A 57,671-nucleotide genomic window follows, 5' to 3' on the forward strand; every position below is an offset into this window, starting at 1 on the left:
GGTCATGATGATCGCCCTTGATCTCGACCTCGACGACATCTACCGCTACCTCTGAGGACGAACCGAACGTGATCACCGAACGACTCCTTCGCATTGCCGTGCCCAACAAGGGCGCCCTCGCCGAGGCCGCGTCCCAGATGCTGCGCTCCGCCGGCTACCGCCAGCGCACGGACAGCAAGGACCTCACGCTGATCGACACCGATCACGGCGTGGAGTTCTACTACCTCCGTCCCCGTGACATCGCGATCTACATCGGCCGCGGCCATCTGGACATCGGCATCACCGGCCGCGACATGCTCCTGGATTCGGCGGCCGATGCCACCGAGGTCATGGCGCTCGGTTTCGGCGGCTCCCGGTTCCGTTTCGCTGCCGTCAACGGGTCGTCGATGACGCTGGAAGACCTCCGCGGCAAGCGCATCGCCTCCTCCTACACCGGTCTGCTCCAGACATACCTCGACGAGAAGGGGATCGAGGCCGAACTCGTCGGGCTCGACGGCGCGGTCGAATCCGCCATCCGGCTCGGCGTCGCCGACGTCGTGGCTGACGTCGTCGACACCGGCACCACGCTGCGTCGCGCGGGCCTCGAGATGTTCGGCGACCCGATCTGCGAATCCGAGGCCGTCCTCATCCAGCGCAACGGCGGCAGCGCGCTGCCGCCTCTGGCGGAGGCGCTGAAGACCCGCCTGCACTCGGTGCTCGTCGCCCAGAACTACATGATGCTCGACTACAACGTGCACACAGATGACCTGGAGGCCACCACGTCGCTGGCCCCGGGCGTGGAGGGCCCGACGGTGTCGGCGCTCTCGAAGGAGGGCTGGAGCGCCGTGCGTGTGCTGGTTCCCCGGAAGGGCGCCCACCTCCTCATGGACCGCCTCCACGACGCCGGCGCGCGGGGCATCCTGCTCACCGAACTCGCCGCCTGCAGGCTCTGAGGAGCGTCGTGACAGATCCCGTCGACCAGCCGCTCACCCCCGGGGAAGACCCCGTCCCCGCGAGGCTCTCATACTCCAGCCCGCCGGCGCTGATGACCGGTGTCGTGCTGTCCATGGTGCTGCTCTTCGGCGCGCTGTACGGCTGGTACGCGCTGGGTCCGGAGATCCGTGGGCAGGTCACCTGGGCTCAGGCGGGCACGCTGCTGTTCATCGTGTTCCTGATGATCGCCATCATGCTGTCCGTCGGCTATTCACGGCTGTGGGCGGCCGACGGTGTGGTCACCGTCCGCAACGGGCCTTTCCTGCGCCGCTACGGCGTGGACACGATCGCGGGGGTGCGGTTGCGTCCCGGCGATGCCTGGAGTTCACTGCTGGTCAAGCAGGAGGACACCCTCAAGCGCAGGCCCGTGCTGGCCATCCAGTTCCTCGAAGGTGAGGGTGGCAAGCGCAAGATCATCGAACTGCGCCGGTGGCTGAAGGCCAATGGGGCGACCTCGGCGGGCTACAGCAGCGCCGACGCCGACTGACCCCGCTGATCCGCCCAGCTCACATGATGCCGCGCTTGCGCAGCAGCGCTTCGATCTCCGCATCCTCGGGGTCTGTGCCCTTCTGAGCCGCGGCGGGCTTGGCGGCCGGCTTCGCGGCGGGGGAGGGCGTCGACGGCGCGGTGCCGGTGGCGGGCTTGGCCGCGGTGGCGCCGGGCACCTGCCTGGTGCGGTTGCGCTGGGGGGCCTCCCTGCCCGCGGCCGGCTGAGCCGCATGCTCACGGGCGGGCCTCCGGGGCAGCATGAGCCCCACGACGGTGAGGATGATGCCGCCCACCAGCAGGCCCAGGCCCCACGCCACGGCGTTGGTGAACACGGTGCGCTGGAACCAGTCCACCAGGCTCATGATCCCGTTGATGAGCAGCCTGAGCAGGCCGGTGAGGTACAGCCCCACGGGGATGGCGGCCAGGCCCAGCCCGATGATCAGCGGCCGCACCCTTCCCACCCGGGCGGTGACTCCTGCGGCGATGGCGAGGATCACGACGGCGACGGCGATGGTCCCGATGAGCTCAATGGGCATGTCCCCCAGTCTGACACATCGCCGCGGGCGCATGAACGGCTAGGGTTCTGGGCATGGTCGAACTGCGCTCCCTGGCACAACCGAACTCCCGCTTCGCCGGGGACGACGGGGCGGCGGATCCGTTGACCCGCGCCGCCATCGCGCGCGCCCAGGACCACAACGGCTACATCAGGGCCCTGGTGGCACTCTGCACCAGCCGCCTGCTCCTGCCGATCGTGGCCAGCGGTGACGAGGGCGGTGACGCCCCGGACCCGGACCGTCACGCGGAGATGGCGGCCGTCACGCTCACGGACGAGTCCGGCAGTTACCTCCTGGCCTTCACCGGCTACGACTCCCTCAAGGCCTGGGAGGCCGACGCGCGGCCCGTGCCCTGCCTGCTCGACGAGCTCTGCGCCACCGTCGAGGCCGCTGACGCGGAGCAATTGCTGATCGACGTCGCCGGCCCTGTACCGTTCGTGATCGCCGGCGACGCGCTGCAGAAGTTCGCCGACGGTTTCCGTCTCGTCGAGTTCGAGGGCGAGGACTTCGCGTGGGTGAAGTACGCCGAGGACGACGAAGCCTGACCACGCTGCCGGGCCCCGGCGAGCCCGGTTTTGGAAGATGCAGGGCGGCCTGCGTATAATATTCAAGGTTGGCGGCTTCCGGCTGCCCTGATAAAGCGGAGTTCCACTCCCACCCGAGTTGCTGTGGCGGCCGGGTCACCCCACGACGAGCGGTTGCTCCGTCGTCGAGTTGGTGTGTGGGCCTCTGCATGTGCAGGGGCCTTTTGCTGTTGACCAGTACATACCAACTCTTCAACTGGAGGACCCATCAGCACTGAACCGCGGATCAACGATCGCATCCGAGTACCCGAAGTCCGGCTCGTCGGCCCCAATGGCGAGCAGGTCGGCATCGTGCGCGTCGAGGACGCCCTGCGTCTCGCGGCGGAGAACGATCTGGATCTTGTCGAAGTGGCCCCGCAGGCGCGTCCGCCGGTCGCCAAGCTGATGGACTACGGCAAGTTCAAGTACGAGGCGGCACAGAAGGTGCGCGACGCCCGCAAGAACCAGCAGAACGTCACCACCAAGGAGATGAAGCTCCGCCTCAAGATCGATCAGCACGATTACGAGACGAAGAAGGGCCACGTGGTCCGCTTCCTCAAAGCCGGTGACAAGGTGAAGATCACCATCATGTTCCGCGGCCGCGAGCAGTCCCGCCCCGAACTGGGCATGGAACTGCTGCGCCGCCTGGCGGCCGACGTGGCGGAGTTCGGCTTCATCGAAGCCTCTCCCAAGCAGGACGGCCGAAACATGCTCATGGTGCTCGGACCCACCAAGAAGAAGACCGAAGCGAAGGTCGATCAGGCCGCCGACCGCGACCGCCGCATGGCGGAGCGCAGGGAGCAGGCCGAGAACGAACGGGTGATGGAAGCGGAACTCCGCGCCGCCGCCCAGACGGATGCCCACCAGAAGAAGCGTGGTCCTGCAGACAACATGGACCCAGACATCGATCTCTGAGATCGAGTAGGAAAGCGAGCTAGATATGCCGAAGATGAAGACGCACTCCGGTGCGAAGAAGCGGTTCAAGATGACGGGCACTGGCAAGATCCGTCGTGCTCAGGCCAACCTCGGCCACCTCAACGAGACCTTCGGCTCGACGCGCCTGCGTCGCCTGAAGGGCACCGCCCAGGTGTCCAAGGCCGACGTCAAGTCGGTGCGCAAGCTGCTCGGCAAGCACAAGGGCCGCTGATCCCGCACGCTGAACCCGGCCCAGGCCGGGGCTCAAGCCGGGACGCAGTTCCCACCCCACCATCTTTCTGAATCACACACACCACCCAAGGAGTCACCATGGCACGCGTGAAGCGTTCGGTGAACGCGCTCAAGAAGCGCCGCGAAGTTCTCGAGCAGGCGAAGGGTTACCGCGGCCAGCGGTCGCGTCTGTACCGCAAGGCAAAGGAGCAGCTGCTCCACTCGTACACCTACGCCTACCGCGACCGTCGCGCCAAGAAGGGCGACTTCCGCGGCCTCTGGATCCAGCGCATCAACGCTGCCGTCCGCGCCGAGGGCATGACCTACAACCGTTTCATCAACGGCCTGAAGAACGCCGGTGTCGAGGTGGATCGCAAGATCCTCGCCGACCTTGCCGTCAACGACATCACGGCGTTCAACGCCCTCGTCGCCGTCGCCAAGGACAACCAGCCCGCTGCAGCCGCCTGAAAGCGGACTCAGTGACCCTTCGACCGGACGCAGCCCCCGGCCTTCCCGCCTCGGTGCTGCGTTCGGTTCGTCGTTTGACGGGGCGACGTGGCCGCGACACGGCCGGGCTCTTCCTGGCTGAGGGCCGACAGGCCGTGCGCGAGGCGCTGGCCGTCGGTTCGCTGGTGGAGGAGGTCATCGTCGATGACCCCGCCAAACACGCCGATCTGCTCGACGCCGTGAACGTGCCCGTGTGGCAGGCCGCGGACCAGCAGATGCGCACGCTGAGCGACACGGTCACCCCGCAGGGGATCGTGGCGGTCTGCCGCCAGTTGTCGTTCGGCTGGGAGGACGTCACCGACGCCCGCCTCCTCGTGATCTGCGCGCAGGTCCGGGACCCGGGCAACGCCGGCACCGTGATCCGCTGCGCGGACGCCTTCGGCGCCGACGGCGTGATCCTCACCACGGGAAGCGTCGAGATCTACAACCCCAAGACGGTGCGCTCCACCGTCGGCAGCCTCTTCCACCTCCCCATCCTCACCGGGGTGCCACTCGCTGAGGCGGTAGCCAAGGTCAAGGCCATGGGCATGACGGTGCTGGCGGCCGACGGCGACGGGGACCCGCTCGACCTGAAGGCCGCCGCCGGCGAACTCAGCGGCCCTGTGGCCTGGATCATGGGCAACGAGGCATGGGGACTGCCCGAAGAAGACCGTGAGTTGGCCGACGAGGTGGTGGCCGTGCCAATGTGGGGTGGGGCGGAGAGCCTCAATCTCTCCAGCGCTGCTGCGGTGTGCCTCTACGCCACCGCCTCCGCACAACGACGCTCTTCAGCAGGATGACGGCACCGCGCCGTCCATCCACGCAACAGTGAACAAGGAGGGACCCATGTCGGGGCCAAACGACAACTTCGATCCCAAGCAGGTCGCCTCGCTCGACCCGGCGGCCATCGACGGTTTCGTCGCTGACGCGCTGGCAGCCATCGGCGCCGCGGTCACGACGGCTGAACTCAAGCAGGCGCGGCACGACCACGCGGGCGACACCTCGCCGCTGGCGCTCGCCAACCGCGAGATCGGCGCCCTGCCCCCGCAGGCACGCAAGGAGGCCGGGCAGCGCATCGGCAAGGCCCGCGGCCAGGTCAACCAGGCCTTCGAGGCTCGCCAGGAAGAGGTCGCGGCCGCTGAGCTTGAGGCCTCGTTGATCGCCGAGCGCATCGACATGACCCTCCCGGTCACCACCGGCCCGCGCGGGGCGCTGCACCCCATCACCAACCAGATCGACGAGATGATCGACGTCTTCGCGGACATGGGCTGGGAGGTCGCCGACGGTCCGCAGCTCGAAGCGGAGTGGTACAACTTCGACGCCCTCAACGTGCCGGTGGACCACCCCGCGCGGGCCCTGCAGGACACCCTCTGGATCGACCCGCCGTCGGCAGGCAAGCTGCTGCGCACCCAGACCTCCCCGGTCCAGGCGCGCGCCCTCCTGACGCACGGTGTGCCGCTGTATGTCGTCGTCCCCGGCAAGGTGTTCCGCGCCGATGAGTACGACGCGACGCACCTCCCGGTCTTCCACCAGCTGGAGGGCCTCGTCGTGGACAAGGGCATTTCCATGTCGGACCTGCGCGGCACGCTCGACCACCTGGCCAAGGCCATGTTCGGTGGCGACACCGCCACCCGCATGCGCCCCCACTACTTCCCGTTCACTGAGCCCTCGGCCGAGGTAGACGTGCAGTGCTTCGTGTGCCACGGCGAGTCCGTCGGCAACCCTGACGCGCCCTGCCGCACCTGCCGTTCCGAAGGCTGGATCGAGTGGGGCGGTTGCGGCGTCGTGAACCCGCGGGTCCTGCGGGCCTGCGGCGTGGACCCGGAGGTCTACTCCGGCTTCGCGTTCGGTATGGGCATCGACCGCACGGTCATGTTCCGCACCGGCGCCCCCGACCTCCGCGATTTCGTGGAGGGCGACATCCGCTTCAGCCGATCCATCCTGGGAGGAGCCCGATGAAGGCCCCCGTCTCCTGGTTGCGCGACCTCGTCACGCTGCCCTCCGACGTCACCACCGCCAAGCTCGCCGAGCAGTTCACCGCGGTGGGGCTCACCGTCGAACGCATCGAGTCCACGGAGTCGCCGGTGACGGGCCCGCTGGTGGTCGGACGCGTGCTCAGCCACGTCGACGAACCGCAGAAGAATGGCAAGACCATCCGCTACTGCCGCGTGGACGTCGGCGGGCACAACGACCCTGCCACCGACGAGTTCCCGTCCTCCCGCGGCATCGTCTGCGGCGCGCACAACTTCGCCGAGGGCGACCTCGTCGTCGTGTCGCTGCCTGGCACCGTCCTCCCCGGCAACTTCGAGATCGCCGCCCGCAAGACCTACGGCCACGTCTCCGACGGCATGATCGTCTCGGAGCTCGAGTTGGGCCTCGGCGAGGATCACGACGGCATCATCGTGCTCGCCCCCGGCACCGCGGAGCCCGGCACCCAGGCGCAGGACATCCTGTGGAGCGCCGACGAGGTGCTCGACATCGATGTGACGCCGGACCTGAGTTACTGCCTGTCGCTGCGCGGGCTGGCCCGCGAGGCGGCCATCGCCAACGGCGTGACCTTCGAGGACACCTACCGCCAGCCCCTGCCCGAGCCCGTTGAGGGCGGCCATCCGCTGGTGCTGGAATCCGAGCGCTGCACCTCCTTCGTGGCGCTGACCATCGAAGGCATCGATCCCGCCGCGTCCTCTCCCGAGTGGATGGCTGAGCGGCTGCGCGCCTCGGGCGTGCGTTCGATCTCGCTCGCCGTCGACGTCACCAACTACGTGATGCTCGAATCCGGCCAGCCGCTGCACGCCTACGACGGCGACAAGCTGCAGGGCCCCATCCGGGTGCGGCTCGCGCACGAGGGTGAGCGCCTGACCACGCTGGACGGCCAGGACCGCACGCTCACGACCGACGACCTGCTGATCACGGATGATTCCGGCCCCATCGGTATGGCCGGCGTCATGGGCGGCGAGAACACCGAGGTTTCGGAGGGCACCACGAGGATCGTCCTCGAAGCCGCGCACTTCGAGGCCACCTCGGTGTCGCGCACGTTCCGCCGTCACGGACTGCCGTCCGAGGCCTCGAAGCGCTTCGAGCGCGGCGTCGACCCGCAGCTGCCCTACGCCGCCGCCAAGCGCGCCGCGAAGCTGCTGACCACCCACGGTGGGGGACAGGTGACGGCCGAGACCGTCGTCGGTTCCGCCCCCGTGCCGCACACGGTGTCGCTGCGCAGCGGCCTGATCTCCGACGTGCTGGGTACCCGCGTCGAGCAGGACGAGACGCTGCGCCTGCTCAACGCCGCGTCGATCGGGGTGACCGCGCTGGGGGACTCGCTGACCGTCACCGCCCCCAGCTGGCGCAACGACCTCGTGGACCCCTATGACGTGGTGGAGGAGGTCGGCCGTCACGTCGGCTTCGACCGGATCGGCATGACCCTGCCCGTCCCCCCCGTGACCCGCGGCCTCGACCCGGCCATCCGTGACCGGCGCGCCGCGATGCGCGCGGTGGCGGGCCTGGGTTTCACCGAGGTGTTGTCCCTGCCGTTCGTCTCGGTCGATGAGCTCGACCAGTTGGGTGTCGCTGAGGCGGACCCCCGTCGACGCCTCGTGAAGCTGGCCAACCCGCTGTCGGAGACGCACAGCTACCTGCGCACCTCGTTGCTGCCCGGCCTGTTCACGGCCGTCGCTCGCAACACGTCGCGCAGCCTTCCGGATCTGGCGCTGTTCGAGAAGGGCAGGGTCTTCTTCGACGGCGGGGAGCCCGACGCCCCCCGCCCCGGAGTCGCCACCCGCCCCACCGAGGATGAGTTGGCCGCGCTCGACGCAGCGCTGCCCGCGCAGCCCGAAACCATGGCCGCCGTCGTGACCGGCAACTGGAAGTCCGCAGGCTGGGACGGTCCCGCCGTCGTCGCCGACTGGACGCACGTCGTCGCGTTCGCCGAAGCGGCCGCCGCGGCGGTCGGCGTCGAACTGGAGCGCCGCAACGTGGAGATGGCGCCGTGGCATCCCGGCCGGTGTGCCGAGCTGTCGGTCAACGGCATCGTGCTGGGCCACGCGGGTGAACTGCACCCCCGGGTGGTCGCCGCTTTCCGCCTGCCGGAACGCAGCTGCGCCGTCGAGTTCAACGCCGACCTGCTGTTGGGCCACGCCGTCCGCGGTGGCGACATCGAGCCCATGCGCTCCTTCCCCATGGCGAAGGAGGACGTGGCGCTGATCGTCGACGCCGACATCGCCTCCGTCGAGGTGGAGGCAGCTCTGGCTGAGGGTGCCGGTGAACTGCTCGAGTCGATCGCGCTGTTCGACGTCTACACGGGCGACCAGGTGGGCGAGGGGAAGAAGTCGCTGGCGTTCGCGCTGCGTTTCCGCGCCGATCGGACGCTGACCGACGCAGAGGCGGCGGCGGCCAGGCAGTCCGCGGTGAAGATGGCGGAGGAGCGCTTCGGCGCGGTCCAGCGCGCCTGAGTATCGGAAGATACGGGAACGATGCGGGCCCAGCAGCGATCACGCTGCAGGGCCCGCATGGCGTTGAAGAAGTGAGGGCCGGACCGCAGAACGCCTCTCGGCGCGTGGCCGCTCGAAGCGGCTTGAAGTGGAGCCCGGGGTTACCGCGGCCCGGCATCTACCGAGTGTAATGGCTCCGCGCTGAGGCTCAAGTCAGTTGCCCTGATCGCCACAGTTTCGCCTGCATCGTGAACTCCTCGGCCATCGTCGTGTAGCCGGCGGTGAGCCGCTCGTGGTCGTCGTGGCGCGGGCCCAGTTCCGCAGCACCTGCCGCCATCACCCGGCTGAACGCGGAGGCGCGCTCGAGCGCCACGGCGAAGTCGCCGGTGAAGGCGCCGCGCAGGATCTGGTTGACCAGGACCACCACTTCCGCCGGGGTGGGGGCGTGCGGGGAGCCCGCGATGGCCTGGTTCACGCCGTCGACCTCCGCACCCCGGGCGAAGATGCGGCCCGCGTCCTCGGGGTTGGCGGCCACGGTGTGCCGGACGAGGTACAGCCGCCACAGCGCGCCGGGCAACGTCTCCGCGGGCGCGTCGGCCCACAGCTCGGCGACATCGTCGATCCCGTGCTCGTCGGCGTACCCGATCAGCCTGTCGACGATCCGCGGGTCCGGCGCTGTGCGTACCCGGTGGAGGAGAGCGGCGGCCGTGTCGTGGGCCAGCCCCCCGAGCTCTGCAGGGTCGCCGGCGCCGTGGAGCGCCTCGATGATGTCGCCGGGGCGTCGGACTGGCTTGTGGAACTCACGCATGCCTCCAGCGTAGGCGTGCCAGTAGGGTGGTCGCGTGCATATCTCCGCCGGGGCAGCCGGGCGGACAGGGAAGGGGCCTCGTGGCGCTGAGCAGGGCGGCCATCGTCGATGCCGGGTTGGCGATCCTCGACGAGTACGGCCTCGGAGACCTCAGCATGCGGCGCGTCGCGGATTCGCTGGGTGTCCAGGCGGGGGCCCTGTACTACCACGTGCCCAATAAGCAGTCGCTGCTGGCCGCGATCGCGGACCAGATCCTCGCCACGCTCACTTCGGTGGATGACCTGGCCGGTTGGGCCCACAGCCTCCGTGCTGCGCTGCTCACCCATCGCGATGCCGCCGAACTCGTGAGCTCCTCCCACGCGCTCGGCCTCGGCACCCTTGATCCGACGGCAGGTGGCCGCGACCTCCTCGCGCGTGCGGGGCACCCGGAACCTGAGGCGACGATGGCGGCTCTGCTCCACTTCGTGCTCGGGCACGTCGTCGAGGAGCAGACCCGCACCCAGATGTACGCCCTCGGAGTTCTGACGGAGTTCGACCCCGCCCTCGCGGAGCATCATTTCCGGGTCGGCGTTGACACCTTCGTGCGGGGAGTAACCCCGGTAGGGTAACTCCTATGAACCGACAGCGACGTGGTTTCCGGCCGGCGATCTGGATCGCGGTAGTTGCGCTCGCGTGCGCCCTGATGGCCTGCACCGACACCGTGAAAGTCAGTCCGTCCACCTATTTGGGCGATCCTGATTCCCAGGCGCTCACCCTCCAGATCCAGGCCGCCGCAGGCGACACCGTTGCAGCCGCGGAGGTGACCGAGGAGACCGATGAGCAGGTCGTGATCGAGGTCCTCATCGACGAGAGCGCCCGCGACAGCGAGGACGCCGCCACTCTCGAGGCGGTCGTGGAACTGGACAGGGTGCTGGGCACCCGGGAGGTCGTCGACGCCGAGGGCCGGGCCATTCCCCAGGCCTGACGGCGCAACCCACGTGCCCCTGTTATTCCAATCCGCTAGGGTCAAACCATGAGCGCTTTCCCTGACGGCGACACCATCCGGGTGACCGGACACGCCGAGGCCCTCGCCGTGGTGCAGGACCCCGAGACGTTCTCCAGCAAGGTGTCGCGTTTCCTGCAGGTACCCAACGGGCTCGACGGTGAGGAGCACGCCGCCTTCAGGCGTGCGCTGGACCCCTACTTCAACGAGGAGCGGATGGCCGCCCTCGAAGGACCTGTCCGGGAGGTGGCCCGCCGAGCCGTCGCCGCCGTGCCTAAGGGTGAGCCCGTCGAAGTCATTCACGGCCTCGGCGTGCAGTTCGCCGTCGACGCGATGCTGGCCTGGCTCGGCTGGTCACCGGAACTCCGCCAGGAACTGATCGACTGGGTGGCGGAGAACGCCAATGCCTCCCGCTCGGGTGACCTCGAGCGCACCACAGAGGTGGCGCAGTGGTTCGACGACATCATCGGTCGCGTGGTGGACCCGCGGGCGGCGCATTTCAGCGAACCGGCCCAGGACGTCACCGACGAGCTCATCCGCCAGGAGGTGGACGGCCGGCAGCTGGCCCGGCCGGAGATCATCTCCATCCTGCGCAACTGGACGGGCGGCGACCTCGGGTCCCTGGCCCTCTGCGCCGGCGTCGTCCTGCACCAGCTTGCGCAGGACCCGGCCATCGAGGCGGAGGTCCGCTCCCGGCGCACGGATCCGTCGGCGCTCGCCGCGGCGATCGACGAGCTGCTCCGCATCGACGACCCGTTCGTCAGCAACCGACGCGTGGCCACGCGTGAGACCAAGGTGGGCGGTTGCCCCGTCGCCCACGGCCAGCGCCTCGTCGTGGACTGGACGGAGGCGAACCGGGACCCGGCGCGTTTCCAGGACCCCGACCGGTACGAGCCCGAGGCCAATGCCGGGGCGAACCTCGTCTACGGCGCCGGTCCGCACGTGTGCCCTGGGCGGCCGCTGGCCACTCTGGAGTTGCGCATCCTCCTCGAAGAGGTGCTCGACGCAACCAGGGATCTGTCGCTTCCCGCGGATCAGCCCGGTGTCCGCGCCGAACGCCCGCTGGGCGGCTGGTCGCAGAAGCCGGTCGTCTTCGCCTAGGAGCGCCTGGTGGTTCCTGCGAGGAGCAGGGCCAGCAGGCTCAGTCCGATCAGCCCGTAGACGACGTACAGCGCGGGCTGGGTGAAGTCCAGGAAGGATTGGGTGCCGCCCTCGACGATCCGGGTGCGCACCGCGGCGGCCAGGGAGTCGCCCTCGGGGAAGGCGACCCTCTCGACGGTGAGCCGACCGAACCACAGGCCCACCGCCGCCGCCGCTGCCGCCAGGAGAAGCGCCACCCAGCGGCCGCGCCGTGACCCGATGACCAGGCCGATGACCGCCAGCGCCCCGGCCGCCGCGTAGAACCACGGCCAGTTGCGGGCGGCGCCCACGCCGTCGGCGATGGACCGGGTGATGGACTCCGACGGCTGACCCAGCGGGAGGCGGACCTCATCCAACTGGACCTGGTCGAGGTAGGGGTGCAGCGGCTCGGCCGAGACCTCCTTCAGCTTCGCCTTCCCCAGTTGGGCGAAGGGGGAGAGGTCGAACCAGATGGTGGGAGCCTCCAGCGTCTCGTCCTCGCGCACGGCGTCGAGCGCCTTCACATAGGCCACACGGGAGCGGTTGATCGACTCGTTCCAGGCGCGCTGCACGCCGGGATCCGCGAGCGCCGTCACCACCGCGACGGTGATGACCTGGTTGATCTGTTCCCCGATGAGCGGCAGTTCGAGCATCTCCGCCGGCACGGCCTTCTTCGCCTCGGCCGTCAGCGTGGAGGAAAGCTCAGCGGTGATCTCGCTGTCCGAGACCAGAGGTCCGATGATGCGCTGCAGGGGTGCAGGGGTGCGCGCCAGCCGGTCCACCCAGTGGGCGCCCATGGCCCCGATTCCGACGGCCACGGCCACGAGCAGGACTGTGAGCGCGATGAACGAGCGCATGAAACTCATGCGGTAAGCGTAGACGCTGCGTCTGACGCCGGTCTGTGACCGTGGTCCCGGCGCGGTGGCATATCTATTCGATCTATGGAATAGTTTCCCCCATGACGTATTCAGTGGCGGTGGCCGGATGCACGGGCTACGCGGGCGGGGAACTGCTGAGGCTCCTGCTGCAGCATCCGGATGTGACGATCGGTGCCCTCACCGGCAACTCCAGTGTGGGTGACCGCCTGGGCAACCACCAGCCGCATCTCGCGCCGCTCGCAGATCGCGTGGTCGAGCCCACCACCGCCGAGGTGCTCGCCGGTCACGACGTCGTGTTCCTCGCGCTGCCGCACGGCACTTCCGCCGCCATCGCGGAGCAGTTGGGCGACGACGTGCTGATCGTGGACGCCGGCGCAGACTTCCGGCTCCGGGACGCCACGCAGTGGGAGAAGTTCTACGGCTCCCCGCACGCCGGCACCTGGCCCTATGGCCTACCAGAGCTGCCCGGCGCCCGCGAATCCCTCGCTGGCAGCAAGCGCGTCGCGGTGCCGGGGTGCTACCCGACGGCCACCACCCTGGCGCTCCTGCCCGCCGTCGCAGCCGGACTGATCGACGCCTCCCAGATCTCCGTCGTCGCCGCTTCGGGCACCTCGGGTGCAGGCAAATCGCTCAAGCCGCACCTGCTGGGCTCGGAGACCATGGGCAACATGAGCCCCTATGGCGTCGGCGGCCTGCACCGCCACACCCCCGAGATCGTCCAGAACCTCTCCGGCGTCACGGACTCCGCGGTGAACGTGAGCTTCACGCCGCTGCTGGTCCCCATGCCCCGGGGCATCCTGGCCACCTGCTCCGCCCCGGTCGTCTACGGCGTGACCACCGCCTCCGCCCGCGTGGCCTACGCCACCCGGTATGAGAGCGAGCCCTTCGTCGATCTCCTCCCCGAAGGCGTCTGGCCCCAGACCGCAGCTGTGGTCGGGTCCAACCGCGTCACGGTGCAGGTCGTCGTCGATGAGACGGCCGGGCGCCTGATCGCCATCTCGGCCATCGACAACCTCACCAAGGGCACCGCAGGCGGCGCCGTCCAGTCCATGAACCTCGCCCTCGGCCTGCCGGAAACCACCGGCCTCAGCACCGTGGGAGTTGCACCGTGAGCGTCACTCTCCCCAAGGGCTTCACCGCCTCCGGCGCTACGGCCGGCCTGAAGGTGTCCGGCAAGCCGGACGTCGCCGTCGTGCACAACACCGGCCCGTCCATGGCGGCCGCCGCGGTCTTCACCACCAACAGGGTCTTCGCCGCGCCGGTCAAGTGGTCACGGCAGGCTGTCTCCGACGGCCAGCTCCAGGCGGTCGTGCTCAACTCCGGTGGGGCCAACGCCTGCACCGGTGCCGAGGGCTACCAGGACTCAGCCACCACGGCAGCCCGCGTCGCCTCGAACCTCGGGCTCATCATCGACAATGTCGCCGTCTGCTCCACCGGGCTCATCGGGGTGCGGTTGCCGATGGACAAGCTCCTTCCCGGCGTCGACGCAGCGTGTTCGGCCCTGGCTGCCGACGGGGGAGCGGCGGCCGCTGCGGCGATCATGACCACGGACACGGTGGCGAAGCAGGCCGGCGTCACCGTCGGCGAATGGTCGATCGGAGGCATGGCCAAGGGGGCCGGCATGCTGGCGCCCGGCCTGGCCACCATGCTGGTGGTCCTCACCACCGACGCGGACCTGAGCGCCGAGGACCTCGACAGAGCCCTGCGGGAAGCTACCCGGCTCAGTTTCGACCGGGCGGATTCCGACGGCTGCATGTCCACCAACGACACCGTCGCGCTGCTGGCGTCCGGCGCCGCCGGGGTGCGCCCGGAAATCGGCGCCTTCACCGCAGCACTCGTGGACGTCTGCCAGGATCTGGCGCGCCAGCTCATCGCCGACGCCGAGGGCGCCCAGCACGAGATCGCCATCGAGGTCACCGGAGCGGCAACCGAGCGCGACGCTGAGGTGGTCGGCCGCGAGATCGCGCGCTCCAACCTGTTCAAGTGCGCCGTCTTCGGCGGAGACCCCAACTGGGGCCGCGTGTTGTCGGCCATCGGTGTCACGGACGCGACGTTCAACGCTGACGACCTCGACGTCTCCTTCAACGGCGTCATGGTGTGCCGGGGCGGGCAGATCGGCGACGACCGCAACCTGGTCGACCTCTCTGGGCGCCATGTCGCCGTGACCGTCGACCTCCACGCCGGCAACGCTGCAGCCACCATCCTGACCAACGACCTCACGTATGACTACGTGAAGGAGAACGCGGAGTACTCCACCTAAATGATGACCAGGCCCCAACCCCACCAGCAGCCCGAACTGATCGCCAAGGCGTCCACCCTCATCGAGGCCCTGCCCTGGCTCGCCGAATACGCCGGCCAGACCGTCGTGATCAAGTACGGCGGAAACGCCATGACCGACGAGCACCTCAAGCGCGCCTTCGCGGAGGACATCGTGTTCCTGCGCCGCGTCGGGGTGAAGCCGGTGGTGGTGCACGGCGGCGGGCCGCAGATCTCGTCGATGCTCAAGAAGCTGGACATCGATTCGGAGTTCCGCGGCGGGCTGCGCGTCACCACGCCGGAGGCGATGGATGTGGTGCGCATGGTCCTGGTGGGCCAGGTGGGCCGCGAACTCGTCAACCTGATCAACCAGCACGGCCCGTTCGCCGTCGGTATGTCCGGTGAGGACGGCGGTCTCTTCACCGCCAAGCGGCGCGGGCTGATGGTCGACGACGAGGAGATCGACCTCGGCCTGGTGGGCGACGTCGAGGCGGTGGACCCCGCCGGCATCAACGATCTCATCGACGCCGGGCGGATCCCCGTGGTCGCCACGGTAGCCCCGGATTCGGACGGGCAGGTGTACAACGTCAACGGCGACACCGCCGCCGCTGCGCTCGCCGTCGCGCTCGGCGCCAAGCGCCTCGTGATGCTGACCAACGTTGCGGGCGTCTACGCCAACTACCCCGACGAGAGTTCGGTCATCACGCAGATCAGCACCGAGGAGGTGCGCGAGATGCTGCCCACGCTCGACGCTGGCATGATCCCCAAGATGGAGGCCTGCGTCCGGGCGGTCGACGGCGGGGTCACCTCGGCGACCGTCCTCGACGGCCGCGTCCCGCACTGCCTGCTGCTCGAGATCTTCACCAACCAGGGCGTGGGCACCATGGTCACCAACGCCGGCGTAGCGAAGGAAGACAACTGATGACGCAGGACCAACTCACGGCCAGCTACGCGGCGGTCATGATGAACGCTTTCGGCGCCCCGAAGCGCATCTTCGAGCGCGGCGAGGGCGTGCACCTCTGGGACGCCGACGGCAGGCAGTACACCGACCTGCTCTCCGGCCTGGCGGTCAATGCCCTGGGCCACGCCCATCCCGGCGTCACGCAGGCGATCACCGAGCAGCTCGGCCGCCTCGGCCACGTGTCGAACTTCTTCGCCAGCGAGCCGCAGATTCGGCTGGCGCAGCGGCTCGCCGCACTCACCGGCGATTCCGGTGCCCGGGTGTTCTTCACCAACTCCGGCACCGAGGCGAACGAGGCCGCCTTCAAACTGACCCGGCTCACCGGCCGCACGCGCATCATCGCGATGGAGGGGGCCTTCCACGGCCGCACCATGGGCGCCCTGGCCATCACCGCCAACGCGAAGTACCGCGAACCCTTCGTGCCCCTTCCGGGCGACGTCACGTTCGTCCCCTACGGCGACATCGAGGCGCTGCGGGCCGCTCTCGACGACACCGTGGCCGCCGTCGTCGTCGAGGCGGTGCAGGGAGAGAACGGCGTTGTGCCGGCGCCCGACGGCTACCTCGCCGAGATCCGCGAGCTCACGCGGGCGCACGGTGCGCTGATGTGGGTCGACGAGGTGCAGACCGGTCTCGGGCGGTGCGGCGAATACCTCGCACACCGGACGGTGAGCGCGGTCGCCGACCTCGTCACCCTGGCGAAGGGGCTCGGCAACGGTTTCCCGATCGGCGCCTGCATCGCCACCGGCGCCGCGGCAAACCTCCTGCAGCCCGGGCAGCACGGCACCACGTTCGGGGGCAACCCGGTGGCTGCCGCCGCAGGGAACGCCGTGCTCGACGCGCTGGAGGGCGGCGTGCTGGAGAACGTGCGCCGCACAGGGGAGTGGCTCGCCGACGCCGTGCGCGGCCTGAACGCGCCGTCGATCAGTGAGGTGCGCGGAAGGGGCATGCTGCTCGGCGTCGTGCTGACCGGCGAGAACGCCGCGCAGGTCGCCGACGCGGCCCTCGACGCGGGCTTCGTGATCAACGCACCGCGGCCCAACGTTATCCGGCTCGCTCCGCCGCTGATCGCGACCCCCGACGACCTGCAGCCGTTCCTCGACGCCCTTCCCGCGCTGCTCCGGGACAATGCCTAAGTTGACCCGCGCCGGCCGGCTCGCCACGCTGCGTCAGTTGCTCGTGGAGGCGCGCTACACGTCGCAGGGTGAACTGATCGACGCCCTGGCCGAGCACGGCATCGCCGTGAGCCAGCCCACGCTCAGCAAGGACCTCCTCGAGCTGGGCGCCGTGCGGCAGCGCGCCGTCGGCGGTGCCCTCGTGTACGCCCCCGCAGGGGAGGAGGGCGAGGACGCCGCCCTGGAGAAGCTCGCCCGGCTGTGCGCCGAGCTGCTGCAGTCCATCCGGCACGCCGGCACCCAGATCCTCGTCAGGACGCCGCCCGGCGCGGCGCAGTATTTCGCCTCGTACCTCGACCTCGCCGGGCTCCCCGGCGTGTTGGGTACGATCGCCGGCGACGACACCGTGCTGGTGATCGCCACCGACACTGAGGCCGCCATCCGAACGGTGGGGGCCGTCTCCGAGATGACCCGCACCGGCAAACCAGCAAAGGAAGACTTGTGAGCACTGATCAGGGACGACTCTGGGGCGGCCGATTCGAGGGCGGGCCCAGCGAGGCGATGTTCGCGCTGAGCAAGTCGACCCAGTTCGACTGGCGCCTCGCCCTGCACGACATCGCCGGCTCCCGCGCCCACGCCAAGGCGCTGCTCGCGGCCGGCCTGCTCACCCAGGAGCAGGCCACGGCCATGGATGAGGGGCTGGCCGAGCTGGCCCGTCGCGTCGAGGCAGGCGACTTCCTGCCCGCCGACAGCGACGAGGACGTGCACGGCGCCCTCGAGCGGGGTTTGAAGGACATCGTCGGGGCGGACCTCGGCGGCCGCATCCGCGCCGGCCGCTCGCGCAACGACCAGATCGCCACGCTGATCCGCTCCTACCTCCGCGAGGAGATCCGGCTGATCGCCCAGGACGTCGACGGTGTCCTCAGTGCGCTCGCGGCCCAGGCGGAGAAGTATCTGGGCGCCGTCATGCCCGGCCGCACGCACCTCCAGTCGGCCCAGCCCATCCTGCTCAGCCACCACCTGCTGGCCCACGCCTGGCCGCTGGTCCGCGACATCCAACGCCTCCACGACCTCGACAAGCGCCTCTCGGTCAGCCCGTACGGCTCGGCTGCCCTGGCGGGCACGTCGCTGGGCCTGAGCCCTGAGCTGGTAGCCCGGGAACTGGGCTTCGCCTCGTCCGTGCCGAACTCGATCGACGGCACCGCGGCGCGCGACCTCATCGCTGAAGCGGCGTTCGTGCTGGCGCAGATCGGCGTGGACCTGTCCCGCCTCTCCGAGGACGTCATCCTGTGGTGCACCGCAGAGTTCGGTTTCGCGACCCTCGACGACGCCTGGTCCACGGGAAGTTCGATCATGCCGCAGAAGAAGAACCCCGATGTCGCCGAACTCGCCCGGGGCAAGGCCGGCCGCCTCATCGGGAACCTGACCGGCCTGATGGCCACGCTCAAGGGTCTCCCGCTGGCCTACAACCGCGACCTGCAGGAGGACAAGGAGCCCATCTTCGACGGCATCGATCAGCTGCATGTGCTGATCCCCGCGGTCGCCGGGATGGTCGGCACGCTGACGTTCCATCCCGAGCGCATGGCAGAGGTGGCGCCGAAGGGCTTTTCGCTGGCGACGGACGTGGCGGACCACCTGGTGCGCAGCGGCGTGCCGTTCGCCGTCGCCCACGAGGTTGCCGGGGAGACCGTCCGCTACTGCGAGTCCGAGGGCATCACGCTCCAGGACCTCGCCGCGGACGACCTTCCCCGGATCTCCGCGCACCTCGACGACGCCGTCCTCGGAGTGCTCACCGTCGAGGGGTCCGTGGCGTCGCGCGACGGACGTGGCGGCACCGCGCCCGCGAGGGTCGCCGAACAGCTCGCCGAACTCCGGGCAGCCCAGGCGGCTCTGGCGGATTTCTGATGCCGGCCGGGCCCCACTAACCTGAAGCCATCCGCTGACAGGGGCAGGCAATGACGCGACTCACTGTGGACGAGATCATCTCCACCATCCTCGACGACGGCTCCGTCCGGGACTGGGACGAGGCGATCCCGGATCCCGCCATCGTCGAGCCGTACCGCGACGACCTGGAGGCCGCCCGCGCGAGGACGGGTCGTGACGAGTCGGTCGTCGCCTGTGAGGGCACCCTCAACGGCAGACGTGTGGCGCTCGTCGCCGGTGATGCGGCCTTCCTCGGCGGGTCCATCGGCGTCTCGGCGGGGGAGCGCCTGACCCGCGCCATCGAGCGCGCCACCGCTGAGCGGCTCCCCATCATCGCGCTGCCGGTGGGCGGCGGCACCCGCATGCAGGAGGGCACCGTCGCGTTCCTCCAGATGGTCAAGATCACCGGCGCCGTCATGGCTCACAAGGACGAACATCTGCCGTACCTGGTGTACCTGCGCAACCCCACGATGGGCGGCGTGTTCGCTTCCTGGGGATCGCTGGGGCACGTCACGCTCGCGGAGCCCGGCGCCCTCGTCGGCTTTCTGGGACCCCGCGTGTACGAAGCGCTCTACGGCGCCCCGTTCCCGCCCGGTGTGCAACTGTCGGACAACCTGGCCGAACGCGGCGTCATCGATGCCGTGTGCGACATCGCCGACGTGCCGGCGGCCTTGGACAGACTGCTCAGCGTGGTCCAGCAGCGCGTCGGTGCGATGCCGCCGCCGCTGCCGTCCGCGGTGGAGTTGCCGGATGTCCCCGCCTGGGAGTCGGTGGCCCGCACCCGCCGCGACGACCGCCCCGGCCTCCGCGACCTCCTTGAGGTCGCCGCTTCGGACGTGACCATGCTCAACGGCACCGGCGACGGTGAGTCCCACCCCGGCTCCGTCCTGGCCGTGGCCCGTTGGGGCGATGCGCCGTGCGTCATCGTGGGGCAGGACCGACACGACCAGGGGCGGCCGCTCGACCCCGCCGCCCTGAGGGAGGTCCGACGGGGGATCCGGCTCGCCCGCGAGCTCAAGCTGCCCCTGATCTCCGTCATCGACACCCCTGGGGCGGCGCTGTCGAAGGAGGCGGAGGAGCGCGGGCTGGCCTCGGAGATCGCCCGGACGCTCAGCGAGTTGCTCACCCTGCCGAGCCCCACCGTGAGCCTCTTGATGGGGCAGGGGACCGGCGGCATCGCGCTGGCCCTGACGCCGGCAGATCGCGTGGTCGCCGCACAGCACGCCTGGCTCGCGCCGCTCCCACCCGAGGGGGCCTCGGCGATCGTGCACCGCGACGTCGATCACGCGGCTGAGATGGCCACCGCCCAGGGGGTTCGCTCGGCAGACCTGGTGACGGCCGGCATTGTCGACCGCATCGTTGCGGAGCCGGACGACCCCGCCCGGGACCGCGCGGAGTTCTGCCGACGGTTGGGCGAGGCGCTGCACGACGAGGTCGCCCGCGTCGTGACCATGCCCGGCCGCGACCGCAGGGCGATCCGCCGCAGGCGGTACCGGCAGCTCGGCTGGCCCGCGGGGTAGTCGCACCGTCAGACGGGCGCGGAACGGCTCCCCGGGAGCGGACGCTACGATGGCGCTTGTGAATGCACTACTTGACGACCTGCGTTGGCGTGGGCTGATCGCCCACTCGACCGATCCGGAGGCGCTCGCTGCGCACCTGGACGACGGGCCGGTCAAGTTCTATATCGGCTTCGACCCCACGGCGGAGAGCGTCCACACCGGCAACCTCGTGCAGGCGCTGCTGGCCCGCCGGTTGCAGGACGCCGGCCACCAGCCGTTCATGCTGGTGGGCGGTGCCACCGGCCTCATCGGTGACCCGAAGGAATCAGGCGAGCGCGTGATGAACTCGGTCGAGTTGGTGCACGAATGGGTGGACAGGATCCGCGGCCAGGTGGGGCGCTACGTCAACTTCGACGGCCCGAACGCCGCCACCATGGTCAACAACTACGACTGGACCAGCACCATGTCGGTGCTCGACTTCCTGCGCGACGTCGGCAAGCATTTCCCGGTCAACCGCATGCTGGCCCGCGACGTGGTGGCCCGTCGCCTCGAGGCCGGCATCTCGTACACGGAGTTCTCCTATGTGCTCCTCCAGTCGATGGACTTCCGTGAGCTGTACCGCCGCTACGGCGTCACCCTGCAGACGGGCGGCTCGGACCAGTGGGGCAACCTGACCGCAGGGGTGGAACTCATCCGTCGTTCAGACCAGGGGAGGGCGCATGCGCTGGCCACCCCGCTGCTGACGAAGGCGGACGGCACCAAGTTCGGGAAGACCGAATCCGGCACCGTCTGGCTCGACGGCAGGCTCACCAGCCCCTACGCCTTCCACCAGTTCTTCCTGAACTCGGAGGACTCCAAGGTGGTGGACTACCTGAAGGTGTTCTCGTTCCGCTCCCGCGAGGAGATCGAGGCCCTCGAGCAGGCCACCATCGAGGCGCCCTTCAAGCGCGAGGCGCAGCGGGCGCTGGCTGATGAAGTGACCGACATCGTCCACGGAAGAGCGGACCGGGAGGCGGCTGTCGCCGCGGCCGCGGCGCTCTTCGGTCGCGGCGAGTTGCACGAACTGAGCCCGGAAACGCTCAGCAGTGTCGCCGGCGAAGTCGGTGGCGGCGAGCTGGAACCCGGGGCCACCATCGTCGACGCGATGGTCGCGGCAGGAGTGTCGAAGTCGAAGGGCGAAGCCCGTCGCACTGTGGCCGAGGGCGGCGCGTACCTCAACAACGAGAAGGTCGAGGACCCGGATGTGACGCTCGACGGGGAACGGCTGCTGCACGGTCGCTTCGCCGTCGTGCGGCGCGGGCGCAAGACGGTCGGCATCGCCAGCCTGCGCTGAGACCTCGACGGCTACTGCCGTTCAGTCAGGCCCTCGGCGCCGAGCGAGTGCACCACGGCGCGAGTGCGCGCGGCGGATTCCAACATCGCGGAGGACAGCGGCGTACCCTTCCTGAGCTCATCTGGAATGAGGTGGACCCGGGCGGGCACGCTGCCCGACTTCGCGGTGATCATGGTGGGTGCGTACTCTGCGGCGGTGGCGGTGAAGGCCCCGCCCTCCTGCTCCGTGAAGGTGATCTGGGCCACGTATCCGTCGTAGGTGTGGGGTTGGGCGGGGCCGCTGGCCGCGATCAGGTTGCCCGCCCCGTAGACCACCCACTTGCCGTTGACCTTCGTGATGGGCTGCACCACGTGGGCGTGCTGCCCGAACACGAGGTCCACCTCCGGCGCGGCAGTCACGGCTTCGGCGTAGGCGGCCTGCTGAGCGGTGACGGCGCTGGAGTACTCGTCTCCGGCGTGCATGTGCACCGCCACGAGGTCGGCCCCCGCTGCTTTGGCCGCTCTCGCTTGCGCCACAGCCCGCTCGGCGTCGAGCAGGTCGACGGACCAGGGCTTACCGGCCGGCCTCGCCAGACCGTTCAGCCCGTAGGTCTGGCTCACCACGGCCACCTTCACGCCTGAGCCTCGATCCTTCATGACCGTCCTGTGTGGGGCTGGTCGGCGCCGGTGGCGTCGAGGTTGTTCTGATTCTTGCAGGTGGGTGTGACAAGACCCCGCGTGACGTCTGCGGTGCGGGGTTCCAGGCCGAGAGCTTCGAGATTCGGTGGGACGTGTGGAGGCCCGAGGGTCAGGTGGCGGGTGCCGGTAGGTTTCGGAGTCGGCCGATGCTGTCGACGATCAGCTCGGCCCAAGGGGATTGCTCGGTGAGGTGGAGGACGACGCGGCGGGCTCTTCTGGCGAGCGTCGCGGGGATGGTGTAGAGCCGGTAGCGCAGCCGTTTCGGCTCCCAACGGCGGGCTTCATGGCCGGCGAGCGCGAGCATCCCGCTCCAGGCCTGCAACTCGGAGGCGAGTGCGACGATCTGGCACCAGATCCGATTCTGGTCGAACCCATGCAGGGGCAGGTTGGCCAGTCCTGTGTCTTTCGCGATCCGGATGCGGTCTTCGCAGCGGGCGCGGCGACGATGCCGCAACTCGAGCTGCTGCAGGGTGCCGGTGGTGGTGTTGGTGACGAAGGCGGTGAGTCGGTAGCCGTCGACGTCATCGAAGCGCAGCTGAGCGCCGGGGTGAGGGCGTTCGCGGCGGACGATGACCCGCATCCCGGTAGGCCAGCCGTCGAGGTTGAGCAGGCCGGTGAAGTCGGCTAGATCGGCCCCTTCCCGTGCCTGGTTGTCGGTGTCGAGGGCGGGGACCCAGACCCAGTCGGGGACCTGCTGGTAGAGGGCGGGGGTGTCGAGTGGGAGCGTGAATCCCACCGAATACGACACCCGATGCTGAGCGAGCCAGGCGGTGAAGTCCTTCGTGCCGCCGGCGCCGTCCGCGCGGACCAGGACCCTGCGCCCCGGGCGAGGGCTGCGGTCGGGGAGCTGCGCCAACGCCTGCTTGGTGACGGTGATGTGATCGGTGGCGGTGTTCGAGCCGGCGTTACCGGGCCGGAGGTGGATCACGAGGGCTTCACCGGTGCCTTCGGGGCCGTGGTCGGCGAACGCCATCAAGGGGTGGAACCCGAATCCTCGTTTGAACGTGGGCGCCGCCTGCTGTTTCTCCGAGTGTGCGGTGATCAGGGACGCGTCGAGATCGACCACCACAGGATCCTCGGCAGTCGCCACATGGTCGGGGGCATGGTGACCGGCCAGGGTCCAGACCTTGGCGCGGGCCTGTTGCCTGGCTCCGGCGATCGCCTTGATGGCCTTGTCCGCGTCCTCGGCCAAGGCGGCGATGAGGCGGGACACGGTCGGGTCCGATGCCACCGGGCCGTAGATCCCCGGTTCGGCGCGGAGAGTAGCGAGGTCGCTCAACGCTTCACCGCCGAGCACCAGCGACATCGCCAAGTCGCAGATGATCTTGCCCGGGTCATGGACAGCCAACGGCTTCCGCCACCGGGACAGCGCCTCCGACAGGGCGTGGTCGAGGCCGGCCGCCCTGATGGTTTCGGTCAGCAGGATCCCGCCGGCCTGGCCGACCGCGGTGACCTTGGCGGTGTCGACATGGACCCTGGGATAGGAGCCGGTACTCTTCACCTCGAAGGTGCTCCTCTTCTTGGTCGATGTTTCTCTAGACAAGTCACATCATCCCAAGTCAGGGGCACTTTCGCCATCTCAGGCCGCTACAGTCCACCCACCGTCATGAAAGCACGAGGTGAGGCCGTGCTGAAGATCACCGGGGTGGCCGCCTCCAGTGGCGAGGCGTAGGAGCCGGCGGTCAGGATCCCCGCAGCCCGGTGCACCTCGATCGTGCGCACCAACCCCTCCCAGCCCTGGTCCATGGTGTGGTTCGACGCCGTGGTGCACAGGTCCCAACCCGTCGCCCGGATGGCCGGGGCGATCTCCTGGGGTGCGGCGAACGTGGGGTAGTTCTCGTACGGGCCTCCCGCGGGGGCGAAGGGCACCTCGGAATGGCAGATGGCCAGATCAGCGGCGGACACGTAGTCGGTCAGAGACGCGAGCTGGGGGACGAAGTCGAACCTCCCCGAGGCCGACGCGCCGGCATCCAGCTCCGCGCTGGCCCAGAGACTGTTGTGCCACAACAGGTCCCCGCTCACGTTGACGCTGACGGTGCGGGCGGCGAATGGACTGGGAGCCTCTAGGGTCGACGACGCAGCGGTGGGCGAAGCAGTGCTGCCCGGGGAAGAGGGCAGAGGGGACGGAACCACCCCAGCCCTCATGGGAGCACAACCCACCAGGAGGCCCGCCGTCAGAGCAGCAATGGCGCAGCCGGTTAGTCTCATGGCTCCACTGTACGAATGCACTGCGGCGTGCACGCATCCGGATCACCCCCAGGTCTGATTTGCCGGGACTGCGGCACAGGTGTAATGTTCCTCAAGCTCCGAGGTGCACCGCACTGAATCAGGACGGACCAGGAGCCATACCCACCAAGCCGTAGCTACGGGACGAGTGTGCGTTCAGACGAACCCGCTCCATGCCTGGGCGACTGGCGCGGGCCAGGGGCCGACGATTTGCCGGCCGCCAGGGAAACGGGTAATGTGTAGCGGGCCGCTTCGGCGGTGACGAACAACTCAACAGCGGTCGGCCTCGAACCAGACGGTTTGACATCGATGAGGTAAGCCGAGTAATATTTGGCTCCGCGAATGCGGTTGCCAACAAGCAAAACTCCCAGTCACGGGGGATTTGCCACTGCTACTCAAGCTCCTCAGCCAAATCGAAACGATTTGACAGGCCGAGCGTAAGTAAGTAAAGTTGGACGAGCCGCTCAGCGGCGAAGACAACTCAACCGAACAAGCTGAAGACGGCGCGGATTTGACCGGCCGGCAGCAAGTGAGTAAGGTTGATCGAGTTGCCCCAAGCGGGAATCGCACTGGAAATGGTGTGGTTGAAGCGCGGGTCGCACCCGAAACTTGAGAACTCAACAGTGTGCTTTAAGTCAATGCCAAATACATGCACTGGCAAGGCTTTTCGGAGTCTTGTCGTGCGAACCCGTCTCCCAGCTTTGGTTGGGGATGGATTCCTTTGAATTAATATTGATTAAAGTCCAGTTTTTTGGATTTTGTCGGTATCAAACTAGTTGACAGTTGAGCAGGTGCCTTTTGGGGTGTCTGTACTGATAATTTTCAACGGAGAGTTTGATCCTGGCTCAGGACGAACGCTGGCGGCGTGCTTAACACATGCAAGTCGAACGGTAAGGCCCTTTCGGGGGTACACGAGTGGCGAACGGGTGAGTAACACGTGAGTAACCTGCCCTTGACTTTGGGATAACTCCTGGAAACAGGTGCTAATACCGGATACCAGCCTTCACGGCATCGTGTTGGTTTGAAAGCTCCGGCGGTCAAGGATGGACTCGCGGCCTATCAGCTTGTTGGTGAGGTAGTGGCTCACCAAGGCTTCGACGGGTAGCCGGCCTGAGAGGGTGACCGGCCACATTGGGACTGAGATACGGCCCAAACTCCTACGGGAGGCAGCAGTGGGGAATATTGCACAATGGACGCAAGTCTGATGCAGCAACGCCGCGTGCGGGATGACGGCCTTCGGGTTGTAAACCGCTTTCAGCAGGGACGAAGCGAGAGTGACGGTACCTGCAGAAGAAGCACCGGCTAACTACGTGCCAGCAGCCGCGGTGATACGTAGGGTGCGAGCGTTGTCCGGATTTATTGGGCGTAAAGAGCTTGTAGGCGGTTTGTTGCGTCGGTAGTGAAAACTCAGGGCTTAACCCTGAGCCTGCTTCCGATACGGGCAGACTTGAGGAAGGTAGGGGAGAATGGAATTCCTGGTGAAGCGGTGGAATGCGTAGATATCAGGAGGAACACCAGTGGCGAAGGCGGTTCTCTGGACCTTTCCTGACGCTGAGAAGCGAAAGCGTGGGGAGCAAACAGGCTTAGATACCCTGGTAGTCCACGCCGTAAACGGTGGGTACTAGGTGTGGGGTTCATTCCACGAACTCCGTGCCGCAGCTAACGCATTAAGTACCCCGCCTGGGGAGTACGGCCGCAAGGCTAAAACTCAAAGGAATTGACGGGGCCCCGCACAAGCGGCGGAGCATGCGGATTAATTCGATGCAACGCGAAGAACCTTACCTGGGTTTGACATATGCCGGAAACATCTAGAGATAGGTGCCCCTTTATGGTCGGTTTACAGGTGGTGCATGGCTGTCGTCAGCTCGTGTCGTGAGATGTTGGGTTAAGTCCCGCAACGAGCGCAACCCTCGTCCTATGTTGCCAGCGGGTAATGCCGGGGACTCATAGGAGACCGCCGGGGTCAACTCGGAGGAAGGTGGGGATGACGTCAAGTCATCATGCCCCTTATGTCCAGGGCTTCACGCATGCTACAATGGCCGGTACAAAGAGCTGCGAACCTGCAAGGGTGAGCGAATCTCAAAAAGCCGGTCTCAGTTCGGATTGGGGTCTGCAACTCGACCCCATGAAGTCGGAGTCGCTAGTAATCGCAGATCAGCAACGCTGCGGTGAATACGTTCCCGGGGCTTGTACACACCGCCCGTCAAGTCATGAAAGTCGGTAACACCCGAAGCCGGTGGCCTAACCCCTTGTGGGAGGGAGCCGTCGAAGGTGGGACCGGTAATTAGGACTAAGTCGTAACAAGGTAGCCGTACCGGAAGGTGCGGCTGGATCACCTCCTTTCTAAGGAGCCTGTAGCAGCACAGTTTTTGACTGTGGTGCTCATGGTCGTGTTCTGGGACAGATGTTTCCAGCGCGGCCGGCACCGGAATGTGGAACATTGACTTTTGAAGTTCGGAGGAAGTCGTTTCTCGTCAGTACAACCTGGGTCCTTGTGGTCTGGGAGTGGAAATTCGGGGGATGGTGGTTGTCGAGCTAAGCACGCTGTTGGGTCCTGAAGGGTCGGTTGTTTTTGCAACGCCTTCTAGCGGACCATGGTGGCAGTCGCCTTTCGAGGTGGTTGTTGTCCTGGGCTCGCCCGTATTTTGAGAACTTCACAGTGGACGCGAGCATCTTTGTAGATTTTTTGACAAGCTACTAAGTGCGATCGGTGGATGCCTTGGCACCAAGAGCCGATGAAGGACGTTGTAACCTGCGATAAGCCATGGGGAGCTGGTAAACGAGCTTTGATCCGTGGATTTCCGAATAGGGAAACCTTGAAATACCGGAGTCATGTCCGGCAACCTCTGCCTGAATATATAGGGCAGTTGGAGGGAACGTGGGGAAGTGAAACATCTCAGTACCCACAGGAAGAGAAAACAATAGTGATTCCGTTAGTAGTGGCGAGCGAACGCGGAAGAGGCCAAACCTCGTGTGTGTGATAGCTGACAGGCGTTGCATGCGGGGTGTTGTGGGGCCGTTCTGGTTGCGCTGTCGAGCAGCCACAGAGTAAAAAATGATCAGTGAAGTTGAAGTGTCTGTGAATGGCACAGCAGAGAAGGTAAGACTCCTGTAGGCGTAAGTTGATCACTCTGGAGCGTCACCCCAAGTAATGCGGAACCCCTGAAATTCCGCATGAATCTGGCGGGACCATCCGCTAAGCCTAAATACTCCTTGGTGACCGATAGCGGACAAGTACCGTGAGGGAAAGGTGAAAAGTACCCCGGGAGGGGAGTGAAATAGTACCTGAAACCGATCGCATACAATCCGTCGGAGCCTTTCGGGGTGACGGCGTGCCTTTTGAAGAATGAGCCTGCGAGTTAGTGGTACGTGGCGAGGTTAACCCGTGTGGGGAAGCCGTAGCGAAAGCAAGTCCTAATAGGGCGTTTTTAGTCGCGTGCTCTAGACCCGAAGCGAAGTGATCTATCCATGGCCAGGTTGAAGCGACGGTAAGACGTCGTGGAGGACCGAACTCACTTGGGTTGAAAACCGAGGAGATGAGCTGTGGATAGGGGTGAAAGGCCAATCAAACTTCGTGATAGCTGGTTCTCCCCGAAATGCATTTAGGTGCAGCGTCGCATGTTTCTTACCGGAGGTAGAGCACTGAATGGTCTAGGGGGCCCACAAGCTTACCGAAATCAGTCAAACTCCGAATGCCGGTAAGTGAGAGTGCGGCAGTGAGACTGTGGGGGATAAGCTTCATAGTCGAGAGGGAAACAGCCCAGATCATCAGCTAAGGCCCCTAAGCGATAACTAAGTGGAAAAGGATGTGGAGTTGCGGAGACAACCAGGAGGTTGGCTTGGAAGCAGCCACCCTTGAAAGAGTGCGTAATAGCTCACTGGTCAAGTGATTCTGCGCCGACAATTTAGCGGGGCTCAAGTTATCCGCCGAAGCTATGGCATTCACACGTTTAAACCGTAAGGTTGTGTGGATGGGTAGGGGAGCGTCGTGTGCGCAGTGAAGCGGCGGGGTGACCCAGCCGTGGAGAGCACACGAGTGAGAATGCAGGCATGAGTAGCGAAAGACGGGTGAGAAACCCGTCCGCCGAATATCCAAGGGTTCCAGGGTCAAGCTAATCTGCCCTGGGTAAGTCGGGACCTAAGGCGAGGCCGACAGGCGTAGTCGATGGACAACGGGTTGATATTCCCGTACCGGCGAAATATCGCCCCTGCCGAACTGGATGATGCTAAGCACGCGAGGTGTGGTGATGTCTTCGGACGGATCTTCACTGAGTCTGTGACCCAAGTTCATAGTAGGCAAGCTGCGGAGGGACGCAGGAAGGTAGCTCTTCCCGGTTTTGGATATACCGGGTCAAGTGTGTAGGGCGAGACGTAGGCAAATCCGCGTCTCATGTGCCTGAGACATGATGTGTCGGCAACTTTGGTTGTCGTAAGAGTGATCCTATGCTGCCTAGAAAAGCTTCGTGAGCGAGATATTAGCCGCCCGTACCCCAAACCGACACAGGTGGATAGGTAGAGAATACTAAGGCGATCGAGAGAATCGTGGTGAAGGAACTCGGCAAAATACCCCCGTAACTTCGGAATAAGGGGGACCTGATGCGTATTAGAATTTACTTCGAAAGCGTTGAGGGTCGCAGAGACCAGGCCCAAGCGACTGTTTACTAAAAACATAGGTGCGTGCTAAGTCGTAAGACGATGTATACGCACTGACTCCTGCCCGGTGCTGGAAGGTTAAGGGGAAGGGTTAGCCTCACGGCGAAGCTTAGAACTTAAGCCCCAGTAAACGGCGGTGGTAACTATAACCATCCTAAGGTAGCGAAATTCCTTGTCGGGTAAGTTCCGACCTGCACGAATGGAGTAACGACTTGGGCGCTGTCTCCACCACGAACTCGGCGAAATTGCATTACGAGTAAAGATGCTCGTTACGCGCAGCAGGACGGAAAGACCCCGGGACCTTTACTATAGTTTGGTATTGGTGATCGGTGTGACTTGTGTAGGATAGGTGGGAGACTTTGAAGCTTGGACGCCAGTTCAGGTGGAGTCATCGTTGAAATACCACTCTGGTCACTCTGGTTATCTAACCTAGGTCCATTATCTGGATCAGGGACAGTGCCTGATGGGTAGTTTGACTGGGGCGGTCGCCTCCCAAAAGGTAACGGAGGCGCCCAAAGGTTCCCTCAGCCTGGTTGGCAATCAGGTTTCGAGTGTAAGTGCACAAGGGAGCTTGACTGCGAGAGAGACATCTCGAGCAGGGACGAAAGTCGGGACTAGTGATCTTCTGGTGGCACATGGAAGCGCCAGGACTCAACGGATAAAAGGTACCCCGGGGATAACAGGCTGATCTTGCCCGAGCGTCCATAGCGACGGCATGGTTTGGCACCTCGATGTCGGCTCGTCGCATCCTGGGGCTGGAGTCGGTCCCAAGGGTTGGGCTGTTCGCCCATTAAAGCGGCACGCGAGCTGGGTTTAGAACGTCGTGAGACAGTTCGGTCCCTATCCGCTGCGCGCGTAGGAGTCTTGAGAAGAGCTGACCTTAGTACGAGAGGACCGGGTCGGACTAACCTCTGGTGTGCCAGTTGTTTACCAAAAGCACGGCTGGTTGGCTACGTTGGGACGTGATAACCGCTGAAAGCATCTAAGCGGGAAGCACACTTCAAGATGAGGACTCCCACAGAATAATCTGGTAAGGCCCCTTGTAGACCACGAGGTGATAGGTCGGATGTGGAAGCACAGCAATGTGCGGAGCTGACCGATACTAATAGGCCGAGGGCTTGTCTTTCTACAAAGATGCTACGCGTCCACTGTGAGGTTCCCGAGATACGGTCGGGAACACACAACTCAACACAGACTTGAGCAAGGTGTATCCGAACGCTATTTCCCATAGTGTTACGGTGGCCATAGCGAGAGGGAAACACCCGGTCCCGTCCCGAACCCGGAAGTTAAGCCTCTCTGCGCCGATGGTACTGCGAGGGGGACCTCGTGGGAGACTAGGACGCCGCCGGACTTCTTTATAACAAACCCCCCGAACCTCGTTCGGGGGGTTTGTTGCATTTACAGACCCTTTCGCAGCGCCCTCAGGCCGGCCCCCAGCTGCCGACCGAGGCGGGGGCTGTGGAGGGAGTGCCCCGAAAAGTTGGGAGTAGGGCCCCTCTGCTGGGATGATGGTCATTATGACTGACAACTCCACACCGGACGAAGGCCAGGGCAACCGCGGAGACGGCGAGAACTACGAACGTCGCGCTCCGCGGAGCGGCGGTGCGCCGCGAGGCTCCCGCGGAACCGGACGCGACGATGAACGTCGCGGCCCGCGTCAGGGTGGGGAAGGGCGTAGCTGGGGCGATCGGGATGACCGCCGTGGCCCGCGCCGCGACGATGACCGTCGTCCCCCTCGCGCTGAGGGTGAACGCCGTCCGTGGGGTGACCGGGATGACCGCCGTGGCCCGCGCCGCGACGACGACCGTCGACCCCCCCGCGCCGAGGGTGAACGCCGTAGCTGGGGCGACCGCGATGATCGTCGTCCCCCTCGTGCTGAAGGTGAACGCCGTCCGTGGGGTGACCGGGATGACCGCCGTGGCCCGCGCCGCGATGACGATCGTCGTCCCCCTCGCGCTGAGGGTGAACGCCGTCCGTGGGGTGACCGGGACGACCGCCGTGGCCCGCGCCGCGATGACGACCGTCGTCCTCCCCGCTCTGAGGGTGAACGCCGTCCGTGGGGTGACCGGGACGACCGCCGTGGCCCGCGCCGTGACGATGATCGTCGTCCTCCCCGCTCTGAGGGTGAACGCCGTCCGTGGGGTGACCGCGACGACCGCCGTGGCCCGCGCCGCGACGATGACCGTCGTCCCCCTCGCGCTGAAGGTGAACGCCGTCCGTGGGGCGATCGGGATGACCGCCGTGGCCCGCGCCGCGACGACGACCGTCGACCCCCCCGCGCTGAAGGTGAACGCCGTACCTGGGGCGACCGGGACGACCGTCGTCCCCCTCGTGCTGAAGGTGAACGCCGTCCCTGGGGCGACCGCGACGACCGCCGTGGCCCGCGCCGCGATGACGACCGTCGTCCCCCTCGCGCTGAAGGTGAACGCCGTCCGTGGGGCGATCGGGATGACCGCCGTGGCCCGCGCCGCGACGATGACCGTCGTCCCCCTCGCTCTGAGGGTGAACGCCGTCCCTGGGGCGATCGGGACGACCGCCGCGGCCCGCGCCGCGACGACGACCGTCGTCCCCCCCGCTCTGAGGGTGAACGCCGTCCCTGGGGCGACCGCGACGACCGTCGAGGCCCCCGCTCCGAAGGCGAACGCCGTCCCTGGGCCGACCGCGACGACCGCGGCCCTCGCCGCGATGATGATCGACGCTGGGACCGTGACGATCGTGAAGAGCGCGTCCACCGCCCCGGCACTGCGCCGCGTGCGGATGAACCCGCAACCCCGCTCGAGTACGACGAGAAGGAACTGCATCCCGGTGTGAAGGCCGAGCTCAGAGGCCTCCCCAAGGACCTTGCTGCGACCGTCGCCGCGCATATCTGGGCCGCTGGCCAGTACATCGACACCGACCCTGCACTTGCCTTCCGTCACGCGGAGGCAGCCAGGCGTCGTGCCGGCCGGCTTCCGATCGTCCGTGAAGCGGCCGCTGAGACCGCCTATGCCGCCGGCGAATTCGCCGTCGCACTTCGCGAGTTCCGTGCCATCCGCCGGATGTCCGGGGGCGATGAACTGATCCCGCTGATCGCCGACTGCGAGCGCGCGCTCGGGCGGCACCACGAAGCGCTCGACGTGCTCAACGAACTCAACCCGAAGCACCCGGACGTGAACCTGCACATCGAGTGCCTCCTGGTGGAGGCCGGGATCCGCGATGACCTCGGTCAGCGCGACGAAGCCCTCCGTCTCCTGAAGGCGGCCATCTCCCGCAAGGTTGGCCCGCCCCAGGCCCAGGCGCGCCTGCAGTACGCGCTGGCCAACCTCCTCGAGGAGAGCGGTGACAGCGCTGCTGCCCGCGAGTGGTTCACTTCCGCCTCTGAACTCGACCGTTCCGGCGACCTGGACATCGCCGAGCGGCTCGCGGAGATCGACGGCATCACGCTGCCCGATTTCACTGAGGAAGAGGACGACGAGGACGAGTCCGAAGAGGATCTCTACAGGGACGGGCGCGAGGATGACGACCTCGACGAGGATGACCTCGACGATGACGACGCTGACGACGATGAGGACGACGACCTCGACGACGATGAGGACGACGACCTCGACGACGATGAGGAAGACGACCTCGACGACGATGAGGAAGACGACCTCGACGACGATGAGGAAGACGGCCCGGAAGACGACGAAGAGCTCGATGTCGTCGAAGCGGGGGACGACCGTGAGGCGGAGTCGCAGCCCGAGGACGACGACGACCTGGAAGAACAGGACTTCGCTGCGGTGGAGGCACCTGCTGTGGGCGACGATCCCGAGTCTGTCGACTCCACCGATGTGACGACGGAGGATGCGACCTCCGGGAACGTGACCGTCGACACCGACGGCCTACCTGGGGGAGTTGACGAGCCGGTGACCGATACGCTGGGGGAGCCGACGACGGAGGAGACCGAGCGATGACCAAGGCCCTTGCCGCTGACTATGACGCAGCCCTGTTCGACCTCGACGGAGTGATCTACCTCGGCCCCTATGCGGTCGAGGGCATTCCTGAGGCGCTGGAGGAACTGCGTTCCCGCGGCACCCACGTGGGCTTCGTCACCAACAACGCCGCGCGTACCCCCGCGGCTGTCGCGGACCACCTCGAGGAACTGGGTATCCGCGCCAGCGAGGGCGATGTCGTGAACTCCACGCAGGCGACCCTGCGCATGCTGGTGGCTGATCTCCCGGCCGGCGCGAAGATCCTCGCAGTGGGCACGGACGCCCTGGTCCAGCAGCTCGCGGGCGCCGGGTTCACCGTCGTCGACTCCATCGATGACGAGCCGATGGCCGTTGTGCAGGGTTATCACCCGACGCTGGAGTGGACCCGTCTGGAGGACGCCGCCCTGGCGATCCAGCGCGGCGCCGTCTGGTACGCCACCAACCCTGATCTGACCAGGCCATCCGAGCGCGGCATCGTGCCCGGGCTGGGTTCCCAGGTGGGCGTGGTGCGCAATTGCGTGGCGATCGACCCGAAGATCGCCGGCAAGCCGTTCCGCCCCCTGCTCGATGAAACAGTGCTCCGCCTCAGCGCGGCGCACCCCATCTTCGTGGGCGACCGCACCGACACGGACATCCTGGGCGCCAACAACGTCGGGATGGATTCGTTGTTCGTCTTCACCGGCGCCCACGGCAAGGCAGACCTCGACGTCGCGCCTCCGGCGTTCCGCCCCACCCACATCGGTTTCGACGCCACTGCGCTGCTCGAGCCCAAGCGGGAGGCCGAATTCCAGGGGCAGCGCTACATCTGTGGCTACCAGGAGGTCGACTTCACCGACGGGGTGGGCTACCTGTCCACCCGGCCCGTGACTCGTGACGAGCAGCTCGATGCCCTCTGGGCGGGCCTGCAGGCGCGGTGGCGCTTCGACGTGGACATCTCCAACGTGCTCAACTCGCTGGACCTGTTGAGGTGAGCGAGGCTGCCACGCCTCGGAGCGCCGCACCCGCCGAGGTTCGGCGGCTCGAGTTGGTGGGCGAGGTGATGGCGGGCCTCGAGTCGCTGGACGACCTGCCGCTCGAAGAGCAGACGGCAAAGCTGACCGAGGCGCAGTCGGTGCTCCAGGCGGTGCTCAACAACGACCCCAACCTCACGCAGCTGGGGATCCCCGGCGTCGCACAGTGAGACTCGACGTCGCCCTCGTCGAGCGCGGCCTGGCGCGGTCCCGAACGCATGCGGCTGCGCTCATCGCCGGAGGGCGCGTGAGCGTCAACGGAACTGTGGCGGCGAAGGCGTCGCTGCGCGTCGGCCCCGAGGACGAACTCGTGGCTGACGCGGAGCGCTGGGTCTCCCGCGCCGCCCACAAGCTGTTGGGGGCCCTTGACTCGTCGGGCTTCACCGTCCGCGGCAGGGTGCTCGACGCCGGAGCGTCCACCGGCGGCTTCACCCAGGTCTGCCTCGAGCGCGGTGCAGACCTGGTCTACGCCGTCGACGTGGGTCATGACCAGTTGGCCGCCGAGCTCCGCTCGGATCCCCGCGTGCGCGTCCACGAGGGTCTCAACCTGCGTAACCTCACCCTCAACCATCTGGACGGTGAACCCGTCGACAGGATCGTCGGCGACATCTCCTTCATCTCCCTGCGCCTCCTGCTCCAGCCCCTCCTCGGCGTGCTGCCGGCAGACGGCGAGGCGCTCCTTCTCGTCAAGCCCCAGTTCGAGGTGGGCCGCGAGCGGCTCGGCTCCGGCGGTGTCGTCCGGGACGAGGCACTGCGTACCGCGGCGGTCGACGCGGTGGCCGCCGACGCCGCATCCCTCGGATGGATCGAGCGGTGGCGCGGCATCAGCGAACTGCCAGGGGCCTCGGGCAACGTGGAGTACTTCGTCCGGCTGACTCGGTAGGCTGGGCGCGTGAACAAGCGAACCGTGGCCGTCCTCGTCCACCCGGACCGGGAGGAGGCCCTCGACAACGCCATCACGTTCATGGCGGACCTCCACAGGATGGGCTTCGGCTTCCTCGTCTTCGACGATGACGTCGAGCGGATCGCCGCCCGCGTGGGACCCACCGTCGAGTTCCAGGCCCTGGACAACCGCATGGCGGAACTGGCCGTCGTGTTCGGTGGCGACGGCACCATCCTGCGCGCCGCGGAGTGGGCGCTGCCGCTGGGCGTGCCCCTGCTCGGGGTGAATCTCGGTCATGTGGGCTTCCTCGCCGAACTCGAGCCGTCGGATCTGCACGAGCTGGCCACCGTCGTCGAGGAGCGCCGCTACCAGGTGGAGGAGCGCCTCGCCCTGGAGGTGCGGGTCACTGACCGTGACGGCAACCTCACGTGGACTTCCTCGGCGGTCAACGAGGTGTCGCTGGAGAAGATGGCCCGCGAGCGCATGCTCAACGTCCTGGTGAGCATCGATGACCGCCCGCTCTCGCGCTGGGGCTGCGACGGGGTGCTCGTGGCCACCCCCACCGGCTCCACCGCCTACGGCTTCTCCGCAGGGGGACCCGTCGTCTGGCCCGACGTGAAGGCCATGCTCGTGGTGCCCATCGCGGCCCACGCGCTGTTCAACCGCCCCATGGTGCTGAGCCCCTCGTCGAAGGTGCGGCTCAACATCACCCCGGACCTCCCCGCGTGCGGCATCCTGTGGTGCGACGGACGCCGGAGCCACGAGGTCGCCGACGGTGAGACAGTCGAAGTCACCCAGCTGGGCATCCAACTGCGCCTGGCCCGCTTCGGCGAGCAGCCGTTCACCACCAGGCTCGTGAAGAAGTTCGCGCTCCCCGTCCACGGGTGGCGCAAGCAGACGGAGAAGTAGATGCTCACCGCGTTGCGGATGTCAGCCTTCGGAGTGGTCGACGAGGCCGAACTCGAACTGGGGCCGGGCCTCACCGCGCTGACCGGCGAGACGGGCGCCGGCAAGACCATGATCGTTTCGGGCCTCGGCCACCTCCTGGGTAGCCGCGGCGACGCGGGGATCGTGCGTCGAGGGGCGGACCGGGCCGTCGTGGAGGGCCGCTGGGAGGTGGCCGACGACCTGGCCGCGCGCGTCCGGGACCTCGGCGGCGACGCCGAGGACGGCGAGTTGGTCACGCTGCGTCAGGTGACGGCGCAGGGCCGCTCCCGCGCGGTGCTCGGCGGCGCCGGTGTCCCCATCTCCGCGTTGGCGGACCTCATCGGTGAGATCGCCACGATCCACGGGCAGTCCGGCCAGATCCGGCTGTCCAGCCCGGACCGCCAGCGCGAGCTGCTCGACGCGCACGCCAATCCCGGGGAGCTTGCCCGCTACCGGGCCAATTTTGCGGAGCGGAAAGCGGCGGCCGCCGAACTGCAGGAGCTCGAGGAGCAGTCCATGGCCCGCGCCCGCGAGGCCGACATGCTGCGCTTCGGTCTGGAGGAGATCGGCGCCGTGGATCCGCAACCGGGTGAGGATGACGCGCTGGCCGCAGAGCAGGCCAAGCTCATGGACCTGGACGACCTGCGCAGCCTCGCGGCCACCGCGCACGAGGCGTTGAGCGGCTCGGAGACCGACTTCGATGCTCCCGGCGCCGTCGGCCTCGCCGGGGAGGCACGCAAGGCGCTCGCGGCCCTGGCTGAACGCGACGAGGCCGCCGCCTTGCTGGCGAGCCGTGCTGTTGAGCTCACGATGCTGGCGGGAGACCTCGCCGCGGACGTGGCCGGCTACGTGGACGACCTGGTGGCGGACCCGCTCCGCCTCGAAGCAGTGGGGCAGCGGCGCGGCGCGCTGGCCGGCCTCACCCGCAAGTACGGCACCACCGTCGACGACGTGCTCAGCTGGGCTCAGACGTCTGCGGCCAGGCTGGGCCAGCTGGTCGGCAGCGACGAGCGCATCGACACCCTGCGCGCCCGCGTTGTGGAACTGGATGCCGCGCTCGCGGCGGATGCGGCGGCCATCTCGGCGGCCCGGCACCGGGCAGCAGACGACCTCGCGGAACGCGTCAAGGGGGAGCTGGCAGCGCTGGCCATGCCGCATGCCGAACTCCGTTTCGCCGTCACGGACGCGCCCATCGGTCCGCACGGCGCGGACCGCATCGAACTGCTCTTCACCGCCAACCCGGGCTCCGAGCCCGCGCCGCTGGGGAAGGTGGCCTCCGGCGGCGAACTGTCGCGCGTCAGGCTCGCGCTCGAAGTCGTGCTGGCAGACGCCGGCGCGCAGCACACCTATGTCTTCGACGAGGTGGACGCGGGCGTGGGCGGCGCCGTCGGTCTGGAGATCGGGCGGCGGCTGCAACGACTGGCCGGCCACAGCCAGGTGATCGTCGTGACCCACCTGGCCCAGGTGGCCGCGTTCGCCGACGCCCACTTCGTGGTGGCCAAGGAGTCCGACGGCCAAGTGACCACTTCGGGTGTGCGTCTACTCACCCAGGACCAGCGCGCCGCGGAACTCGCCCGTATGATGGGCGGCGCCTCCTCATCGACGAAGGGGATCGAGCACGCGCAGGAGCTGCTCGCACAAGCTGCCCGGTAGGGGGAATATCGATGGCCGCACAGCTCCTCGCGGGAGTGCAACGGTACCTGGACCGGATCCTGGTGGGTCTGGGCGTGCTGCTGATGTTCTGGATCTGGCACCTGGGCCATCTGGAGTGGGGCGCACAGAGGTATGTCCCCACCTGGATGGACGACCGGATCCTGTTGTTCGTCGCCCCGCCCCTCCTCCTCGCCGCCTTCGGGCTGGTGCGTGCCGCGTTGGCAGGAGCGTTCGCCTACCCGCTGGTGGTGGTCGTCGGCGAGCTCCTCGGCGGTGCCGCCTGGGACGTGCAGGTCATGTTCCTCGGCGAGGAGCATGAGCCGCTGCACGCAGGCTGGTGGATCGCCGTGGCGCTCTACGTCTGGGTGGTCCTCGGGGCCACCTGGGGCGAGGCCCGAGCGCGGCGCTGGGCGAGGATGGAGGCGGAGGAAACCTCGCCAGCACAGCCGTGACCCAGATGTAACGCAGTGGAAACGTGGGCCACTTAACATGGAGTTCCGTGCATGAACCGAACACCACCCGTCATATCTTCGTCACCGGGGGCGTCGTCTCCTCGCTGGGCAAGGGCCTCACGGCCGCCAGCCTCGGCACGCTGCTGGTAGGGCGCGGTCTCCGCGTCACCATGCAGAAGCTGGATCCGTACCTCAATGTCGACCCGGGCACCATGAACCCGTTCCAGCACGGTGAGGTCTTCATCACCGACGACGGTGCGGAGACCGATCTCGACATCGGCCACTACGAGCGCTTCCTGGATGTGAACCTCACCAGCAGCGCCAACGTCACCACGGGCCAGGTCTATTCCACCGTGATAGCGCGCGAACGACGCGGCGAATACCTCGGCCAGACCGTGCAGGTGGTGCCACACATCACCGACGAGATCCGCGACCGGATGCTCTCGATGGCCGGGCCAGACGTCGACGTGGTCATCCACGAGATCGGGGGGACCGTCGGCGACATCGAGTCCCTGCCGTTCCTGGAGGCCGCCCGCCAGGTCCGCCACGAGGTGGGCCGTGACCGGGTCTTCTTCCTCCACGTCTCGCTCGTGCCGTACCTGAAACCGGCAGCCGAATTGAAGACCAAGCCCACGCAGCACTCGGTGGCCGCGTTGCGTCAGGTAGGTATCCAGCCCGACGCGATCGTGTGCCGCTCGTCGCTGGAGGTGCCCGCCGCGATGAAGCGCAAGATCGCGCTCATGTGCGACGTGGACGAAGAGGCCGTGATCAGCTGCGCCGACGCGTCGAGCATCTACGCGATTCCCCGGGTGCTGCACTCCGAGGGGCTCGACGCCTACGTGGTGCGCCGCCTCCAGCTGTCCTTCCGCGACGTGAACTGGAAGGCCTGGGATGAGCTCCTGAGCCGCGTCGAGCAGCCCGCCGAGCGGGTGACGGTGGCGTTGGTCGGCAAGTACATCGACCTTCCCGACGCCTACCTTTCCGTGTCCGAGGCGCTGCGGGCCGGCGGTTTCGCGCACCGCGCGGCCGTCGACCTGCGTTGGGTCGCCTCCGATGACTGCGCCACCCGTGAGGGGGCGGCCAGGGCCCTGGAGGGGGCCGACGCGGTCTGCGTGCCGGGGGGCTTCGGCATCAGGGGCGTGGAAGGCAAGCTCGGGGCGCTGACGTATGCCCGCGAACACCGCGTTCCCACGCTCGGCCTCTGCCTGGGGATGCAGTGCATGGTGGTCGAGGCGGCCCGCAACCTGGCCGGGCTGGGAGGAGCGTCGTCGACCGAATTCGATGCCGACACCGAAGAGCCGGTCGTGGCGACCATGGCCGAGCAGAGCCACATCGTGGCCGGAGACGGCGACCTGGGCGGCACCATGCGGCTGGGTTCCTACCCGGCGCTCCTGCGCGAGGGAACTGTCGTGCGCAGGGTCTATGGTGATGCCAGGGTCGAGGAGCGCCATCGCCATCGCTACGAGGTGAACAACGCCTACCGCGCACGTCTCGAAGAGGCGGGTCTGGTGGTCTCGGGCACCTCGCCGGATTCGCAGCTTGTCGAGTTCGTCGAACTGCCGGAGGAGGTGCATCCCTTCTACGTGGGCACGCAGGCGCACCCCGAACTGAAGTCGCGCCCGACGAAGCCGCATCCGCTGTTCGCTGGGCTGATCGGAGCCGCGCTCGCGGCACGGAAGGGGTAGCGCATGCGTGTCGACGAGCCGATGAAGTGGCCGGTGCGGAGCCGGGAGGTGCTGGGGTCCGGCAGGGTGACGTCCTTCGTGGAGGAGACGGTCGCCACTCCGTCCGGCGAGGAGATCACCCGCCAGTTCATCACGCATCCGGGCGCGGTGGCCGTCGTGGCATGGGAGGAGAGCACCGACGAGATCGCCGTGCTGCGCCAGTACCGCCACCCGGTCGGTCTGGAACTGGTGGAGATCCCCGCCGGGCTGCTCGACGTCGACGGCGAGCAGTGGGTCCTCAGCGCCCAGCGTGAGCTCGCCGAGGAGGTCGAGCTGGCAGCAGACCGTTGGGACGTGCTGGTCGACATTCTGACCACCCCCGGCTCGTCGGAGGAGTCGCTCAGGATCTATCTGGCCAGGGACGTGCGCCCCGCCGCGCGTCCGGAGGGTTTCGTGCTCGAGGGCGAGGAGGCGCACATGACCTGGTCCTGGGTGCCCAGGCAGCACCTGGTCGACGAGATCCTGGCCGGGCGCTGCCAGTCGCCGTCGCTGGTGGCCGGGGTGCTCGCATTCGAGACCGCCCGGCTGTCCGGCCGTCTCGAGGACCTGCGGCCGGCGGAAGCCGCGTGGCTCGCCCGCCAGGAGTGAGCGCGCTGGAGCGGGCGCGCGACGACTACCTCAACCACGTCCGCGTCGAGCGGGGGCTGGCCACCAACACGGTGGCGGCCTACCGCCGCGACCTGGCCCGCTACGTCACCTTCCTGTCCGAGCGGGGCATCCTGTCGGTGGCGGAGGTGACACCCGTGGAGGTGACCGAGTTCGTCCGCGAGTTGAGCACCTCCCAGGCCCGGTCCTCGGTGGCCAGACACGTCGTCAGCGTGCGCACGTTCCACCAGTTCTGCGCCGAGGAGGGCCTGGCGCCGCAGAACCCGGCGGCTGAGGTGTCGCCGCCGAAGCTCGAGCAGCGGCTGCCGAAGGCGCTCACCGTCGCGGAGGTCTCACGGATCCTGGACGCACCGGACGGCATGGAGGTCGTCGGCCTTCGGGACGCCGCCCTGTTGGAGTTGCTCTACGGCACCGGAGCCCGGGTCTCGGAGGTCTGCGGGCTGGACGTGGACGACGTGACCGCCGCACTGTCCGAACCGGACGTCGGCATCCGCCTGCTCGGCAAGGGCGGAAAGGAGCGGGTCGTCCCCCTGGGCAGCTACGCGGCCAAGGCGTTGTCGGCCTACCTGGTGCGCGCGCGGCCGGCGCTGGCGCAGGCCGCGAAGAAGCACACGCCGGCGCTGCTGCTCAACCAGCGTGGCATGCGGCTCAGCCGCCAGTCCGCGTGGGCCGTCATCCAGCGCGCTGCGGAGGCCGCCGGCCTCAACGTGGACGTGTCGCCGCACTCGCTGCGCCACTCCTTCGCGACGCACCTGCTCGACGGGGGAGCAGACCTCAGGGTGGTGCAGGAACTGCTGGGTCACTCGTCGGTCGCCACCACCCAGATCTACACCCTGGTGACCATCGAGCACCTGCGTGAGGTGCACGCAGCCGCCCACCCGCGGGCCCGCTGACCTGCGGGTTCCTAGAAGGCGGCCAGGTTCATCGGCGGCTCGTCCACCTGGAACAGGCGTGAGAGCCGGCTGATGGCGGCGGGCTCACCCTGCACCAACCCGGACAGGGCCAACTCCGACGCGGAGCGGTCACCGTGCCACATCGACGCGAGCACGTCGATGGGCAGCAGCACCTCCGCTGCCTGCTCCGAGGGTGCCGCGACGCCGTGCCCGTCCCGCGCACTGACCCGCCAGGTGCCCTGGCAGTAGCCCATGGCGTCGGAGATCTCGACGACCACGTCGCCCTCACCGTCGAAGCCGCGCTGTGCGGTGGCCGATGGGAGGTCGAGGATGCGCAACCACACGGGGTCGTCGCCCTCCTTGGCGGTGACCGCCCATGGGTCGACGAGGGACGCCGCCAGCGGATCGCCCGGAGGGGACAGGGGATAGGTCAGCCGCTCGACCAGGTCCATCTCCGCCAACGTGCGCCACAGCGCCCGGTTGACTGCCTGGTCCGCAGCGCACACCTTGCGAACGGCCGTGGTGATGGGGGTCTCGTCCCAGCCTTTGGGCGTGAACAACGCGAATCCGTCCACCTCGCCGGTGGCGGAGAAGTGCACCGCGCACCGCAGCGAGCGGGCGGGCCCGTTCTCCCCGGAATCCCAGAGGCCGGTGTCCACCAGGAAGTGGCCGTGCAGGTGCCCGACGGCGCCCCGGAAACGCGCCTGGTGCGCGGTGACCAGGCGCTCCCAGTGGTCGCGCAGGAAGGACGGCGGGACGAACTCGACGGTGCCTGGTGCGGCCGGCACGTCGGCCCTGAGCGAGAAGCGCCTGGTGTCGACCTCGATGGGGTGGGTGTGGGTGGTGATGCCGAATCCGAAACGGCCGTAGATGGTCGCTTCTGAAGCCGTCAAGGTGGCGAGCGGCATGCCGTGCCCGCGTGCCGCGTCGAGTTGTTGGCGCATCATGTGCTTCAGCAGGCCGCGGCGGCGGTGGCTCGGCCGGACCGCGACGGTGTTGATCACCAGGGCGTCGACGAGGCCGCGTCCGCAGTTGATCGTGGTGGGTGCCGCAGCGAAGGCCGCGACCGCCTCCCTGCCCGTCAGGCCGGGCCCCTCCGTCGTCACCCTGCCCAACCACGCACGGTCTTCGCGGCGGTGCTTCCGGTAGGTGGCCAGCCCCTCGTCAGAGGCGCGCTGCTCCAGGAAACTGAAGCGGAACACATCGAGATAGTCCGCCCAGGCGGGGCTGTCGTCCGGGGTGTCGAGCGGCATCAGATCGTATTCGTAGGGTGCTTGCACGCCTTCGACTCTAGTGCCCGGTATCCGGGGACAGATATGCCCGGACCACCTCATACGTGGTCCGGGCTCGCGTCACTTCTATCGGTTCGAAGTGGCTACCGGGCGACGACACGCCGACGAAACGGCAAACTTCCGGTGAATTCCGGTCATTCTGCTGACACGGGGCGAAGAGCGGTGTAGACATGTCCATACGCACTTCCTTTCGGGGAAGAGCGGGAAGGGAAAGTCCTACTTTCGATTGCTGCAGGTTTGATCCAGTAGCACCCCACCCGGCGAGGTGGGTGAGAAAATCCGGATGCCCTTCCAGGCAGGTGGGCCGCCACCACCCGCCACACCCAGGTGGCCTGACCAACTCATACTTGGTCAGGCCACCGCCCTGTTCAGGGCCGCTCGGAAGAAATAGACCAGGGGTGCGTCCACTAGGCTGGTCCCCACTTGCAGAGAAGTAGGAGGCAATGCGGTGGCGGATAGCGGCCTGTTTGAAAAGCCCGAGTTCCAGGTACCGGATGCACCGGGGGAGTCGACCCTCATCGATACCGGTGTGATCGGTCCCACGGGCCGACCCCTCCCAACCTTCCCGGAGCCTGAGCGACCCGCCCCCGGCGCCCCGAAGAACGCCATCATCATGTCGATGACCAACCAGAAGGGCGGCGTCGGGAAGACCACCACGGCCATCAACCTGGGTGCCGCGTTGGCGGAAACGGGCCGCAAGATTCTCCTCGTCGACTTCGACCCGCAGGGGTCCCTGTCGGTGGGCCTCGGCGTGAATCCGCACACCCTGGACCGCTCCATCTACAACCTGCTGCTGAGCCGCGAATACGAACCGCGCGAGGTCATCATGGAGACCACCGTGGCCGGCCTCGACATCCTGCCCAGCAACATCGACCTCTCTGCGGCCGAAGTGCAGCTCGTCAGCGAAGTGGCCCGGGAGCAGACGCTCCAGCGCGTCCTGACCAAGGTGCGCTCCAGCTACGACTACATCCTCATCGACTGCGCTCCCAGCCTGGGGCTGCTCACGATCAACGCGCTCACCGCCAGCGACTATGTCGTCGTGCCGCTGGAGTGCGAGTTCTTCGCGCTGCGCGGCGTGGCGCTGCTGACCGACACGATCGCCAAGGTGCAGGACCGGCTGAACCCGGAGCTCGAGGTCATGGGCATTCTCGGCACCATGTACGACGCCCGCACCCTGCACAGCCGCGAGGTGCTGGAGCGCGTGGTCCAGGCCTTCGGCGACGACGTGTTCCACACGGTCATCCGTCGCACCATCAAGTTCCCGGAGACGACGGTGGCCGGCGAGCCCATCACCACCTACGCCTCGGCTTCCCCCGGCGCTGACGCCTACCGGCAGCTGGCGCGAGAGGTGTTGTTGAGGAGCGAGGTGTGAGCAAGCCCAAGCGCGCCGAACTCCCCGGGGCCTCGGAGCTGTTCCGGCCGACGAGGCAGCCGCGCGAGGCGACGCCGGAGGCACCACCTGCAGAGGCCCAGGCCGCCCCTGCCGTGCAGCCGGTGGCAGAGCTCGCCGCTGACGCGGCCGCACCCGCGCCCACCGGCCGCGTCCGGCACGACCACAAGATCACCGTCTACTTCAGCGAGGACGAGCTGCTCGCCCTCGAGGACGCCAACCTCGACCTGCGGCGCACGCATGGCATCCGTGTCGACCGGGGGCGCATCGTGCGCGTGGCCGTCGCGCACGCGGTGGCAGACCTCGCGGCGCGCGGCGGCGCCAGCGACCTTGTGGCCGAGCTCAGGCAGCAGTGAGCAGAGGACGGGCACAGTCGGAGCAGCGCGACGAGCTGCCGGGCTTCGAGTTGCGGTTGAGCAACTTCGAAGGACCCTTCGACCTGCTGCTCGACCTCATCTCCCGCCGTGAACTGGACATCACCGAGGTGGCGCTCAGCGCCGTGACGGATGAGTTCATCGCCTACGTGAAGTTGGGCGGGGAGGTCTGGGACCTCGACAGGACCAGTTCCTTCCTCGTCGTGGCCGCCACCCTGCTCGACCTCAAGGCGGCCCGCCTCCTGCCCGGAGGTGAGGTGAGCGATCCCGAGGACATCGCGGCGCTGGAGGCCCGCGACCTCCTGTTCGCCCGCCTCCTGCAGTACCGCGCGTTCAAGAAACTCGCCGAGTGGGTGGCGGAGTCGATGAACGGGGCCGAGTCCACGCATTGGCGGCCCGGCGGCATCGAGGAGCAGTTCCGCGGTCTCCTGCCGGAGGTGGAACTGACGCTGACCCCCGACGACGTCGCCCGGCTCGCGGCGGCCGCGATGGTCCCGAAGCCTGCCCCCGTCGTCGAGCTGGGCCACCTGCACGGCAACACGGTCAGCGTCCCGGAGCAGGTCACGCTCATCGCCGAGAGACTGCGCCGCGAGGGGGCGGCCACGTTCAGGTCGCTCATCTCGGGCGCAGACCGGCTCACCATCGTGGTGCGCTTCCTGGCCATCCTGGAGTTGTTCCGGGCACAACAAGTGGCCCTCGAACAGCTCGAACCGCTCGCCGAACTGACGGTGCGGTGGACCGCCGGCGATGAGGCCGCCGTCGAGGTCACCGACGATTACGGACCACAACCCGAACTGGAGGATGCATGAGCACCCACGGCGCCCTCGAGGCCATCCTGCTGATGGCCACTGAGCCGACTACCACGCAGGAGTTGGCCGCAGCGCTCGACCTGACCGTCGATGAGGCCGACCGTTCGCTGGACGAGATCGCCGCCTTCTACGAGGAGAACGGACGCGGTATCCGGCTGCGACGCATCGCCGGCGGCTGGCGCTTCGCGACGGACCCGGCGCTGGCGGACGTCCTGGAGGCCTGGCTGGTCTCGGACCAGCGCTCCCGGCTGACCCAGGCGGCCCTCGAAACCCTGTCCGTCATCGCCTATCTGCAGCCGGTGACCCGCGGCCGGATCTCAGGCGTGCGCGGCGTGGGCGTCGACGGCGTGGTCAAGACGCTGCTCGTGCGCGGGCTGATCACGGAGGCGGGGGAGGACCCCGTCACCGGAGCCATGACGTTCGCGACGACGCCGCTGTTCCTGCAGAAACTCGGCCTGAATTCATTGAAGGAATTGCCGGACTTGGCGCCCATGCTGCCTGACGCCGTAGCCTTGGAAGCTGAGCTGGGACAACTCGCCGCCGCGATGGCGCCTGAGGCCCGGCCCGAGGAGGAACGCGAAGATGAACGACCAGCCTGACAACGAAAAGACCGAGGGCATCCGCTTGCAGAAGGTGCTGGCCTCGGCCGGCCTCGCATCGCGGCGTGCCAGTGAACTCCTCATCGAGGAGGGACGGGTGGAGGTCAACGGCAAGATCGTCACTGAGCAGGGCATGCGCGTCAATCCCGAGACGGACCACATCCGGGTGGACGGCTCGCGCATCCCGCCGCCGCGCCACAACCTGTACCTCGTGATGAACAAGCCGCGGGGTGTCGTCTCCACGATGGAGGACCCGGAGGGGCGCAAGACGCTGCTCGACTACCTGCCCAGGCTGCGGGAGCGGATCTTCCACGTCGGCCGCCTCGACACCGAGACCGAAGGGCTGATCCTGCTGACCAACGACGGCGAGTTCGCCCACCGCATGGCGCACCCCAGCTACAAGGTCACCAAGACCTACACCGTGCAGGCTGCGGGAGTGATGGACAACCGCACCATCAAGCGCCTGGAGAAGGGCGTCACGCTCGAGGACGGCCCCGTCAAGCCGGACAAGGTCAAGCTCGTCTCCCGTGCCGCCAACAGGACGCTGATCGAGGTCTCCCTGCACGAGGGCCGCAACCGCATCGTCCGCAGGATGTTCGACACGGTCGGCCACCCCGTCGACCGCCTGGCCAGGACCGCGATCGGTCCCGTCCGGCTCGGCAACCTGCCGGTGGGTGAGATCCGGGAACTGACCAGGGAGGAACTGGGCGAACTGCTCGACCTCGTGGGCATGTGACCTGGCCGGGCCAACAGACGGGTGCGCTAGGTTGAAGGTCAAGGAGGTGGCCCATGGCCGGGTACGAGGACTTTGACTTCGACTTCGACGCGACCCAACAGGGCGCCTGGGAGGAGTTCACCACCCGCCTCGACGAGGTGTTGTCGGTGATGGATTCCACCGCGGACCTGACGATTTCGGTGGCTTCGGCCAGGAAGCCCGGCGACGGGGAGGCCGACGAGCCCCCCGGCATCCGGTTTTCCGTGATTGAACCCGGGGTGATCGCCGCCTACGTCAAGGGGCCCGACGGCGGGGCGCCCACAGAGGCGCAGGCCGAGGGCCTGCACCGCCTGGCATGGGACCAGCCCAATAACGAGTGGGACACGTTCCACACCGTCGTGGACCAGGAGAACTCGGCGGCCCTGGCGCAACTCGCCACCGAGACCCTGGCGGAGGTGTTCGGTGTGCTGCACCCCATCTTCCTGGAGCCGGACCAACTGGCCGAGATTTTGAAGGGACAGACCGACTGGGTGCCGCTGACGCCCAAGCCGCTCAGCAAGGACCAGATGGCCGTCATGCCGGCCAACCGGACGGACCTGGACCACCTCGTGGACCACGAGTTGGCCAAGGCCTACGGGCATCCGCCGCTGCGCAATGACCAGGGTGACGTCGCCATCCGCGTGGGGTCCACCATGGTCTTCCTCCGTTCCACACCGGACGCGGCGGAGCTCGTGCTGTTCTCGGCGCTCGTGCATGAGGTGGGCGGCCGTTCGCGGGCGTGTGAGGTGCTCAACGACCTCAACGTCGAGGCCCGCTACGGACGTTTCGCGCTGCACCGGGACCGCGTCTTCGTGCAGATCTCCGTGGCCGCGAAGCCCTTCGTCGCGGCCCACCTGCACCAGGCGTTACTCCACCTCAGCCAGATCGCCGACGGCATCGACGACGCGTTGGCCACCAAGCTGGGCGGCCGCACCACGTTCAACGGCTGACAAGCGATACAGTTTGAGATATGACCGATCCGCAACAGGTGACCTACTTCTCCCGGCTCGATGGCGACGAATGTTGGGCGTTGCTGAGTGAGACCGTGATCGGTCGCATCGCTTGGCAGGGCGACGACGGAATCATCGTGGTCCCCGTGAACTACCAGGTCGTGGATCGCACCATCATCTTCCACACCGACACCGATTCCAGCCTCGCGAAGCTCGCCGACGGCAGGAAGGTCTCGTTCCAGGTGGACGAGATCGACCCGGATTCGGCCATCGGTTGGTCCGTCCTGGTGCAGGGCACCGCCGGGGCGGCGGACCCGGCCGTGACGAACAAGAGCTGGCTCGACGGTGACCTCGCCGTCGGTATTGCCGTGACCGCCTCGTCGATCGACGGGCGTGTTGTCTCCGGAACGAAGAAGGGCTGAGTCATGAACGAAAAGACAGCTCCGCTGGTTGTCGTCGGCGTCGACGGAAGTGATGACGGTCTGCGGGCCGTGCGCTTCGGCACCGGTGCCGCCCTCCGGATCAACGGCGAACTGCTGCTGGTCAACGCCGTCGATGACACGCTCATGGCCGGCGCCTGGGGTGTCGTCTACGACCCCGAGGTGCTCCAGTCCGCCGGAATCACCGCCAACGAACAGGCCCGGGACGTGGCACTGAGCATGGGGCTGCCGGAGCACCGCATCAAGACTGAGGTCGTGATGGGCTCGCCGGGCGGCGTGATGGCCAGGCTGAGTGAGGTCGCCGAGCTGGTCGTCGTCGGGCGCCGCGCGGCGTCCGGCCTCGAGCGCATGTTCGTCGGCTCCACCTCCGTGGCCGTGGTGGCCAACGCCTCGTGCCCCGTGGTCGTCATCTCCGCCGCGGCTCACCCTGACCCCATCGGTGGCCGTGGCATCGTCGGTGTCGGGCTGCAGACGAGCCCGGGATCCGAGAAGACACTGGAAGCCGGCTTCCAGCAGGCCCAGCGCCTCGGTGCGCGCCTCGAGGTCGTGCACGCCATCCAGCCCCCGGTGGGCCTGTTCGCCCGCAAGCTTTCGCCGAACGAACTCGACGAGCAGGTGCGCTTCGCGAAGGGTGGCATCGAGGCGATCGCCAACGAGGTCGCGCAGTCCTACCCCGACGTCCAGTACCGCGTCGAGGTGGCGGCAGACAGCCCCATCAACGAGTTGGTCAGCCGCAGTGCGGGCTACGACCTGCTGGTGGTCGGCGTGGGCGATTCACACATCCCGGGCCTCTCCCTGGGCGGCCTCATGCGTGGCCTGTTGGCCCACGCGGAGTGTCCGCTGTTCGTCGCGCGCGGATGACTGAGGCCCCCACCGAGCCCACCGTCGAGGTCGATCCGCAGCTACCCATCGCTGCGGAGGCCGAGCACATCGCTGAATTGATCCGCCGGAACCAGGTGGTCGTCGTCGCGGGCGAAACTGGCTCCGGCAAGACCACCCAGCTGCCCAAGATCTGCCTGATGGCTGGGCGCACGCGCATCGCGCACACGCAGCCCCGGCGGATCGCGGCACGCACCGTGGCGCAGCGCATCGCGGATGAGTGCGGCGTCGAGCTGGGCGACTTCGTCGGGTACCAGGTCCGCTTCACCCGCAAGGTGACGGCGGCCACGCGCATCAAGGTGATGACCGACGGCATCCTGCTGTCGGAACTCACCCACGACAGGCTGCTCAGCCGGTACGACACGATCATCATCGACGAGGCGCACGAGCGCAGCCTCAACATCGATTTCCTCCTGGGCTACCTGAAGCAGTTGCTGCCGAAGCGCCCGGAGCTGCGGGTGATCGTGACGTCGGCCACCATCGACACGGCCCGCTTCTCGGAACACTTCGGCGACGCCCCGGTCGTCGAGGTCTCCGGCCGCACCTACCCCGTCGACACCAGGTACCGGCCGCTGGACGAGGGCCAGGACGAGATCGACGGAATCGTGGGGGCCGTCGAGGAGATCCTCACCGAGCCTGGCGGCGGCGACATCCTCGTGTTCCTCAGCGGGGAGCGCGAGATCCGTGACGCGGCGGAAGCCATCGAGGGCCTTGGGTCCGGGCTGGAGGTGCTGCCGCTGTTCGCGCGGCTGTCGGCGGCAGACCAGCAGAAGGTGTTCTCAGGACACAGCCGACGAAGGGTCGTGCTGGCCACCAACGTGGCCGAGACCTCCATCACCGTGCCGCGCATCCGCTACGTCATCGACACGGGCCTGGCCCGCATCTCGCGCTACTCGACGCGCACCAAGGTGCAGCGGCTCCCCATCGAACCGGTGTCGCAGGCGTCGGCGAACCAGCGCGCCGGCCGCTGTGGTCGTCTCGGCCCCGGCATCGCGATCCGGCTCTACTCGGAGGAGGACTTCGAGTCGCGGCCCACATACTCAGATCCGGAGATCCTGCGCACCAACCTCGCCACCGTGATCCTGCTGATGGCCCAGGCTGGCCTCGGTGACGTGGAGAGCTTCCCGTTCGTGGAGGCCCCCGTGCTGGGCCAAATCAACGACGGCGTCCGCGTGCTCAGCGAACTCGGCGCGATCCACCCCCGCCCCCGGCACGCCCAGGTGCGGCTCACGCGCACGGGCCGCATGCTGGCCCGGATGCCGGTGGACCCCCGGCTTGGGCGCATGATCATCGAGGGCGCCCGCCGTAGGACGCTGGCCACCGTGCTGGTGCTCGTGGCAGGCCTCACGGTGCCCGACATCCGGGAACGCCCGGCGGAGTTCCAGACCCAGGCGGACCAGCTGCACCGCCGCTTCTGGGGCATCGAGGCGAAGCCCGACGCCGAGGGCGAGGCGCCCAAGCGCCACACGGCCCATACCGGAACACGCAAGGAAGCCGCGCCCAGGCCGTCGCTGGAGGGCGGCGATTTCGAGGCCCTCCTCAACATCTGGAACTACCTGCACGAGCGTCGACGCGAGCTCTCGGGCAACCAGTTCCGCCGGATGTGCCGCGCCGAATACCTCAACTTCGTGCGGTTCCGCGAGTGGGAGGACCTCGTCTCCCAGCTCCGGGAGGCGGCCAAGGAACTGGACCTCGACACCCGCGGCCACGGGCCGACCGACCAGGTGCTCAGCAGCCTGTTGAGCGGGCTGCTCTCCAACGTGGGCGTGGCCGAGGAGCAACGGGGCAAACGCGAGCCGGGCAAGCGTCGGCCGCTTCAGGAGTACCAGGGCACCCGCGGTGCGAGGTTCGCGATCCAGCCGGGGTCCGCGCTGGCCAAGTCCACCCCGCCGCTCGTGATGGCCTTCGAGCTGGTGGAGACCTCCCGCCTGTGGGCCCGCACCGTGGCTGGGATCAAGCCGGAATGGGTGGAGGAGGTGGCGGGCCCCCTGCTGACCCGCACCGTGTCTGAACCGGTGTGGTCGCAGCGCTCGGCCAGCGTGGTGGCCAACGAACGGCTGACGCTCTTCGGCGTACCGATCGTGGCGGGTCGCCGCACCGACTACGCCAAGGACCACCCCGAGGAGGCGCGCGAGATCTTCCTGCGCACCGCGCTCGTCGAAGGGGAGTGGGTCACCCGCAACCCCGTCGTACGGGACAACCGGGCGGTGATCCAGGAGGCGGAGAAGATGACCGACCGGATGCGCCGGCCGGACCTCCTCATCTCCGACGAGGCGCTCTACGCCTTCTACGACGCACGGGTGCCCAGCGACGTGGTCTCCGGGGCGACCTTCGACAAGTGGTTGCGCTCGACGCCGAAGAGTGACTGGCCGTTGCTGATGATCGACGACGCCATCGTCGACGCCACCCAGTTGCGGCCCAACGACTTCCCCGACAGGTGGACGTTCGGCGAGCACAAGCTGCCCATCGACTACACGTTCGATCCGGGGGCCGGCAGCGACGGAGTGACGCTCAAGCTGCGCCTCGAGCTCCTCGGCCAACTCGACTCCGACGAGTTCTCCTGGCAGGTGCCGGGCCTGCGGCGGGAGTTGGCCACCGAACTGATCAGGTCACTGCCCAAGTCGGTGCGCACCAACTTCGTGCCCGCGCCGGATTTCGCTGCCAGGGCGCTGGCCTGGCTCGACGAGCGAGGCCAGGTGGGGGAGGGCGCCTTCACCGACGCGCTGGCCCGGGCGCTCACCGCGCTCACTGGAGTCGTCGTCGAGGGCCTTCAGTTCGCGCCGGAGGCCGTGGGCAGGCACCTGCGTCCCACCTACGTGGTCCTCGACGAGGACCGTGAGGTGGCCCGGGATGTCGATCTCGAGGGGCTGCGGCGGAAACTGTCGCCCAAGGTGGCCGCGAAGCTGACCGCCTCCGCGGGAGACAAGGCCGCCACCGGACAGAAGTCGTGGACGTTCGGCGACGTGCCGCGCGAGACGACCGTCGGCAAGGGCGTCGTGGGGTACCCGGCGCTCGTGGACGAGGCCACCGCTGTCGGACTGCAGGTCTTCGACTCGGCGGCGCGGGCAGAGGTTTCGCACGCCCTGGGCGTCCGGCGCCTGCTGACCCTCACCAACCCGGATCCCACCAAGTGGGTCGTGTCCCACCTGGGGCGCGTCGAGAAGTTGGCGTTGGCGGACTCCGCCTACCCGAAGGTGCCGGAGTTGCTGGCCGACGCGTGGCTCAAGGCCTGCGAACAACTGGCCCTCCAACAGGGTCCGCTCGACGGCGTGCGCACCGAGGCCGACTACCGTCGGGTGGCGCTGGAGGTGCGGCAGGAATGCCCCGGCCGGACGCTGCAGGTGGTCAACACCGCCGCGCATGCGCTGACGGCGGTGACGCAGGCACGGATCCTTTTGGGCGCCCTGCCTGCCAGCGATGCTTTACGTTCCGACGTGAGCGCGCAGCTGGACAACCTGTTCTTCAACCGCTTCATCTCGGCCACGCCGGATCCCTGGTTCGCGCACCTTCCGCGCTATGCCCAGGCCGCCGTCGTTCGACTGCAGGCGGCGGCGGCCAATCGCGCCCGCGACGACAAGGTCGCCGTCGAGCTGTATGACGTCGAGGACGCCTACGCGGAGCTCACCGAACGGCAGCCGCCCGGCCCCCTCAGCCGTGACGTGGAGGAGATCGCGTTCCTCATCGAGGAGTTCCGGGTCAGTCTGTTCGCCCAGCAGTTGCGCACCGCCGTTCCCGTCTCGGCCAAGCGCATCCGTCAGGCCATCCGGCAGGCTGGCTGAACCCGTTGTGGCACGATGGAACCCGTGCCTAAAGACGTCGCTGAACTCATTGCCCTTTTCGACCTCAGAGAGACCGGGCAGTCGAGTTTCCGCGGGCCGCACCCCCAGACCTATCTTCAGCGGCTCTTCGGGGGGCAGGTGCTCGGCCAGACCCTGGTGGCGGCCGCACGCACCGTCCCACCCAGCCGGCGGATCCACTCCCTGAACGCCTACTTCCTGCGCCCGGGGGCCAACGACGCCCCGCTCGACTTCGAGGTCGAACTGGTGCGCGACGGGAACACGTTCAGCAACCGCCGTGTCGTGACCCGGCAGGGCGATCGGGAAATCTTCATGATGACGGCCTCGTTCCAAGAACCCGAGGAGGGCCTGGACCATTCGGCCTCCCCACCTCACGATGTCGCCGTGCCTGACGCCAGCCCGCCGCTGCGCGAGGTCCTCGAGCGCCGCTTCGGGGCGCCGTTCAAGCTGCTGGCCGAATGGGACGCGCTCGACGTGCGGCTGGCCGCGCGGCCGGACCGCACGGATTCCGGTGGCTCCATGAAGGCGTGGGTACGCACCCGCCAGCCCATGCCCGACGACCCGGTGCTGCATGCGGCGGTGCTGGCCTACCTCAGCGACATCACGCTCCTCAGCGTCACCACCGTCCCCCACGAGGTGGAGTTCCTGTCGCCGCAGATGCAGGCGGCCTCCATCGACCACGTGATGTGGTTCCACCGCCCCGTGCGGGTGGATGAATGGCTGCTGTACGACATGCTCTCGCCTTCGGCCTCACACGCTCGCGGGTTCGCCACCGGCAGGCTGTTCCAGGACGGTCAGGCGGTGGCCAGTTGCGCCCAGGAGGGGCTCATCCGGGTCGTGACATAGGACACGGCCCGTGCCCTGGGGGAAAGGCACAGACCGTGTCCGGATCAGAGGTGACCTGCTCGGTCAGGCGGCGATACCGTGCGATTCACGCATCGTCGCCAACGCGGCACGCTCGATTTGGCGCACGCGTTCCGCGGTGATGCCCCAGTGGCTGCCGATGTCTGCCAGCTTGGCCTGCCGGCCGTCCAGCAGCCCGTAGCGGCGGCGCACCACGTCCTGCGAACGCTCGTCGAGGTCTGAAAGCATCCCTTCGAGGCGCGCGCGCTCTTCAGCGTCGAGCACCATCTCGTCGGGGCCGGGGGCGGTCTCGCGGGCGATCAGGTCACCCAGAGCGGTGTCGCCGTCAGCCTCGACCGGGGCGTCGAGCGAGACGTGGTCTCGGGAGTAGCGCAGGAGGTCCACGATGCGGCTCTCCTCGAGGCCCAGTTCTGCGGCGATCTCAGTGATCTCCGGTTCCCGGCCCAGTTCGCGCTCAAGGTTGCGACGCGTGGCCGAGACCTGGTTGACCTGCTCGGCGACGTGCACCGGGAGGCGCACGATGCGGCTCTGCTGGGCGATGCCGCGCGAGATGGCCTGGCGTACCCACCAGGTGGCGTACGTAGAGAACTTGAAGCCCTTGGCGTAGTCGAACTTCTCGACGGCGCGGATCAGGCCGGTGTTGCCCTCCTGCACGAGGTCGAGCAACGGCATCTGGGCGCGTCCGTAGCGGCGTGCCACGGAGACCACGAGCCTCAGGTTGGCCTTCACGAAACGCTGGACGGTACGTTCACCCTCCGCGGCGAGTTCGCGCAGTTCGTCCTCGGTGGCCTTGACCGTGGTGTCGATCTCACCGTCGAGGATTTTCTGCGCGTAGAGCCCGGCCTCGATGGCGCGGGCGAGTTCAACCTCTTCCACAGCGGAGAGCAGGGGAGTCTTGGCAATTGCGTCGAGGTACAGGCCAACGGAGTCCTTGCCCTCGATACCTTCGGTGCTTCGCATGCGCGCAGTACGATTCATATTCTTCAGACCTTTCGCCAGTCGTCACCCATATCAACGAAAGCGGCGCGGAGTTGGTTCCATCGGTTTTCCGCAGGGAACAGAAATCATCCTCAAGTACCAGCGGATCCCTGAGGGCGCCAGGGGGTCGGGTCCACCGATTGGTTTGAAGGGGAACATCCACCGTGCAAGAATGGACGGTGCGTCACCCTTGACTGAGGCGGGGCGGCGCATGCGCAAATTGCAGTCGACGGCCTCGAGAGGACCACAGTGACCGAGAACGCTGAAGGCACCGGCAAGACACCCCGTACCCGCCGGAGCACGAAGAGCGCCGCCGCTGAGGAAACGCCGGCCGTGAAGCGGACCACCACGCGTAAGCCTGCTGCAGCCAAGACTGCTGCCGCCACCAAGACGACGGCCACCCGCCGCACCACCGCGGCGAAGGCCGCCTCCGCCAAGAAGGAGCCGACCATCGCGGAGGCCTCCACCGGCGAGGTCGAGGTTCAGTTCCAGCGAGATGGAGACGACGTGGTGCTCACCGTGGGCGGAAAGAAGCGCACGCTCGACGACGTGGACGAGGCGACGTTCAACGAGGTCGAAGTGGCCAAGGACGAGAAGGAACTCGTCGAGGAGGAGCAGGGCTTCGCCCTCTCGGATTCGGACGACGCGGACGAACCCGAACAGCAGGTCGTCTCCGCCGGAGCCACCGCTGACCCCGTCAAGGACTACCTCAAGCAGATCGGCAAGGTGGCGCTGCTCAACGCCGTCCAGGAAGTCGAACTCGCCAAGCGCATCGAGGCCGGCCTCTTCGCCGAGGAACAGCTCTCGTCGGACACCCCGCCCCCCACGAGCCAGGACGTCGAAGACTTCCAGTGGATCGCCGAGGACGGCCGCCGCGCCAAGAACCACCTCTTGGAGGCCAACCTCCGCCTGGTGGTGTCGCTGGCCAAGCGTTACACCGGCCGCGGAATGCTCTTCCTCGACCTGATTCAGGAGGGCAACCTCGGCCTGATCCGCGCGGTGGAGAAGTTCGATTACACCAAGGGCTACAAGTTCTCCACCTACGCCACGTGGTGGATCAAGCAGGCCATCACGCGCGCCATGGCAGACCAGGCCCGCACCATCCGTATCCCGGTGCACATGGTGGAGGTCATCAACAAGCTCGCCCGCGTCCAGCGCCAGATGCTGCAGGACCTAGGCCGCGAACCAACCCCCGAAGAGCTCGCCGTCGAACTGGACATGACGCCGGAGAAGGTTGTCGAGGTCCAGAAGTACGGGCGCGAGCCCATCTCACTGCACACCCCGCTCGGCGAGGACGGCGACTCCGAGTTCGGCGACCTCATCGAGGACTCCGAAGCCATCGTCCCGGCGGACGCGGTCAATTTCACGCTGCTGCAGGAGCAGCTCAACGACGTCCTCGACACGCTCAGCGAGCGCGAGGCGGGCGTCGTCCAGATGCGCTTCGGCCTCACCGACGGGCAGCCCAAGACCCTCGACGAGATCGGCAAGGTCTATGGCGTGACGCGTGAGCGCATCCGCCAGATCGAGTCCAAGACCATGTCGAAGCTGCGCCACCCGTCGCGCTCGCAGGTGCTGCGCGACTACCTAGACTGACCGCAGCAAAAACAAGAAGGCCACCCGGAGCGGGTGGCCTTCTTGCGTGAGCGGGGTCAGTTGAAGCGGACCATGTTGTTGAGGATCTCCTTCTCCACCCAGACGTAGCGGCCGCCCCGGTTCTCGACGACATCTGCGCTGGCGTAGGTGCGGCAGCCGTTGCGGCCGGTGAGTGCGGTGTCGCACTCGGTGCGCCAGGTGCGGCCGCCGTCGGTCCACGTGTACCTGCCGCCCACCACACCGTTGGCGGCGAGCGGGTTGTTCTTCCAGATAGAGCGGGCGGTGGCCTTGTACGTCAGGTTGTTGAACGCCCAGCCGTTCACCTGCACGAAGCGGCCGCGGTCGTCGTCATCGCCGTCATCCCACTTGACGATGGTGGCCTGGATCTCGGTGCGGCACCGCTCAGTGGCGGAGTACGGCTCGCAGACCGTGCGCCAGCGGCGGCCGTTGACCAGGTGCTCACCGGGCGTGATGTAGATGTCGACGGCAGGCGCGCTCGGGGAGGGGCTCGGAGCAGGGGCGGTGCCGGTGAGGCCGCGGCACTGGTCCTCTGCCGAACCCTTCACGACGTTGCCTGCGCCGGTCGGGGCCGGGAGATTCTCCTTGCACTGCAGGTTGCCGTCGACGACGTTGTTGTTGACGCTGATGGCGGCGCGGTTCTCGAAGAGCTGCACGTCCCCACCCACGCGGGCGCCGTTGATCGTGACGGCGCCGGTGGCGTACTTGACCTGGATGTTGCCGTTCACGCGGGCACCGGAACGCACCACGACGGAGACCGGCGACTTGCTCTCGGCCTGCACGCTCCCGTCGACGTAGCCGCCGTTGATGGTGACGGAACTTCCCGCGCCCAGGATGACGTTGCCCTGTGTGGTCACGTCCGTGAGGGTGCAGGAGGCGCCGGCGGGGACGATGACGTTGTCGTCGCCCACATTCCGGCCGGAGAGTGTGCCGGTGCAGGTGACGTCGGCGGCGGCCGTCTGGGCGGTGACCGCCAGGCCGGTGAGGGCGAGGGCGGCTGATGCTGCCACGCTCAGGAGTCGCTTCATCGGGGTTCCTTTCGTCGGTCGGCGTTGATCGCCGTGGGAACCACTCAACCGGGCGTCACTGAAGCGTGGATGGGTTCAGGATGAGAGATCTCTCATCCTGGCGATCGCGACGAAGTTCGTCAGCATCCGGTGCACCGCAGGAGTCGGTTGCGTGGTGAGCGCGTAGTGGACCAGCGTGTCGGTTTCGGCGGGCTCGAAGTAGCCGGCGTCACGGTAGATCCGGATCCGGTCTGCGAGGCCCCGGGAATCGAGCTCGGGATGGAACTGGGTGGCGTAGACGTTGCGCCCCACCCGGAACGCCTGCACGGGGCACGCGGTGCCGGTGGCGAGCAGGGTGGCGCCGGGTGGGAGCCTCCTGCACGCCTCCTTGTGACCCACGAAGGCTTCGAACTGGTTCGGGACGCCGTCGAAGATGGGGTCCTTGTGGCCCTCGGACGTGACCGTGGCCACCGTGGTGCCCACCGCTTCACCGAAGGTGCGGTCCACCACCCCGCCCAACCGGTCAGTGAGGGTACCGACGCCGTAACACAGCCCCAGGAACGGGAAGTCGCGCTCCACCACCTCGTCGATGATCCCGTTGAGGTCGGCCTCGACCCGCCGCTGCAGTGGCGACTTCTCAGTGTCGCTCGCGTTGAAGGGACCTCCGCCGAGGAAGATGCCGGCGTAGTCGTCGAGATCCAGTTCGGGCAGGGGCTCATCCTCCACCCGCAGTTGGACGAGGTCTGCGTCGGTCAGTTCGGAGAGCCG

The 57,671-nt window shown here is 67.6% G+C and carries 53 protein-coding genes and 3 rRNA genes (2 of these 56 cut by a window edge); 46 read left to right on the forward strand and 10 right to left on the reverse strand.

Annotation, left to right across the window (positions count from 1 at the left end):
* The 3 genes in view from ACX1DX_RS01665 to ACX1DX_RS01675 are tightly spaced (at most 13 nt apart) and all read left to right on the forward strand, a layout consistent with a single transcriptional unit that may run on beyond the window.
* Nucleotides 1-55 carry the final stretch of a phosphoribosyl-ATP diphosphatase gene (locus tag ACX1DX_RS01665; protein WP_182764303.1) on the forward strand. The gene continues 209 nt to the left of window position 1, outside the view, so the window shows 55 of its 264 coding nt (coding positions 210-264); its start codon lies off the left edge, out of view; the stop codon is at nt 53-55.
* A 13-nt stretch (nt 56-68) separates the two neighbouring features.
* Entirely contained in the window at nt 69-932 is an 864-nt protein-coding gene (hisG, locus tag ACX1DX_RS01670; protein WP_459397452.1) for an ATP phosphoribosyltransferase, read from the forward strand.
* 8 nt (nt 933-940) lie between these two features.
* Entirely contained in the window at nt 941-1,459 is a 519-nt protein-coding gene (locus ACX1DX_RS01675; RefSeq protein WP_182764302.1) for a hypothetical protein, read from the forward strand.
* 19 nt (nt 1,460-1,478) lie between these two features.
* Here the strand turns inward: ACX1DX_RS01675 and ACX1DX_RS01680 are convergent, their stop codons facing one another.
* Nucleotides 1,479-1,997 carry a hypothetical protein gene (locus tag ACX1DX_RS01680; protein ID WP_459397453.1) on the reverse strand — a complete coding sequence of 173 codons (519 nt, stop codon included), beginning with the start codon at nt 1,995-1,997 and terminating at the stop codon, nt 1,479-1,481.
* A gap of 53 nt (nt 1,998-2,050) precedes the next feature.
* On the opposite strand from ACX1DX_RS01680, the gene ACX1DX_RS01685 reads away from it, so the two are divergent.
* From ACX1DX_RS01685 to pheT, 7 genes are all read left to right on the forward strand, one after another.
* On the forward strand, nt 2,051-2,560 hold the full coding sequence (locus ACX1DX_RS01685; protein WP_182764300.1) for an SseB family protein: 510 nt from the start codon (nt 2,051-2,053) through the stop codon (nt 2,558-2,560).
* A 264-nt stretch (nt 2,561-2,824) separates the two neighbouring features.
* Nucleotides 2,825-3,493 carry a translation initiation factor IF-3 gene (infC, locus tag ACX1DX_RS01690; RefSeq protein WP_371811088.1) on the forward strand — a complete coding sequence of 223 codons (669 nt, stop codon included), beginning with the start codon at nt 2,825-2,827 and terminating at the stop codon, nt 3,491-3,493.
* A gap of 25 nt (nt 3,494-3,518) precedes the next feature.
* Nucleotides 3,519-3,725, forward strand: a complete 207-nt coding sequence (gene rpmI, locus ACX1DX_RS01695) for a 50S ribosomal protein L35 (protein ID WP_076063949.1) — start codon at nt 3,519-3,521, stop codon at nt 3,723-3,725.
* A gap of 98 nt (nt 3,726-3,823) precedes the next feature.
* On the forward strand, nt 3,824-4,192 hold the full coding sequence (gene rplT, locus ACX1DX_RS01700) for a 50S ribosomal protein L20 (RefSeq protein WP_076063952.1): 369 nt from the start codon (nt 3,824-3,826) through the stop codon (nt 4,190-4,192).
* 11 nt (nt 4,193-4,203) lie between these two features.
* Nucleotides 4,204-5,010, forward strand: coding sequence for a TrmH family RNA methyltransferase (locus tag ACX1DX_RS01705; RefSeq protein ID WP_459397454.1), 807 nt, complete (start codon nt 4,204-4,206; stop codon nt 5,008-5,010).
* 46 nt (nt 5,011-5,056) lie between these two features.
* Nucleotides 5,057-6,169: a phenylalanine--tRNA ligase subunit alpha gene (gene pheS / locus ACX1DX_RS01710; protein ID WP_459397455.1), complete on the forward strand. Its 1,113-nt coding sequence runs from the start codon at nt 5,057-5,059 to the stop codon at nt 6,167-6,169.
* Complete coding sequence (gene pheT, locus ACX1DX_RS01715; protein WP_459397456.1) at nt 6,166-8,655, forward strand: phenylalanine--tRNA ligase subunit beta; 2,490 nt, start codon at nt 6,166-6,168, stop codon at nt 8,653-8,655. Before pheS ends, pheT begins: the two co-directional genes overlap by 4 nt.
* Before the next feature lie 187 nt (nt 8,656-8,842).
* On the opposite strand, the gene ACX1DX_RS01720 is transcribed toward pheT, so the two are convergent.
* Complete coding sequence (locus ACX1DX_RS01720; protein WP_182764296.1) at nt 8,843-9,442, reverse strand: DNA-directed RNA polymerase subunit beta; 600 nt, start codon at nt 9,440-9,442, stop codon at nt 8,843-8,845.
* Nucleotides 9,443-9,522: 80 nt separating this feature from the next.
* Here ACX1DX_RS01720 and ACX1DX_RS01725 point away from each other — a divergent pair, with 80 nt between their 5' ends.
* The 3 genes from ACX1DX_RS01725 to ACX1DX_RS01735 are packed head-to-tail and all read left to right on the forward strand — an operon-like array spanning nt 9,523 to nt 11,525.
* A complete protein-coding gene (locus tag ACX1DX_RS01725) occupies nt 9,523-10,050 on the forward strand; it encodes a TetR family transcriptional regulator (protein WP_459397457.1) in 528 nt (175 codons plus the stop codon).
* 5 nt (nt 10,051-10,055) lie between these two features.
* Nucleotides 10,056-10,406 (forward strand): hypothetical protein, encoded by a 351-nt coding sequence (locus ACX1DX_RS01730; protein WP_459397458.1) that lies wholly within the window; start codon nt 10,056-10,058, stop codon nt 10,404-10,406.
* A gap of 48 nt (nt 10,407-10,454) precedes the next feature.
* Nucleotides 10,455-11,525 carry a cytochrome P450 gene (locus ACX1DX_RS01735; RefSeq protein ID WP_182764293.1) on the forward strand — a complete coding sequence of 357 codons (1,071 nt, stop codon included), beginning with the start codon at nt 10,455-10,457 and terminating at the stop codon, nt 11,523-11,525.
* Here the strand turns inward: ACX1DX_RS01735 and ACX1DX_RS01740 are convergent.
* On the reverse strand, nt 11,522-12,409 hold the full coding sequence (locus tag ACX1DX_RS01740; protein ID WP_459397459.1) for a hypothetical protein: 888 nt from the start codon (nt 12,407-12,409) through the stop codon (nt 11,522-11,524). The two genes, ACX1DX_RS01735 and ACX1DX_RS01740, sit on opposite strands and share 4 nt — an antisense overlap.
* A 92-nt stretch (nt 12,410-12,501) precedes the next feature.
* Here ACX1DX_RS01740 and argC point away from each other — a divergent pair, with 92 nt between their 5' ends.
* From argC to tyrS, 8 genes are read left to right on the forward strand one after another with little or no spacing between them, the layout of a single operon-like run.
* Nucleotides 12,502-13,533: an N-acetyl-gamma-glutamyl-phosphate reductase gene (gene argC / locus ACX1DX_RS01745; RefSeq protein WP_459397460.1), complete on the forward strand. Its 1,032-nt coding sequence runs from the start codon at nt 12,502-12,504 to the stop codon at nt 13,531-13,533.
* A complete protein-coding gene (gene argJ, locus ACX1DX_RS01750; protein ID WP_459397461.1) occupies nt 13,530-14,681 on the forward strand; it encodes a bifunctional glutamate N-acetyltransferase/amino-acid acetyltransferase ArgJ in 1,152 nt (383 codons plus the stop codon). Before argC ends, argJ begins: the two co-directional genes overlap by 4 nt.
* A complete protein-coding gene (gene argB, locus ACX1DX_RS01755) occupies nt 14,682-15,599 on the forward strand; it encodes an acetylglutamate kinase (RefSeq protein ID WP_459397462.1) in 918 nt (305 codons plus the stop codon).
* A complete protein-coding gene (locus ACX1DX_RS01760) occupies nt 15,599-16,771 on the forward strand; it encodes an acetylornithine transaminase (RefSeq protein ID WP_459397463.1) in 1,173 nt (390 codons plus the stop codon). The genes argB and ACX1DX_RS01760 overlap by 1 nt, the downstream gene beginning before the upstream one ends.
* Nucleotides 16,764-17,255 (forward strand): arginine repressor, encoded by a 492-nt coding sequence (locus tag ACX1DX_RS01765; protein WP_182764287.1) that lies wholly within the window; start codon nt 16,764-16,766, stop codon nt 17,253-17,255. Before ACX1DX_RS01760 ends, ACX1DX_RS01765 begins: the two co-directional genes overlap by 8 nt.
* Entirely contained in the window at nt 17,252-18,655 is a 1,404-nt protein-coding gene (gene argH / locus ACX1DX_RS01770; RefSeq protein WP_182764286.1) for an argininosuccinate lyase, read from the forward strand. Before ACX1DX_RS01765 ends, argH begins: the two co-directional genes overlap by 4 nt.
* Nucleotides 18,656-18,705: 50 nt before the next feature.
* Entirely contained in the window at nt 18,706-20,193 is a 1,488-nt protein-coding gene (locus ACX1DX_RS01775) for a carboxyl transferase domain-containing protein (RefSeq protein ID WP_459397464.1), read from the forward strand.
* 58 nt (nt 20,194-20,251) lie between these two features.
* A complete protein-coding gene (gene tyrS / locus ACX1DX_RS01780) occupies nt 20,252-21,505 on the forward strand; it encodes a tyrosine--tRNA ligase (protein ID WP_459397465.1) in 1,254 nt (417 codons plus the stop codon).
* An 11-nt stretch (nt 21,506-21,516) separates the two neighbouring features.
* Here the strand turns inward: tyrS and ACX1DX_RS01785 are convergent, their stop codons facing one another.
* The 3 genes from ACX1DX_RS01785 to ACX1DX_RS01795 form a co-directional block, all read right to left on the reverse strand.
* Nucleotides 21,517-22,140: a CapA family protein gene (locus ACX1DX_RS01785; protein WP_459397466.1), complete on the reverse strand. Its 624-nt coding sequence runs from the start codon at nt 22,138-22,140 to the stop codon at nt 21,517-21,519.
* A gap of 151 nt (nt 22,141-22,291) precedes the next feature.
* Nucleotides 22,292-23,683, reverse strand: a complete 1,392-nt coding sequence (locus ACX1DX_RS01790) for an IS1380 family transposase (RefSeq protein WP_459396604.1) — start codon at nt 23,681-23,683, stop codon at nt 22,292-22,294.
* Between the two features lie 86 nt (nt 23,684-23,769).
* Nucleotides 23,770-24,204 carry a CapA family protein gene (locus tag ACX1DX_RS01795; protein ID WP_459397467.1) on the reverse strand — a complete coding sequence of 145 codons (435 nt, stop codon included), beginning with the start codon at nt 24,202-24,204 and terminating at the stop codon, nt 23,770-23,772.
* 1,026 nt (nt 24,205-25,230) lie between these two features.
* On the opposite strand from ACX1DX_RS01795, the gene ACX1DX_RS01800 reads away from it, so the two are divergent.
* The 14 genes from ACX1DX_RS01800 (at nt 25,231) to xerD (ending at nt 41,159) form a co-directional block, all read left to right on the forward strand.
* Nucleotides 25,231-26,751 (forward strand): 16S ribosomal RNA (locus tag ACX1DX_RS01800).
* 344 nt (nt 26,752-27,095) lie between these two features.
* Nucleotides 27,096-30,187, forward strand: a 23S ribosomal RNA gene (locus ACX1DX_RS01805).
* 108 nt (nt 30,188-30,295) lie between these two features.
* Nucleotides 30,296-30,412, forward strand: a 5S ribosomal RNA gene (gene rrf / locus ACX1DX_RS01810).
* The 16S, 23S and 5S rRNA genes sit together here, the layout of an rRNA operon.
* A gap of 287 nt (nt 30,413-30,699) precedes the next feature.
* Nucleotides 30,700-31,872: a hypothetical protein gene (locus tag ACX1DX_RS01815; protein ID WP_459397468.1), complete on the forward strand. Its 1,173-nt coding sequence runs from the start codon at nt 30,700-30,702 to the stop codon at nt 31,870-31,872.
* Nucleotides 31,869-32,993, forward strand: coding sequence for a hypothetical protein (locus ACX1DX_RS01820; protein WP_459397469.1), 1,125 nt, complete (start codon nt 31,869-31,871; stop codon nt 32,991-32,993). Before ACX1DX_RS01815 ends, ACX1DX_RS01820 begins: the two co-directional genes overlap by 4 nt.
* Entirely contained in the window at nt 32,990-33,982 is a 993-nt protein-coding gene (locus tag ACX1DX_RS01825) for an HAD-IIA family hydrolase (protein WP_459397470.1), read from the forward strand. The genes ACX1DX_RS01820 and ACX1DX_RS01825 overlap by 4 nt, the downstream gene beginning before the upstream one ends.
* Complete coding sequence (locus ACX1DX_RS01830) at nt 33,979-34,191, forward strand: hypothetical protein (protein WP_459397471.1); 213 nt, start codon at nt 33,979-33,981, stop codon at nt 34,189-34,191. Before ACX1DX_RS01825 ends, ACX1DX_RS01830 begins: the two co-directional genes overlap by 4 nt.
* Entirely contained in the window at nt 34,188-34,904 is a 717-nt protein-coding gene (locus ACX1DX_RS01835; protein ID WP_459397472.1) for a TlyA family RNA methyltransferase, read from the forward strand. The genes ACX1DX_RS01830 and ACX1DX_RS01835 overlap by 4 nt, the downstream gene beginning before the upstream one ends.
* A gap of 9 nt (nt 34,905-34,913) precedes the next feature.
* Nucleotides 34,914-35,813, forward strand: a complete 900-nt coding sequence (locus tag ACX1DX_RS01840) for an NAD kinase (protein ID WP_459397473.1) — start codon at nt 34,914-34,916, stop codon at nt 35,811-35,813.
* A complete protein-coding gene (recN, locus tag ACX1DX_RS01845) occupies nt 35,814-37,484 on the forward strand; it encodes a DNA repair protein RecN (RefSeq protein ID WP_459397474.1) in 1,671 nt (556 codons plus the stop codon).
* Between the two features lie 11 nt (nt 37,485-37,495).
* Nucleotides 37,496-37,936: a hypothetical protein gene (locus ACX1DX_RS01850; protein ID WP_459397475.1), complete on the forward strand. Its 441-nt coding sequence runs from the start codon at nt 37,496-37,498 to the stop codon at nt 37,934-37,936.
* 47 nt (nt 37,937-37,983) lie between these two features.
* Nucleotides 37,984-39,621: a CTP synthase gene (gene pyrG / locus ACX1DX_RS01855; RefSeq protein ID WP_076063293.1), complete on the forward strand. Its 1,638-nt coding sequence runs from the start codon at nt 37,984-37,986 to the stop codon at nt 39,619-39,621.
* A 3-nt stretch (nt 39,622-39,624) separates the two neighbouring features.
* A complete protein-coding gene (locus ACX1DX_RS01860) occupies nt 39,625-40,248 on the forward strand; it encodes an NUDIX domain-containing protein (RefSeq protein WP_182764912.1) in 624 nt (207 codons plus the stop codon).
* Nucleotides 40,245-41,159, forward strand: coding sequence for a site-specific tyrosine recombinase XerD (gene xerD / locus ACX1DX_RS01865; protein WP_459398161.1), 915 nt, complete (start codon nt 40,245-40,247; stop codon nt 41,157-41,159). The genes ACX1DX_RS01860 and xerD overlap by 4 nt, the downstream gene beginning before the upstream one ends.
* Before the next feature lie 11 nt (nt 41,160-41,170).
* Here the strand turns inward: xerD and ACX1DX_RS01870 are convergent, their stop codons facing one another.
* Nucleotides 41,171-42,439, reverse strand: coding sequence for a GNAT family N-acetyltransferase (locus tag ACX1DX_RS01870; RefSeq protein WP_459397476.1), 1,269 nt, complete (start codon nt 42,437-42,439; stop codon nt 41,171-41,173).
* A gap of 460 nt (nt 42,440-42,899) precedes the next feature.
* On the opposite strand from ACX1DX_RS01870, the gene ACX1DX_RS01875 reads away from it, so the two are divergent.
* From ACX1DX_RS01875 to ACX1DX_RS01920, 10 genes are read left to right on the forward strand one after another with little or no spacing between them, the layout of a single operon-like run.
* A complete protein-coding gene (locus ACX1DX_RS01875; protein WP_369819273.1) occupies nt 42,900-43,823 on the forward strand; it encodes a ParA family protein in 924 nt (307 codons plus the stop codon).
* A complete protein-coding gene (locus ACX1DX_RS01880) occupies nt 43,820-44,197 on the forward strand; it encodes a hypothetical protein (RefSeq protein ID WP_076063284.1) in 378 nt (125 codons plus the stop codon). The genes ACX1DX_RS01875 and ACX1DX_RS01880 overlap by 4 nt, the downstream gene beginning before the upstream one ends.
* Entirely contained in the window at nt 44,194-45,024 is an 831-nt protein-coding gene (locus tag ACX1DX_RS01885; RefSeq protein WP_076063281.1) for a segregation and condensation protein A, read from the forward strand. The genes ACX1DX_RS01880 and ACX1DX_RS01885 overlap by 4 nt, the downstream gene beginning before the upstream one ends.
* Nucleotides 45,021-45,623, forward strand: a complete 603-nt coding sequence (scpB, locus tag ACX1DX_RS01890; protein ID WP_076063279.1) for an SMC-Scp complex subunit ScpB — start codon at nt 45,021-45,023, stop codon at nt 45,621-45,623. The genes ACX1DX_RS01885 and scpB overlap by 4 nt, the downstream gene beginning before the upstream one ends.
* Entirely contained in the window at nt 45,607-46,359 is a 753-nt protein-coding gene (locus ACX1DX_RS01895; protein ID WP_459397477.1) for a pseudouridine synthase, read from the forward strand. The genes scpB and ACX1DX_RS01895 overlap by 17 nt, the downstream gene beginning before the upstream one ends.
* Before the next feature lie 53 nt (nt 46,360-46,412).
* The gene (locus ACX1DX_RS01900; RefSeq protein ID WP_459397478.1) at nt 46,413-47,327 is read left to right on the forward strand and encodes a T3SS (YopN, CesT) and YbjN peptide-binding chaperone 1; all 915 of its coding nucleotides are present in this window, start codon (nt 46,413-46,415) and stop codon (nt 47,325-47,327) included.
* 20 nt (nt 47,328-47,347) lie between these two features.
* Nucleotides 47,348-47,749 carry a pyridoxamine 5'-phosphate oxidase family protein gene (locus tag ACX1DX_RS01905; protein ID WP_182764905.1) on the forward strand — a complete coding sequence of 134 codons (402 nt, stop codon included), beginning with the start codon at nt 47,348-47,350 and terminating at the stop codon, nt 47,747-47,749.
* 3 nt (nt 47,750-47,752) lie between these two features.
* Complete coding sequence (locus tag ACX1DX_RS01910) at nt 47,753-48,628, forward strand: universal stress protein (protein WP_459397479.1); 876 nt, start codon at nt 47,753-47,755, stop codon at nt 48,626-48,628.
* A complete protein-coding gene (gene hrpA / locus ACX1DX_RS01915) occupies nt 48,625-52,425 on the forward strand; it encodes an ATP-dependent RNA helicase HrpA (RefSeq protein ID WP_459397480.1) in 3,801 nt (1,266 codons plus the stop codon). Before ACX1DX_RS01910 ends, hrpA begins: the two co-directional genes overlap by 4 nt.
* A 15-nt stretch (nt 52,426-52,440) precedes the next feature.
* The gene (locus tag ACX1DX_RS01920; RefSeq protein WP_459397481.1) at nt 52,441-53,289 is read left to right on the forward strand and encodes an acyl-CoA thioesterase; all 849 of its coding nucleotides are present in this window, start codon (nt 52,441-52,443) and stop codon (nt 53,287-53,289) included.
* Between the two features lie 63 nt (nt 53,290-53,352).
* Here the strand turns inward: ACX1DX_RS01920 and ACX1DX_RS01925 are convergent, their stop codons facing one another.
* Nucleotides 53,353-54,285: a sigma-70 family RNA polymerase sigma factor gene (locus ACX1DX_RS01925; RefSeq protein ID WP_076063267.1), complete on the reverse strand. Its 933-nt coding sequence runs from the start codon at nt 54,283-54,285 to the stop codon at nt 53,353-53,355.
* A gap of 219 nt (nt 54,286-54,504) precedes the next feature.
* On the opposite strand from ACX1DX_RS01925, the gene ACX1DX_RS01930 reads away from it, so the two are divergent.
* The gene (locus tag ACX1DX_RS01930; protein WP_076063266.1) at nt 54,505-55,878 is read left to right on the forward strand and encodes an RNA polymerase sigma factor; all 1,374 of its coding nucleotides are present in this window, start codon (nt 54,505-54,507) and stop codon (nt 55,876-55,878) included.
* A gap of 56 nt (nt 55,879-55,934) precedes the next feature.
* Here the strand turns inward: ACX1DX_RS01930 and ACX1DX_RS01935 are convergent, their stop codons facing one another.
* Nucleotides 55,935-56,924 (reverse strand): bactofilin family protein, encoded by a 990-nt coding sequence (locus ACX1DX_RS01935; protein WP_459397482.1) that lies wholly within the window; start codon nt 56,922-56,924, stop codon nt 55,935-55,937.
* A 75-nt stretch (nt 56,925-56,999) separates the two neighbouring features.
* On the reverse strand, nt 57,000-57,671 hold the 3' portion of the coding sequence (locus tag ACX1DX_RS01940; protein ID WP_076063261.1) for a glutamine amidotransferase. Its footprint extends 72 nt past the window's final position; 672 of the gene's 744 nt are visible here — the last part of the coding sequence; the start codon falls outside the window, past its right edge; the stop codon is at nt 57,000-57,002.

The organism is Tessaracoccus zhenghani (assembly GCF_054552775.1).

Bases quoted from the DNA above. Each gene is read 5' to 3' on its own strand.
- ACX1DX_RS01680 (WP_459397453.1), bottom strand. From the start codon at position 1,997: ATGCCCATTGAGCTCATCGGGACCATCGCCGTCGCCGTCGTGATCCTC.
- ACX1DX_RS01685 (WP_182764300.1), top strand. From the start codon at position 2,051: ATGGTCGAACTGCGCTCCCTGGCACAACCGAACTCCCGCTTCGCCGGG.
- rpmI (WP_076063949.1), top strand. From the start codon at position 3,519: ATGCCGAAGATGAAGACGCACTCCGGTGCGAAGAAGCGGTTCAAGATG.
- rplT (WP_076063952.1), top strand. From the start codon at position 3,824: ATGGCACGCGTGAAGCGTTCGGTGAACGCGCTCAAGAAGCGCCGCGAA.
- pheS (WP_459397455.1), top strand. From the start codon at position 5,057: ATGTCGGGGCCAAACGACAACTTCGATCCCAAGCAGGTCGCCTCGCTC.
- pheT (WP_459397456.1), top strand. From the start codon at position 6,166: ATGAAGGCCCCCGTCTCCTGGTTGCGCGACCTCGTCACGCTGCCCTCC.
- ACX1DX_RS01720 (WP_182764296.1), bottom strand. From the start codon at position 9,442: ATGCGTGAGTTCCACAAGCCAGTCCGACGCCCCGGCGACATCATCGAG.
- ACX1DX_RS01730 (WP_459397458.1), top strand. From the start codon at position 10,056: ATGAACCGACAGCGACGTGGTTTCCGGCCGGCGATCTGGATCGCGGTA.
- ACX1DX_RS01735 (WP_182764293.1), top strand. From the start codon at position 10,455: ATGAGCGCTTTCCCTGACGGCGACACCATCCGGGTGACCGGACACGCC.
- ACX1DX_RS01740 (WP_459397459.1), bottom strand. From the start codon at position 12,409: ATGAGTTTCATGCGCTCGTTCATCGCGCTCACAGTCCTGCTCGTGGCC.
- argC (WP_459397460.1), top strand. From the start codon at position 12,502: ATGACGTATTCAGTGGCGGTGGCCGGATGCACGGGCTACGCGGGCGGG.
- argB (WP_459397462.1), top strand. From the start codon at position 14,682: ATGATGACCAGGCCCCAACCCCACCAGCAGCCCGAACTGATCGCCAAG.
- ACX1DX_RS01760 (WP_459397463.1), top strand. From the start codon at position 15,599: ATGACGCAGGACCAACTCACGGCCAGCTACGCGGCGGTCATGATGAAC.
- ACX1DX_RS01765 (WP_182764287.1), top strand. From the start codon at position 16,764: ATGCCTAAGTTGACCCGCGCCGGCCGGCTCGCCACGCTGCGTCAGTTG.
- ACX1DX_RS01775 (WP_459397464.1), top strand. From the start codon at position 18,706: ATGACGCGACTCACTGTGGACGAGATCATCTCCACCATCCTCGACGAC.
- ACX1DX_RS01785 (WP_459397466.1), bottom strand. From the start codon at position 22,140: ATGAAGGATCGAGGCTCAGGCGTGAAGGTGGCCGTGGTGAGCCAGACC.
- ACX1DX_RS01815 (WP_459397468.1), top strand. From the start codon at position 30,700: ATGAACGTCGCGGCCCGCGTCAGGGTGGGGAAGGGCGTAGCTGGGGCG.
- ACX1DX_RS01825 (WP_459397470.1), top strand. From the start codon at position 32,990: ATGACCAAGGCCCTTGCCGCTGACTATGACGCAGCCCTGTTCGACCTC.
- recN (WP_459397474.1), top strand. From the start codon at position 35,814: ATGCTCACCGCGTTGCGGATGTCAGCCTTCGGAGTGGTCGACGAGGCC.
- ACX1DX_RS01850 (WP_459397475.1), top strand. From the start codon at position 37,496: ATGGCCGCACAGCTCCTCGCGGGAGTGCAACGGTACCTGGACCGGATC.
- ACX1DX_RS01860 (WP_182764912.1), top strand. From the start codon at position 39,625: ATGCGTGTCGACGAGCCGATGAAGTGGCCGGTGCGGAGCCGGGAGGTG.
- scpB (WP_076063279.1), top strand. From the start codon at position 45,021: ATGAGCACCCACGGCGCCCTCGAGGCCATCCTGCTGATGGCCACTGAG.
- ACX1DX_RS01895 (WP_459397477.1), top strand. From the start codon at position 45,607: ATGAACGACCAGCCTGACAACGAAAAGACCGAGGGCATCCGCTTGCAG.
- ACX1DX_RS01900 (WP_459397478.1), top strand. From the start codon at position 46,413: ATGGCCGGGTACGAGGACTTTGACTTCGACTTCGACGCGACCCAACAG.
- ACX1DX_RS01905 (WP_182764905.1), top strand. From the start codon at position 47,348: ATGACCGATCCGCAACAGGTGACCTACTTCTCCCGGCTCGATGGCGAC.
- ACX1DX_RS01910 (WP_459397479.1), top strand. From the start codon at position 47,753: ATGAACGAAAAGACAGCTCCGCTGGTTGTCGTCGGCGTCGACGGAAGT.
- hrpA (WP_459397480.1), top strand. From the start codon at position 48,625: ATGACTGAGGCCCCCACCGAGCCCACCGTCGAGGTCGATCCGCAGCTA.
- ACX1DX_RS01920 (WP_459397481.1), top strand. From the start codon at position 52,441: ATGGAACCCGTGCCTAAAGACGTCGCTGAACTCATTGCCCTTTTCGAC.
- ACX1DX_RS01925 (WP_076063267.1), bottom strand. From the start codon at position 54,285: ATGAATCGTACTGCGCGCATGCGAAGCACCGAAGGTATCGAGGGCAAG.
- ACX1DX_RS01935 (WP_459397482.1), bottom strand. From the start codon at position 56,924: ATGAAGCGACTCCTGAGCGTGGCAGCATCAGCCGCCCTCGCCCTCACC.